The organism is uncultured Nostoc sp. (assembly GCF_937863485.1).
Classification (GTDB): domain Bacteria; phylum Cyanobacteriota; class Cyanobacteriia; order Cyanobacteriales; family Nostocaceae; genus Nostoc.
In genome coordinates, this window is the sequence record NZ_CALMFY010000076.1 from 1 (window position 1) to 47598 (window position 47598).

The window sequence follows — 47598 nt, forward strand, 5'->3', positions numbered from 1 at the left end:
TTGATCTTGTTTTTTCTTAACAAGAACTTCCGAGTTATGAACACGAACTTCCGAGTTATTAGCATGAAATTCCGATTTCTGAGCACGAACTATGTCATAAATATAAATTCGCGTTGGCGTAGCCCGTCATAGACATAGCTTAGTATCTAATGGTACGTCTACGCTTACCCTGAGAACTGGAATATTCTAAACTGGAACTACGTCGTAAGCACTCGATGATGGCACAAATTACATTTAAGGTTGAAGCATTTTGGAATTCAGACGCAGAAGTTTGGGTAACAACTAGTAATGACGTACCTGGATTGGTAACAGAAGCTTCTACGATTGAGGTTCTAAGGCAAAAGCTGCGAGAAATAATTCCAGAACTGATATTCTCAACAAAATTGTTTCTCCTGACTATGTGGGTTTTATCACCTTTGAGTTAACCAGCCATCGACAAGAGTTGATTAAGGTGGCTTCATAGATGGGTGCGTCGTTAATCCTGAGTTAAAAAAGATGCTTTCAGAAGTTGGGTGCTACTTTGAACAGCAAGGCAAAGGAGATCATGAAATTTGGTACAGTCCAATCACAGATCGTCGGTTTGTTATAGACGGAACCATCAAATCACACCATACCGCTAACCGGATTTTGAAACAAGCTGGACTTCCCAAAGCCTTTTAGGGGGGTAAAATTACATATCAATGTATTGGAAATGGAGCTTTAGACTATTAATTGTATTCTTGGGGCTGTGGCTACTCTTGGATCTGGGTTCCCGCCTGGGAGCAGAGATTTTTTGGTTTCAGGAAGTCGGCTATCTCCAAGTATTTCTGCTAAGGGTGGTGACTCGTGGTATTTTGTGGGTAGTGGTGGCTGGGATAACTGCTGCCTATCTACTGCTAAATCTGGCTTTAGCACAACGGCTAAAATATCCCCAGTCTTTGAAGATTGAGGAAGTCAGGCGTAAGGAAGCAGAACTGGGCAGTGGATTAACAAATTTTCTCAGTCCTGATTATCCAAGACGCAACCAAACCCGGACACTTGCGCCACAACCCTTTCAATCATTGAGATTGCGCTGGTTATTACCCCTAGCTCTGGTACTGAGCTTGTTGATCGGGTTGATCCTGGCTCACTATAGTAAAATTGCTCTTTTCTACTGGCATTCTCCAGTTAATAACGCTAGTCTACCCATTCCCGCCCTATTTCGACCAGAGATAATCTGGCAACTCTTGAGGCAAATTGTCTCTCAAGTCTGGTATCTCGGTTTAATTGTGGGAGTAGCGATCGCAATCTTAATTTATCCCCAATTTTTACTCACTGCGATCGCAGTTTTGTTCAGTCCCATTTTTGCCTTCATCCTATTCCAACACTGGTCAAAGGTGCTGCAATATTTCCACCCCACCCTTTTCAACAGCACTGAGCCTTTATTTGGTCGAGATATCAGCTTTTACATATTTTCCTTACCCTTTTGGGAACTGCTAGAACTCTGGCTGATGGGATTATGTTTGTATGGCTTTGTCGCCGTTACTCTCACTTATCTCCTGTCAGGGGACAGTTTGAGTCAGGGAATTTTCCCTGGTTTTTCACCCCAGCAGCAGCGTCATTTATCCGGTATGGGTGGCTTATTAATGCTGGTAGCAGCTCTGAGTTATTGGCAAAGTCGCTATGAACTGGTGTATTCTACGCGTGGAGTCAGTTATGGTGCTAGCTATACGGATGTGACAGCCCAGTTGCCAGCTTACACCGTCTTGTGCTTCCTGGCAGTAGCGATCGCCTTTTACCTACTTTGGCGAACGTTTTTCTGGAAACCTAAATCTCAGTATCGTCCCTTGGTGTTTTACGGGTTAGGGGTTTATCTAGTTCTAGTTGTAGCAGCTGAGGTTGTTCTACCGACTGTGGTGCAATATTTAATTGTCCAACCTAATGAGTTGCAACGAGAGCAACCCTACATTCAGCGGACTATCGCCTTAACTCGCCAAGCATTCGATTTAGAAGCGATCGATGCTAGAACCTTCAACCCGCAAGGAACATTGACTGAAGCTGATATTCAAAAGAATAACTTGACAATTCGCAATATTCGCCTGTGGGATGAGCGACCACTCTTAGAAACCAACCGTCAGTTGCAACAAATTCGACCCTACTATCGGTTCCCCGATGCCGATATTGACCGCTACATTCTCAAAACCGATGTCAGCCAACCATCAGCCTCCCAAAAGCTACCAGAACCAGTTGAACCAGCAGAACGGCAGCAGGTACTGATTGCTGCACGAGAATTAGACTACAGTGCCGTACCACAGGAAGCTCAAACATGGGTTAACCGCCGTTTAATTTATACCCACGGTTTTGGGTTTACTATTAACCCAGTTAATACAGTTGGGTCAGGTGGGCTTCCAGAATATTTTGTCAAAGATATTAGCGGTGATAGTAGCGCCCTCACAACTTCCAATCAAGCTATTCGTGACAGTATTCCCATTGGTCAACCCCGGATTTATTACGGCGAAATTACTAATACTTATGTGATGACAGGCACAAGAGTTAGAGAGCTAGACTACCCTAGTGGTAGTGATAATGTTTACAACTATTACGATGGTCTGGGTGGCGTTGAAATCGGTTCAGCATGGCGACGCTGGCTATTTGCGATGTATTTGAAAGATTGGCAGATGGTGCTGACGCGGGACTTTTTGCCAGATACAAAGGTGCTACTTCGACGAAATGTCAAGCAAAGAATTGAAGCGATCGCCCCCTTTTTGAAATTTGACAGCGACCCCTATTTAGTAGCTGCTACTGCTAATCAAGATTTCCCAAGTAATCCCAGTTATCTTTACTGGATTGTTGATGCCTACACGACGAGCGATCGCTATCCTTACTCAGACACTGGTAACGATGGGATCAATTACATTCGCAATTCTATCAAAGTAGTGATTGATGCTTATCACGGCAGTGTTAAGTTTTACATTGCCGATCCAAGCGATCCGATTATTGCCACTTGGTCAGCGATATTTCCCAAAATGTTCAAACCGCTCAGTACAATGCCAGTCAATCTCCGCAGTCATACCCGGTATCCGGTGGACTTTTTCAAACTTCAATCTGAGCGGTTGATGACCTACCACATGACCGACCCCCAGGTATTTTACAATCGGGAAGACCAGTGGCAAATCCCCAACGAAATCTATGGCAGTGAACCCCGTCCAGTAGAGCCGTACTATTTGATTACTAGTCTACCGAATGTAACCTTTGTTGGCGCAGCCTCTCGTAGAGAAGAATTTATCCTGCTTCTACCCTATACTCCCAAACAACGGACTAATTTAATCGCTTGGTTAGCGGCGCGATCGGATGGCAATAACTACGGTAAGCTGGTGCTATATGTCTTTCCTAAGGAACGCCTGGTTTACGGGCCAGAGCAAATCGAGGCGCGGATTAACCAAGACCCAGTAATTTCCCAGCAAATTTCCCTCTGGAATCGCCAGGGGTCGAGAGCCATTCAAGGCAATCTACTAGTAATTCCCATTGAGCAATCGCTGCTGTATGTCGAGCCAATCTATCTAGAAGCCAGACAGAACAGTCTGCCAACTTTGGTGCGGGTAGTCGTGGCTTACGAAAACCGGATTGTCATGGCAGAAACATTAGAACAAGCATTGCAGGGAATTTTTAAACCAGAAGTTACACCAGCCCCTGCGATTATCCGTCCAGTAGAGGAAGCAGCCCCGTCAGGTCAGTGATCTAAATAATTATTCATTTCACCCAGTTATCGGGTGTAAGACTGTGCCTTGAGATCGCAGTAAGATTATTAAAAATCTATATCATTAAATTTAACCCTCTACCAACTATGACCATTACCCCCACACCAGAATGGGATGAATGGTGGGCAGAAGCTGCCAAAAATAGCCAGTAAAATCCATCAGAGCCATTTGAATTATATTGTCAAGTACCCAGGCAACTGGGCAAAGGATATGGGCGAGAGATCGAGGTGTATCCTCAAGTGTGGCTAGGGATTGCTAACTACGAATACTACGATGATGAACTCAGCCAAGGCTGCGAGTCTGATCACCCCCTACAATTTGCTGTAGGAACAGCTAAAGATGAATATAGAGGGCGAATAGGAGAAGGATACACGCTTATTTCTGGTGGCGGCATTCAACGAAAGATGACTTTATTTAAATTCGCAATCGCAAGTGAATATTAGCATCGTTATGCCTCCTGAGTTGTTGGCAACCTTTTCCCGACAGGAGATCGAGAAATTCCACCGCAACTACGTTTTTTGGCATAAAAGCAAGTTTTGGGATAGTGTGCTTGTTTTAGGATAGACTAACCTGCGATCGCCCTACAGCCCTTTGGGCATCCTACGGCAGGCGATGGCTTTGCCATCGCTTTCGTGTTTAATAAAAGCAAATTTGCTAAGTTCCTATATTGAATTTGGGCAGTCGTTGATTGAATTTGGACAGTCGTTAATTGAATTAGTACAGTCATTAATTATATTAGTAAAATATTTAATAAATTTATTAATAAAGATAATTTTATTTTTAATAAATAAAAAAATATACTGAATAATGCGGGTGTCAATTAACCCTAATTTTATCTATCCTAGTACTGTACAGTCCAGGATATAAGTCAGTTTTTCTCCTGGCGCATTATTAATAACCGGAGAGTAATTTATGTCACGTCCAAAACGCGGGTCTAAAGTACTTGATAAAGCACAGCGTCGGATTGCGGCTTTGAAATCGATCAGTACCACCTTAGACTTAGGTAATGGGGTTAGTATTGACTCCTTTGCAGCCGTCATCAAAACAACCCAAGACAAGTTGGAAGCTTATAACTCAAGCCTCTCCACCGTGGATCTGACTCAGGGAGCTTTAGAACTTGCGGAAAAGTCGCTGATGGAACTAACAGAACATATGTTACTCAGCGTAGCTGCAAAGTATGGCAAGAATAGCGATGAGTACAAAATGGCAGGGGGCGTTCGTCGAAGCGAGCGCAAGCGTCCAGTGCGTCAGCCCAAAAAAGAGGCTGTTGCTTTAGGGAACTCTAGAAAATAAATTATCCAATTTCACGCCCATCAAAACGACTTTCCCTCCCCCTGCTCCCTGCTCTTTGCCAATGGTAAAACTGAACGCAGATTTATAAGCCTGGTTCAGTACATCAGAGTAACACAAAGAACATCACTAACACTCCATTCTGTTTTGCACTTATTTTTTCAGCAAAAATAAAATAGGAGTCCTATAGTTCAACATATGTAATAGACACTAAAAGTTAATGGACATGGTACAAAATAACCAACTAGAGATTCGCCACATTAGTCCTAAAGTAAGACAGTTGATTCAAATGTACGCCGATGTTAATAACTGTACGCAGCCTGAGATGTTGGAGCGCATTGTTTTGGAGTGGAACGCCCAACAAAGTGAGAGCGAACGACCATCAGGAGACGAAGATGAATAGCTTTCTGCTACAATCTTTAGTCCGCTTCTAGCGAGAGGCTTTGATTAATTTGGCTCTCTAGTTCAAGAAAAACTTTCTAGAGATTGGATCTTGTTTGAGGGATTGAATAAAATCCCTCAAAGTCATCATGCTGCCCGTTAAGGTAAACTTAGGAGTACCATTTTGAGCAACGATTCTCACTTCACCGTCTTTGATCTGAATCTTATTCTTAATGCTGTCCCATAGAGTATCGAAGCTCTGATCATCCTTGCAACCATTGGCTTCAAGGAATCTTTGGCGCACTTCTGTTTTTAGTGCTAGTGCTTCCGCTGCTTGAGTCCGCGCCTCAAAGTGCTTAATTACATCTTCGTAAGCACTCTCCCTCAGGGTTTTGTTTTCAGCCTGAACTTGCTCTAACTGAGTTTTTATGGCTTGCAGTTGGGACGCTAAAGCAGTTGATTTATGGTATTCAAGTTTTAAGGCTTGCTTTGCATTGGCTAACAAGGTTTTATAATCTAGCTGATCTTGATCTTGATTTTTTTCAGATTGCATTTTTCTCTCTTGATCAACAGATTTTCGGTGATAAACTCTCGTCAGTTATATAATAAAAACTGTCGAGAGTTTAGTAAATATTTTCTGTGTTATCTGAGTATTAGTTATTTCACCAATAATGGTAATTCAGAGCTAGGATTATCCTTGATACTATTTACACAAAAACTAATGTGGGAACGGATAGCTCGCTCATAAACTCCAGTCTGCTGAGTGCGTACCCCCACAGCTTGATATATTAAGTTAACTTCTGGGAATTCAGACCAATACATCAAAAAAATATCTTTAGCTGGAGTAATAATTTCATAATTATTCTCTTGTCTTTTCTTTCTGAGTTTACAATTATTTAGTTGTAATTTTTCTCGGAATAGTTTTTCAAATTCTGGAATGAAATCTGAAGTAATTTTCATGGTTGATACACGTTAAAACGTGTTAATAATGCAAAGACTATCTGGTGATATTACTAAGTATGACACTTCAGATACCTCTTACAATATAGTGTATCAGTTATCGGGTATTTGAGAAGGGAATTCAGACGCAGGGTAACTCGTTGGCGTAGTCTCTTGTAGAGTTGAGGCTGTGCGATCGCCGCGACCTGTTGATAAGGATTTTATATAGCACAACTCTGCTATTTATTAACCTATAACTTACCAAAAGTTTGGTACAGACCCATTCGCGTAGCGTCTGTCTGCGACACGCTGCGCGAACGTAGAGAAGCGGCTTGCCGTGAGGCATCCCTTGGTATGTTGTCTCAGTGTAGCTAGTTAGCAAAGACACCCTGGATAATTGCACGGCTAAATCATTATTCAGGGTAGAAGCCCTGCGGGGCATTCAGTACCTACAGGCTACAGCCTGCGCCTTCAAGACCCTCTGCAAAGCTGATTAATTCCAAGTACTCTGGATTTTCTAGGAACTTTTTAGCAGCCAGCAATCCAGCAATGCTCCAAGTTTGATAAATTATGGCTTCTTTGCCAATCAAACGACCATTGTGGCCATCGTAGTATTCTGGGAATTTATCCTTAAATAAACGCCTTTTGGCAATGGCGATCGCAGCTTGCAACAATAAGGCATGGATAGGACTACTAGGACGTTGTTGCCAGCGTCCCATAAAACCAAATAGCGAAAAATCCTGTCCCAGTGCGAAATTGGTACGCGCTCCGGTAAAAATTGTGGCGTTGGTTGCTCCTAAAGTAGCGATCGCAATCAGTATGCTGATGAACAAGGCTCCCAATTCGCCCCAAAGAGAGCGCAAATAAAAAGGCGACTTCCTGCCCGAATCCACGTTTCAAATAATAGTAGGTACCACCAACGTCGGGATAGACAGTCGCCAACTCTGCATAGCACAGCGCTCCCACCAGAGATACCACACCACCAATTAGCCAAAAAAGCAGTACAGCAATATCACTACCTGCTTGATTTGCCACTAGAGCCGGGGTTTCAAAAATCCCCGCCCTAATGACAATACCGACAATCAAAGCCACTGCATCCAGTAATGTCAGCGATGGCTTAGGTGCTGCTACTTCAGTTGTTGCTGTCTGCTGAAGCAAACTGTAGTCTTTACGTCTACTCACATTATTAGTGTTGAGTGGGGACTCTCTGCTTTGTTTCATTTTTCTTTTGCACTGTTTTACCTAATATGTCTATGGTTAAAAATAAAAGTGACAATCATCAGTGGTATGTATTCAAACGGTAGGGGGATAAGAAAAAGCCTTAATAATCGCGACCAAGTTGCCACAAAGGCAATTGATATACTTAAAAATAATATGACAGCTAACTACAGAGCAAATTTAAGGACATACTCTTTCCTCGTGACAATATATAGCCCTACTTAATCATTTATGCAGAACACTTAGACAAGTTGGGAATCTGAACCTTAGACGCTTATAAGGTCTGTGGCAACAACAGCTGGCTAAATCGTAAATTTTATACTTAGTAATCTAATTTAACTTTGTTTGATGCGATCGCTTGTAGCTTAAAGTTCAGACAATCAGGCTTATCCAGCAATAAGAATATATTATTTATCCGTATAATTATTAATAAAAATTTTATTTAATACAGTATATTCCTCACTTGAGAACAAGAGTACTAAATTTTTAAACACTAGCGATGTATAAGTAAATTGATTTTGACTTTCAGCTATTTGCCATGAAATTTAATGAAGAGGTGGTTACAATTCACGGTGTACAACTTTGATAACTGTCCACAATAGTGTTGCATGTCTCAAGCTCATGGTAATATTATTTTACTATCAGGAGATATTATTTTATACATCAAGTTACAACCATGCTGAAATAGCTAGTTAGGTGTGCTACCTCCAGAAAACAAAAAATTATTCAATCCACCCAGGAAACCAACAAAAGCGCCAAAACACAAAGCACGGAGCTTTTGAAAATCTGCTTATATAAGGCACTAAATAGCTAACAAACCCCTTTTTTAGGAATCATGATAGCCAGCTAAGAAGGCATAAAAGCCTCTTACAATGGCAAAAAATTAACAAGAATAAATAGAAAAGTTTTGACACAATGTCAATTGTTTTTTGTATATGTAAAAATATCGAAAAACCCAATTCGTCTTGTCAATAAGACATTAATATTGTGTGTTTTACTTAGATATTTATTCTCTTTGTGCTTAGTCACCTATATATAAAAGTCCTATTTGATTAGTGAAAACTTAAGCTACCCTCGACCAAATGAGGCAAACCTTAAATTCAACAAATGATTTAGGACTGCTAGATCAATTCTGATTTAGTAACAACTCGATTATTAACAACGTAAAAGAGTAACAGGAAAAATATGAATATCATTGTTCGTTTATTTGGAGCGATCGCTCTCCAAATATCTGCGTTTACTGCGATGTCTAGTATGGCAATGTCTGATACCAAGCCCCTGCCTGTCTATACCCAGGAGGCTCCTGCTGTTTCTCAACGAAAAACAACGCAGAGGATTTGCTCTTTAGATCCCATTGAGGATTTATTACCTCCACCACAAACCAAAGCTAGTAATTCTTTGCTTTCTTACCTTGCTGAACAAGGTTTTACACAGAATCAAGAGGGTTCCTGGGTCTGTTATGCGAACGATCCTAAAAAAGAAGGGCGTTACTTTACTCTGTTTAAGGTTAAACAAGTTGATGGCAGGCTTATAGCAAGTTCTTTCCTAGATGAGGGCAGTCTGATTCAGGGGCAGGAAAATCGTAGCTTGAACTTCTTTATGATGCTGATTGAGCGTCATATGAATACTACTCAAGAGAACCGTCAAGGTATACGTAGGTATTTAGAAGCCTTCGTTTCCTTAGTAAAGCAAGGGAAGATCAAACCCACACGTCGTGGGTTTCTTTTCGATCAACCAAACCGGGCATTGGTCTTATATCACACACTCTCATCAGGAAATCTCAAAGGTACCGGAATCACGATCAACATTTCTTTACCTAAGAGTTGAACTGGGGAGTGAAATGGGTATAGATGGGGATTCAAACCTTACCCAACTCGGAAAAAATTTTCTCCCAATCTCCAATCCCTAGTTACCAAGGATAAGAACGCTGTTCACAGACTCGATGAGTCTGCGGTATTGCTGCGACCCGTTGAATTTCCGGAGCTATTAATATCGACTTCTCACGGACTGAAAGAGGGACGTGAACAACCAATGAAATTGCTGTCATTTAGTGGAGGTGCATCTTGCCTAAATCAATTGTTCAAAGAATTGCGATGCTGTTCGCAGAGCGTCTCGTAGAGAAGACGCTTCGCTTGGCGACCATCGCATTCTCATCTGTTGCAGTAGTACTCACTACATCTCAGTCTGCTTTTGCACAGCTCAATATTGGACGCTATGGTATCCAACAAGGACTGGAGTCTGAGTATCTCCAGTACCAAATCAATAACCAGAATCTAAGCCAGATGCGAGTTATTCCTGGATGTGATGTGGGATTTGGTCTGACCTGTAATAAAACTGGATCGGTAATCCAACGATTAGTGGAGTTAAACGACGGGACTAGCTATCAAAACCTCCTGATCCGAGCAGCAGGTGGGGAGAAAAACTTTCAGAATTTCGCTAGCTTTTACGGTAACAATCCTAATCTCTCTGCGGTGCCTTACGCCTCATTTTGGAGAAACCAATCCCCCGCAATCATGGATAGCTCTCAATACCTTCTTGGACAACCTGTTGGTCGCAACCCAGTAGAAGGACTCGGACTTGTAACCAAGCAGTTCTACTGGTCACCAGACTCAGGAGTCAATAACTCGGTCAGCCTCCGTAATGGATTAGTAGACTTGAAATTGTCATACGGACGACTGCTGTTTGAAGAGGCCTCAAAAATTTCCAACATTAAGGAGCAGATTCAGTCTTTGGGTCTGTCACCAGAGATGACTAATTTTTATTTAGATAAAATCTCTACAGGCTTGGATGCGTTGAGTTCTGGTGATCAGAACCAACTCCAACAGAGGATTTTTGAAGTACTATCCTTTCCATACTCCGAAGATGGTGGGGAACTCGGACGCCCCAATAACGCGATTCCACAGGAATTGAATCAGCTCTTGGGAGAAGATGTCCCAGGAGATATTTTACTAAGTGACAATCCACTAGCGTTGGAGGGAGAAGCTATGGGACTCGATACTTTCCCTGACGCTATGGGAGATGTTTTGCTACAAGACAGTTCTGATTCCTTTCCACTCTGGCCAATAATCGGAATCGGGGGTCTTGCTTTAATTCTGCTTCTACTACTAAATGGGGATAGTTCTTCAGCTCAAGCATCTGTTTCTTCAGGAAATACACCTACACCTTTGTCTCTAACGAGCAAAGGCGAATGTGATCTGACTCCCAGTGGTAATGGTTCTGATCACACACAGATCATTGAAGTTCCATGTAATGTTACTCCTAAAACCCCTACGGAAGTGAAGAAGGTAGTGGAGCCATCAATGATCAAAGCGCTTGTATTGCTAATTGTTCTACTATGCATAGTCCGTTACAAACACCGCTCTTTAAAAATCCGTAATTCGTAATTATGTTACATAAGGGGATTTAGACCCCACCTCAAACAAAGCTACCTCTACAGGTAGCTTTGTACAGATTTCTCTGAGCGGTTTGACGTCCTTGATAGTATTGTTAACGAGGCTGTTGTGATAAAAGTTGCGCTCGCCTGTTAATTTGCGGCCAATTCACCACATTCCACCAATTAGTCAAATACTCTGCCCGACGGTTGCGATATTTCAGGTAATAAGCGTGCTCCCATAGATCATTACCCATAATCGGATATAAACCGTCTGTAATCGGGTTATCCTGATTTGCTGTGGTCACGATCTGGAGTTGATTTTGAGGATTGCGTACTAGCCAAACCCAACCACTACCAAAGCGAGCGGTACCCGCTGCGTTAAACTGTTTTTTAAAAGCATCAAAACTGCCAAAAGTTTGATTAATTTCTTGAGCGATCGCTCCCGATGGTTGTCCACCACCTTCGGGACTCATAAGTTGCCAAAAAATCGTATGGTTGAGGTGACCACCACCGTTATTACGTACCTTTCTCCGAATATCTTCAGGTACACTGTTCAAATCCAATAGTAAAGCTTCAACACTTCTTTTTTGCAAATCTGGATACTGCTTCAATGCATCATTTAAGTTCTTGACGTAGCTAGCATGGTGCGCGTCATGATGCAATTTCATTGTTTCAGTATCAATAGCTTTTCCTAATGCCCCATAAGCATAAGGCAATGGTGGTAGCTGTGCGGGGAAAGCACTTAGTGCCCTATTAGGATAAGCTACAGAGGAAAATGACCTAGCAACCGTTGGTGTTGGTGTAGAAGATTGTGCCTCAGCTATTAGTACTGGTTCATAAGAAATTACCAGAATTGTCAGCACAATTGTTGTGAAGAAAAAAACTATCGTTTCTCGCCAAAACCTGATCATAAATTGTAGCCTCAAAATCAATATTATTTGGCTTGTAATCTGATCATGTACTGTTGTTTTACAGCCCAATCAAGCCAAATATACATCTTACCTTAGTTGTCAAGTAATTAAAGCGAAAATACTCAAAAGAATAAATTAATCACTGCCAATGCATGGGGTTACTTAACACACTCCAAAAGCCCCATCTTCAGCGAAAAAGCTCTACTAGATGGAAAAAATAATTGCATTCAAAACTTTTGTAATAAATATAACTTATCCAAAAATCCCTTTGGCTAGGCAAGACAAGTCTATTCGGATTTCAAACCCGAAAATAGAACCTAAGCGAAAACCTTGCATATATTCCTCTTTTGATAAAGCAGTTTTTGTCTAGAAATGCTGTTGCTGAAAAAAATTAGAGTGAGTTAATAGCCAAGTGAGATAAGTACTGAAAGGGTCCCAGAGAGCATAGGGTAGGAATAGCCAGGAGGCTTTTTGGGAAATTGGCTTAACCAGAAATACTAATTTCCTGCCATAGTAGGATTACACTTGTAGTCTAGTTCGGGGCTGCGTTAGTGTTCGCGCAGCGTTCCGTAAGAAAACTTACCGTACCCCTATGGGGAAGCAAGCTACGCGTAGCGGACGCACCAGAAGGTATCGCTGCGTCTATCTTTAGGATTTCCAATTAAAAAATATTAGACATCTCCCGAAAAAATGTAGAGACGCTCCGCTTAAGCGTCTCTAAGTGCAATTTCGTTTCTCTACAAACAATTTCGGGTAAATTTTCCATTATTCAGCTTAGTTTTTTAGTTTTAATCTGTCTGTAGATAGCTGCAATGTTGCGGGCATCATCAATGCCACGATGGTGCGTGCCTTTCAATTCTATCCCCAACTCATTGAGAGCTTGTGCCATGCCAAATTTTTTAGACACGCCAAGATATTCGGAAAATTCCTCTTTGATATTTATGTGTTCTGAAATAAAAGGATAAGGGAAATTATGAAACGCGCAATCTTGAATAAATTGCTTTTTGTCGTAATTACCCCAAGAACAAAAAATATGATTGGTAAATGAATAAATCCATTCTTTGAAGCGAGAAATTGCCTCTATAAATTTTGGTGCTTCGTCAACATCTTGCTGCCGAATACTAGTCAATTCGGTGCAAAAACCTGTCAGTTGTGGATGTCTCACGGGTTGAATGAATTGCTGAAACTCGGAATCAATTTCCCACGTTGCTCGATTGAGCATCACCGCACCAATTTCGATGATTTCCATTTCGTGACGAGGAATAGTCCTATTGTCACAGCACGTAGCCTCCAAATCGACTATCAGATAATAGTGGGATCTCTTCGTTTTCATATTAAGTAATAGAGATTGGAAATTAGTATCAATAATTATTTATATGTATTTTTTTAAACCTTAAACAATTAGTATTTGCAACTTTATTGTAGCATCCATACTACAAAATTGCAATGCTTATAGCTTTTTTCATCTATTTGAACCACAACCTCCTGTAGGGACGCACATTTGTGCGCTCCTATTATGCTGAAAAGACAAATTTTATAGTCATTTTTTTTACTTCACTAAACAATAACTTAGGGAAAGGGAATTTAGATTGATGAAAAAGGTTTAACCCAACGGAGTTGAATAGCGATATTAAGAGCGATCGCAGCTATTCCAAACCACAATACACTTTCAAAAGCCAACACCAAAAAAGGCCAAATTGTGCTATGAGAATTCCACCCAAGTTCTATCTGAGTTAATCCCCGCACCAAGCCAAAGGCCAGCACACCACCGGCTTTGAGTTGAGGATTTTGATCTGAGCGGATGATATAGCGGTAGGTGACACCAAATAGGAAACCAGTAAAACTTGCAACTGCACCACTCACCCACAAGTGCCAGTTAAGATCACTTTGCAGACATGCGAGTGTTTGAAAATACTTTGCCAGTACTAAAGTATTCAACAGACTAGCGATTGCAAAAGCGAAACACATAGATAATCCCCCAATTATTCCAGCTTTGAGGGATTCTATGCGTTCTGCCATTAATTGAGGATCTAAAATTGCGTTCACTCTATATAGAAATTAGGGATTGGGTACTTGTACTGAGCATCTCGGCTTCTCTACGTTCGCGCAGCGTGTCGCAGACAGACGCTACGCGTAGCTTGCTTCCCCGTAGGGGTACGCTTGATGGAGCCGTAGCCGTAAAGCCTACGCCATAGCTACGCTTAGGACGCAGCCTCTCCAAGAGATTGAGAAAATTTTTCCCCAGTCTTCAGTATGATAAATGCTAGAGCAGTTTTGTAATTAATTAAATGCTGCTCTCATGTAGGAATTTTGATGATAAACTCGGTTCCCACACCAGGTTGAGAATTCACATCTAATATACCTTCGTGTTTCTCTACAACTATTTCATAGGCGATTGCCAAGCCAAGTCCAGTACCTTTACCAACGGGTTTTGTGGTAAACAACGGTTCAAACAAGCGTTTTTTAAGTCGTTCAGGAATACCAATCCCATTGTCAGCAATCCGAATTACAATCAATTCTTCAAAATCTATTTCTGTTGCAATGTTAATCTCAGGAATTAGATTGCTCATTTTGCCTTGTGTTATAGCTTCATCAACAGCATCAACTGCATTTGCCAGAATGTTCATAAATACTTGATTCATCAGCCCAATATAGCACTTTACCTGTGGTAATACTCCATAATTTTTACTAATTTCAATGCGGGGACGAGCGCCATTAGCCTTGAAGCGGTGTTGCAAAATCATTAGCGTACTATCTAGTCCTTGGTGCAAATCAGCAGATATTTTGGTATCCCTATCTGAGCGACAGAAGTTGCGAAGTAAATTAGAAATGTTCCGAATTCGTTCACTTCCTAGCTGGAGTGAGTTCAATATTTTTGCCATGTCTTCGAGAACGAAGTTTAGATCCAAGTCCTCAATAGCAGTAGTGATTTTGGCTGTTGGGTTTGGATACTCTTGTTCATATAGTAGGAGCAACTCAGTTACTGTTGCAATGTATCCTTGCAAGGGGGAAATATTGCTGGAAATAAAGTTGATGGGGTTGTTAATTTCATGTCCAATACCAGCGATTAATTCTCCAAGTGTTGATAGCTTCTCTTGCTGCACCAACTTAACTTGGGCTTTTTGCAAAGCCTTGGTGCGATCGCTGACTTGTTGTTCCAAAGATTCAGTCAATTGTTTGAGTTGTAAATGCACGCGCACTCTAGAAATGACTTCCTCTTGTGCAAACGGTTTAGGGATATAGTCTACTGCACCAAGGGAAAATCCCTTCGTTTTACTCTCCGTATCCGCTAAGGCAGTGGTGAAAATAATTGGGATATTTTGGGTAACAGGATTGGCTTTAAGGCGACAACAAGTTTCAAATCCGTCAATACCCGGCATTTGTACATCCAGCAAAATTAACTCTGGTTGATTGCGTTCAGCTTGGGCGATCGCACTTTCTCCATCGACTGCAACACGGAAACGAAAACCCTCACTATTGAGCGCTTCACACAGGACAGATAAATTTGTCGGATTATCATCCACAATCAAAATAAATCCGTTATTTTGGGTTTTGTTCATGATGGATTTAAAAGTTAAATTTTACTCAAATTAATTCAGATATTGTTGAATAAAAGTTTCCAAACGTTTTAGTTGGAAATTACTAGCAAGCTGGACGATTTGCTGGGCAAAAATGCTTAACTGCTCATCAGCTATAGAAAGTTGCTGAGTTATTTCTAAAATACTTTGAATATCCCCGTCTTGTACTAGTTCGAGTAACTGTTGTAAAACCTCTTTAGCAGGAGAAATCATCTCATTGGGTTGATCCAAACTACCTGTATAGGTTTTTTTAATTGCGTCTACCTTACCGTCAAAAATCCATTCTAGTTGCAAAAATTGTCGTAGCATTTCTAGAAGTGTTTCCGCTTCTACAGGCTTTGGTAAAAATACATTTGCACCTATATCAATACTCTTGTGCTGGTCGATTGCAAACACACTTGCTGACGAAGCGATGATCGCAATCTCTTTAAATTGCTCAGACTCACGCAAACGATTTATCAACTCAAACCCATCCAATATAGGCATTACTAGGTCAGTGATAATCAAGTCTGGTTTGTGGGCGAGAGCCTGTTCCCATCCTTCCTCGCCCTGACTAGCTTCTACAACAGTAAACCCAACTGGCTCTAGTAAATTTACAATTACTGATCGGTTTTCCCATCTGTCATCCGCAATCAAAATCGTGCGCCTTTGTCCTTGATAACCAATAATGGTTCCCTGCTCAACCACTCTGGAAACCTTTGCCCAGTCTTTAGATTCTGGCAATTTTGCCTCAAACCAAAAAGTGCTACCTTTGCCAAATTCACTTTCCACCTGAATTTGACCACCAATCAACAAAACAATTTTTTGGCTGATTGCTAATCCCAAGCCTGTACCTTCAGATTGTTGTTTTTGATTTCCCACTTGCTCAAAGGGCTGGAAGATTTTCTCGGCTTGTTCAGGGGTTATACCCGTGCCGGTATCTATTATTTGAAAGCGAATTTTGTAGTTAGTCTGTCCATTGGCATTTGATTCTTGGCCAATGACCTGAACTTTGAAGGTGACACTGCCTTGATGAGTAAATTTAATGGCATTACCAAGCAAGTTAATCAGTACTTGCCGCAAGCGTTTTTCATCAGCATGAATGCCCGTTGGCAAATCAGGATCGAGTTCGACGTGAAATGCGATCACCTTTTGTTCTGCCCGGATGCGGCAAATTTCAGTCACGCTATCTATAAAGGCAGGCAAGTAGAAATCAACAGGATGCAATTCTAGTTTGCGGGCTTCTATCTTGGAGAGATCCAGGACATCATTAATTAGAGTTAGTAAATGGGAACCACATTGATAAATAATGCCAACTCCTTTGCGTCCTTTCTCGGTCAAAGATTCTGTGCGTTGGAGGATTTGTGTAAAGCCCAGGATGCCGTTGAGGGGTGTGCGTAGTTCATGACTCATATTGGCAAGAAATTCACTCTTGGCTTGGCTGGAGTTTTGAGCGACTTCTTCTGCAAAGCGTAGTTGTTTCTCGATGCGCTTACGCTCGACAATTTCAGTTGAAAGCACTCGATTGATAGCTTCTAACTGGGCTGGGCTGGGTAGTGTCAGAGCTTGAGGCATGAGAAAAAATAACGCAAATGCCGTATATATTGAAATAATGGCAGTTAAAGCTTTTAAAACACCTGCAATCCAATAGTCTGGATGCCAAAGCGTCCAAATTTCCATCAAGTGTCCAGTACCGCAGACAATGATAAAAGCACCAAATAACAAAAAGACTCCATTGAAAGGAACGTCTTTGCGCTTGGAAATAAAGTAAATCAGTAGGAAGGGAATAGAATAATAGGCAAGAGCGATCGTGGCATCAGAAATAATATGGAGCCAAACTAATCCAGTTTGCCAGAGATAACAATGTCCGTGGGGAATAAAACCGTTAGAATGGAAAGGATAGTTGAAAAATGTCGGCATAATACTAGAGGTTGCTGGATTTGAAATGTAGACCCATAACCCTAGTATTCCCAAACCATCAAGTGGAAAAGCGCGATCGCTACTTTTTTATATTAGTTTTTATTATTACGTAAAGTACTAGGGTATCAAGAAAAGATGGTGTCTGGTTTGCGTAGGCGTAACCCGTCGTAGACATCGCCCGCAAAACTTACAATGTCATTGATAAAAAAATCTCAGCCTGCCCAATCCCTGTATGATAAATATTAGAAACCTTTTGTAATTATTTGAAAACTGGGACTATGGAGATTTTGACACTAGGTTGGGTATCACTATTAGTTGTGTTCACTTGGTCAATTGCAATGGTAGTCTGGGGACGTAACGGACTGTAGAGGCATGGTGGAAAGTCCATTCTTGAGTATTTTGGCTTTATTTGCTGTAGTGCTGCTCGTAGTAGTCACTGGTGGTATTGGTTATTTGACCCTGGCAGATTGGCGCGATCGCCGTCGCCGAGATGAAGAGAAACGCACCAGCCGTAGCGCCACTCCTAAGCGGCGATAATTTTCTCGTGGTTGAAAAATAGTTTTTGTAGGGACACGATAATATCGTGTCCCTACACTGTTTTTTATGGCATTTAAAGGAAATAACGTTACCTTTGCGATCGCTAGGGGAATCATGAGATAGAAGACTTTCAATATTTAAAGTCCTACTGGGAATGGAAAACTCCTCTACTACTCAACCCATAGAACCAAATTCAGAACAGCAAGAATCTCATTCAGATGTGACATTCTCCTTGCGCCAGAATGAGCAACAAAAAGCCTTGTCTGGAGTTATTGCCCGCATTCGCGAGTCTCTAGATATAGACGTGATCTTCAAAATTACAGTCATCGATTCCGCGCTGATTGGAGTGGCGAATTTGTTGCTGAGTCTTTAGCCCCAGGTTGGACACCAGTAAGGGAAATTGTACCTGCAATGTCTACGACAGGCGTAGCTGCCTCAGGTAATTACCTGCAAGAAACCCAAAGCGGAGATTTTGCTAATAGTAAAACTCTTGTTATTAAAGATATTTACAGCAGCGATTATTCTATTCCTTATATTACCCTGATCGAGCTAATGGAGGCTAGGGCATATATGATTGTGCCAATTTTTCAGGGTGAGAAACTTTGGGGATTACTAGCAGCTTATCAAAATATCAAACCCCGCGATTGGCAACAGGATGAGGTAGATTTGCTGATGCAGATTGGTACTCAGTTAGGGGTAGGACTTCAGCAAGCGGAATTACTCGAACAAACTCAACGTCAAAAAGAAGAACTCACCCAGACTCTTAAAGAATTACAGCACACTCAGAGCCAGTTGATTCAAAGTGAAAAAATGGCAGGCTTAGGGCAGTTAGTTGCTGGTGTATCACATGAAATTAACAACCCGATTAGTTTCATTTACGGCAATATCACTTATGTTACTGAACATGCCGAAAATTTATTTAAAATACTGCACCTCTATCAGAAACAGTATCCTAAGGCAACAGGAGAAATTCAAAAGCAAGCAGCAGCACTGGATTTAGATTTCATTAGTGATGACTTGCCCAAAATTCTTACTTCAATGAAGATGGGAGCAGATCGGATTTCTCAATTAGTCTTGTCGTTACGAAGTTTTTCTCGACTTGACGAAACAGGAATGAAGCCCGTTGACCTTCATGAGGGTATCGACAGTACTTTGCTAATTTTACAACATCGACTGCAATCACAGACTAATTCTTTTGCTATTGAGGTAGTTAAGCAATATGGTGAATTGCCCCCATTAGTCTGCTATGCAGCTCAGATAAATCAGGTGTTTATGAATATTCTCAACAATGCGATTGATGCAGTGGAAAACTCAGCAACTAGTGGAAAAATAATTGACAATCCTAAAATTTTGATTCGTACAGAAGTGATAGAAGGGAATACTATTCTTATTTGGATTGCTGACAATGGTTGTGGGATTCCAGAGAATATGCGATCGCGCATTTTTGAACCTTTCTTTACCACCAAACAACCTGGTCAAGGTACTGGTTTGGGGTTATCTATTAGCTACCAAATTATTGTGGAAAAACACGGTGGTAATATCAAGTGTGTTTCTGAACCTGGTAACGGCTCTGAGTTCTATATCCAAATTCCGAACAAACGGTGAGTTAGCTAGAAGAATTCCAAGCCCAACACAGCACTGTCAGACGACGGGAATTTTTTTATATTTCGCTCAAAGATAGAAATACTTATTAGCACTTTTACACCTATGCTACAATCCGCCCCTAGCTTCGAGAACAGCTACTCTGTAGGAAAGCTTACAGAAAAGTGAATACTACTTGTATTGGGCTTTCACTAAAGGTCTGAAAGGTTTGATTTCTATTAATATACATAATTATAGATTTATATAGTGCGTAAGTCATACCTAAGAATGAGGGCAATTCCGCAGAGTCTTTATAAAGTGATACCTGTACATTTATTTAATTTTGTTACGGAAATTACACCATGAGTTCTCAACAAAAATCCAATAGTAAACAAGGGGAGACTGCTGCCAAGAAAGAAAGCACAGCAGCTAAAAAAGCTGATAAAGCTGATAACTTGGATTTAGATTCACTTCTTTCTGCACTAGAAGGAGACTTGACTGCTCTTGATAGCGAAACTGCTATTGGCTTAATCGACGAGTGGTATACTTATTTACACAAAGCTAAAGAGCCAGAAATCAAAGAAATTGCCGATAACCTCAAGCAACTCAAGCAACTAGTGAAAAGTGGTAAGGCCACAGGTCATGAAATTGGTGAAGTGCTAACTGAAATTGGTGAGCAAACAGGTAATGTTACTTCTGATACTGATAAGGAACTAAAAACTCCGTTACAGAAGTTGGGTAAGCAACTTCGCAATACAGGTGTTTCACTAGGTAAGGCGGAAGACCGCGAACAGATTGAACACATAGAAGCAGTAATAGAAACGCTTGAAGGAGACTTGACTAAAATTGGACCGGAGGCGGCGCAAGGTACGGTTGATACATGGTACACCTTATTGCATAAGTCTGAAAACGAGAATCTCCAAGAAGTTGCTAATGGACTTAAAGAACTTAAGCAACTCTTGAAGCGCAAAACTGCTAAAGGTGCTGACTTTGCCGAGGTGCTGACGAAACTGGGCGAACAAACTCAACAAGCTGCAACTGAAGCCGCAAGGGGATTTAAGGGGCCAATTCAAAGATTGGGTAAGCTTTTAAGTAAAGCTGGCAAGTCATTGGATTAATTTTAAAGTCTGTTTGATTACCGATAATAAAAGCACCTCATTTCACTTTGGCTGAGGCTAATGTGGAGTGGGGTGTTTTATATAATCATATCACTACATTTTCGTGTTTTGCAACTGGTTTATCTCAGTTACCAAATTATTTATTAACGAACCACAAAGACACAAAGGAAGAAAAGGCGATGCCTTTGGCGGGCTTTCCTACGGGACGCTACGCCAACGCCTACGCACAATGGAGATTTTGCAGGTGATCGCCTTTTTGAGAGAATTTGGCGCGTGCGATCGCTTTTCAATCTACTTCTTTTAGATTAGTATTGAATATTACTGTAGAGACAATCAACGTGAGCGAATCACAAGCAACTTGGAGTGCTGATGGAAGTCATATTCCTGATATAAATCCTCATACCAAAGCCAAGCATCAAATTCTTGAAACATATCTTGAAAATCTTATTTACACACTTTATGGCAAAGGTAGATATGGAGAAAGAACGTTTACTTATTAGGGCTTTAGAAGTAATAAAAGAGAGTTTTTGGCAAGAAAATAACTTAGATTATCAATATTATTTTGAATTGTATGGACATGGGTTCAGAACAGCAGATTTTTATGAAGAAAACCAACTGCAATTGAAATTTGATATTACCAAAAATAGCGAGGAATTCTGTTTAGAGAAATTGGATGGTCATTTGGGCAATATTATACGTAATAATCAAGACGGAATTATTTTCCATGACCTTTGTCATCAAACTATGGAACGTAACCCAGCTAGTAAAGAGCATTATACAATTTATATAAATATGCTTAGAAATGAAAAAGAAATAGAGATTTTGAGAAAAGGTGAAATAGTAAAAGAGCGTAAAGTTGATTTACGAAAAAGTGATATAATCAAATTAACTAAATATAAACAGCTTTCATTTTTTTAAAATGTTTTTTATCATATCTTAATAAGCAAACTAAGGATGTGAGGATTGTAATACTAATAATAAACTATATAAATAAATGTGTGTGCTATGTCTATTGTTAAAGGCGTTGAAAAAATTGTTAATCCTCTGCAGCAGAGCGCTCTTAACAAAAAAGGGCTATGTGACTATGTGGTTAATGTAGCATCAGGGTGTTTGCATGGATGTACATTCTGTTATGTACCTTCTACGCCTGCAATTAGGACAAAGCAAGCACAATTGCATTCAAAAGGAGTAAGCGATCCTCAAATGGATTGGGGACAGTATTTATTTGTTCGAGAAGAGATACCTGAGCAACTAGAAAAAATCCTTAGTCGTAAAAGGTCTTGGCGTGAAACACCAGCAGGAAAAGGTGTAGTATTAGTCTGTTCTGGTACTGATCCTTATCAAACTAAACAGACTGCAAATGTTACGCGAGGTGTTGTTGAGGCTTTATCGAGATATAAGAAAAAAATCCGGATTCTTACTCGTGGTCTATTATGGGTAAATGATATTGATATTCTTAATCGTACCAATGTGATCGTTGGCATGAGTTTACCATACCTAAATGATGAACTCAGTCGCCAGATTGAACCTCAAGCTCCTCCTCCTTCAGAACGTTATAAAGCAATGCTGGCAGGTCATAAAGCTGGGTGTAGGATGTATGTTGCAGTTGCTCCTACTCCTCCAAATATGACTTTAGATGATTTCAAAAGACATTTAGAAAAAATAATGTCTATCAATCCAGAAGTTATATTTTGGGAGCCTATTAATGCTCGCGGAAGTAATGGAAAACGTATGATAGCGGCAGGCTTGGATTTTACGGATTCCATAAGGCATAAAAAGTCATGGGCGGAATACTTTAAAAGGCAATGGAATGACATTGAAACAGCCGCAAGAGAGGTTGGATGTGAGGATCGGCTTCACATTTGGCCTGATCCTGAACTTAGAGGGCTTGTTGATGATGTCAAGCTGGATTATTGGTTGTATAAGCCAACAGTGGAAAAGTGGGATAGCTTGACATCCTTAAAAAAGTAGAGACGCGAAATTTCACGTCTCTATTTTTTGCGCTGTCTTTGCCTTCGCGGTTCGTTAAAGTTGCTTCACTTCCGAAACCAACTTCGCCACCATATCTTTAGCGCCACCAAAGAGCATCGTAGTTTTATCCTTGTAGAACAACTCATTATCTACACCGGCAAAACCTGTACTCATCCCACGCTTAATCACAATCGTCTGCTTCGCCCGATCTACTTCCAAAATCGGCATACCATAAATCGGGCTATTTGTATCACTTCGCGCCGCCGGATTTACTACATCATTCGCGCCAATTACTAAAGCCACATCCGCTTGCTCAAACTGGGGATTAATATCTTCCATGTCGTATAACTGCGTATAAGGCACATTTGCCTCTGCCAGTAATACATTCATATGCCCCGGCATTCTCCCAGCAACGGGGTGAATGGCATACTTGACATCAACGCCCATCCGTTCTAGCTGATCTGACAATTCCCGGACGCTATGTTGCGCTTGGGCAACTGCCATACCATAACCAGGCACAATTACCACAGAACGGGCATAACCCAACATCATCGCCCCTTCTTCGGGATCGATGCTGCGGACGGTTTGATCGATCGCATCACCACTAGCAGCAGCACCACTAGAAGTAGATCCTGTACCAAAAGCGCTGAACAGCACACTAAATAAGGAGCGGTTCATCGCCTTACACATAATTTCGGTAAGGATTAACCCAGATGCTCCTACCAAAGCCCCAGCGATGATTAACATATTGTTCATCACCACAAATCCAGCTGCCGCCGCTGCCACACCTGACAATGAGTTCAACAGCGAGATTACCACTGGCATATCGCCGCCACCAATCGGGATGACGAACATCACACCCAGCACCAATGAAACGCCAACCACTCCCAAGAATATGGGTAAGCTATCTGGTGTAATGATTAAATAGACACTGCCCACTACATAAGCAGCCAGAAGCAAGAGATTAAATGGTTGCTGGAAAGGAAATGTAATCGGGGAACCGCTGATTAAACCTTGCAATTTGGCAAAGGCTAGAAAACTACCTGTGAAGGTAATACCACCGATTAACACGTCCAAAAGTATGGAAATGTTGACATCTAAGGGTATCGGCTGAGAACTATCTAACAACCGCCAGAATTCGGCAACGGCTACTAAAGCCGAAGCCGCACCGCCCAAGCCGTTGAGTAAACCCACCATTTGGGGCATTTCGGTCATTTGGACTTTGTAGGCAACGATCGCACCAATTCCCGATCCAATCGCCAAGCCCAACAATATCATCTCGTAGTTCAACACATGCTGATCCAGCATTGTTGCTGCGATCGCCAGCAGCATCCCCACAGACGCAACGAGATTACCGTTCCTCGCTGTAGCAGGTGATCCCAGCTTTTTCAAGCCTAGAATGAATAACGATGCAGCGACTAAATATGTCAGCTGAATGCCAGTTGGTAAAAAGTCGCTCACGCCTTAATCTCCTTTTTCTTGAACATTTGCAGCATTCTGTCTGTAACTAGGAAGCCACCTATAACGTTGACAGTTGCCAATACTACAGCAATTAAACCGAGAATCACTGAGACACTTGTTTCTCTAGCACCTGAAGCTACTATTGCCCCAAGTACCGAAATGCCAGAAATCGCGTTTGAGCCTGACATTAAGGGCGTGTGTAGAGTCGGTGGTATTTTGTTGATGACTTCAAAGCCGATAAAAGATGCCAAAACAAATACAAACAAAGCAGCAAGTAATGCCTCTGTCATGAAATCAAAACTCCTTATGGTATATTTGGCTACTAACCTGCTCCAACGCCGCTCAATGCTTGTAGTGCATCCCGCACTCGTTGATTACGAATTTCACCAGCGTGAGTAACGCAAGCTGCATCAACGATGTCGTCGCTAAAGTTTACCTGCAAAGCTTTGTCTTTAATTAGCAGTTGCATCAACGAAGTTACGTTCTTGGCATACAATTGGCTGGCATGAATTGGCATCGATGATGGGAGATTGATCGGGCCGATAATTGTCACACCGTTCCATACAATATCTTTTCCGGGTTCGGTGCAGGCGCAGTTACCACCCTGATCAGCAGCCAAATCCACAATCACTGAACCTGGTTTCATTTGTGCCACCATTTCTTCTGTAACTAGCCGTGGTGCTTGTCTCCCAGGTACTTGAGCGGTGGTAATCACTACATCAGAATTTTTGACGTGTTCGGCGACAACTTCTTGGGTACGTTGTTTGCTAGCCTCAGAGATTTCCTTGGCGTAACCACCTGCGGCGACGGTTTCTTCTTCTAATTTGACTTCAACAAATTTTGCCCCTAAGCTTTGCACTTCTTCTTTAACGGCGGGACGAATATCAAAGGCTTCTACCACTGCTCCCAAACGTCTAGCGGTGGCGATCGCTTGCAATCCAGCTACACCAGCGCCCATAATAAATACTTTGGCTGGAGCGATCGTACCTGCGGCTGTGGTTAACATCGGAAAATATTTCGGTAGTGCCGCTGCGGCAATTAATACTGCCTTATAACCTGCTAATGAAGCTTGCGAGGACAAAGCATCCATACTTTGCGCCCTGGTGGTACGGGGAATCATTTCCATACTCAAGGCTGTGACTTTCCGATTTGCTAGTTGCTGCGCCACAACAGGATTTCCCAAAGGATTGAGGAAACTGACTAATACTGCTCCTTCTTTTAACAAGTCAATTTCTGAGCGTCCATCTTCTCGCTCTTGCGGTGGGCTGACTTTCAGCAGAATATCTGTTTCGCCCCATAATTTGGCAGTATCGCTGATTATTGTGGCTCCTGCTGCTTCATAGTCAGTATCGTTGAAAAAAGCTCGCTCTCCTGCACCTGTTTCCACCCAGACTTCCAAACCTTGTTTTACTAATCGAGTAACGGTGTCAGGAATTAATGCCACACGACGTTCACAAACTTCAATTTCTTTAGCAACTGCTATTCTCATGAAATCTCCTGAAGATAAATACCTAATCTTTGCCAAGTAAGCGATTGTCTAGATGAGGGATATCCCGCACTCTATAGTATTTAGGCAGGAACATCAGCTATGACTTTTACTTGTAGATTGAACCTTGAAACTTTCCTCTCCCACTCTTAGCTGTCCAGGCAAAGCCTGACTTTGCCGCTTGCAGATGTCATATTTTCAGATAGTTGCAAACAGGGTTACGTATTGCACATCCTAGATTGATTCCCAAATTTTGCATCTTTATCTTCAGCTTATTTTCGGGATTGAGAAATTTTGGTATTCCTTTCTTATAGAGTAATATTGACCCAATTTTGAAAGCTTTATAATTTCCAAATCAAATTTTAATGATTACGACTTTGATTCAAACTCATTTTAATCAATTTAGCCCAAGTTAACTGGCGATCGCTAATGGCACGCCTCAATTTTTATCACAAAACTATCAAATTTAGATACACTTATACATATTTGGAAACACAATCCAATCCCAACTGTGTTTCTATTTAGTTTAAAATTTGACCAACCTAGTCATCAAATCAGCACTTTGTAAGGGTAATCAAGTAAATTGTTCAAATGTTAATTTTATAACTAAGTAATTTTTCTGCCACCCAAACCTCAGGGAGGATGGCACTTTTTGTTGTTACTGAACGTCAATTGTCAGGAAGTGAGTAGTAAACTTTAGTAACGAATACTAACACACGGTTATTTAGATAACAGATTTATATTTTGGTAGAGGAAGCCCAATTATGCGACGTTTACTTTCCGCTTTAGCCGTGACTAGCTGTTTAGTGACTGGATTTCCAGCCCTGACTTGGGCGCAAAGTTTACCTGGATTTACGCTCTTTAGCGGCGTCAAAGCCGAAAATCAACTGCCCTTTAGGTTAGATTTTGGTGGACAAGCTAATGGTTGGGATCGATACATATTGAGGATTCCAGCCAAAAGAATGAAATTGGCAGTTGGTCAATTTGCCATTACCTACCCTGATTATTACAAAGGAACTTTTGACCAGAAAGAAATTGAAGTCCGAGTCAAAGGCAAAGCAGTTCCGCTTTCTGAGGTGAAGTGGGACAAAGAAGGTAAGCTGATTAATATTTTTCCCCAAGACCCGGTGCCAGCAGGTAGCGCAGTTGAGGTAGTCTTATCTAACGTGAAAAACCCAGCCTTCGGCGGAGTTTACTATTTTAACTGTCAAGTGCTCTCCCCTGGCGATGTGCCACTACTGCGCTACATGGGAACATGGATTTTAAGCATCAATTAAGCTTGGGAGCGGGGAGTAAGAATTTTAGATTTTAGATTTTGGATTAAAGAATTGAAATTTAATCTAAAAGACCCTCGATAGCGAAGAAGAGAGCGAGTCCAAGAGCGTCTCACTCGCTGTCGTCAATCCAAAATTGAATTGCCTAATCCCCAATTCCCTAATAAAGTGATATAATTAGAGATTGTGAGTTTTTTATAAAAATCACCTAAGAGGAGAACAGTATGAAAAGAACACTGGGCGGTACTAGCCGTAAGAGAAAAAGAACCTCTGGTTTTCGTGCCAGAATGCGGACACCAGATGGCAGAAACGTAATTAGCGCCAGGAGAAGAAAGGGACGTCACCGTCTGAGCGTTTAGGTCATATTCAGCTAAAAAAGCATCTGTGGCTTTGCCCAAAGCAAATCGGCTAAAATCTCGCAAGGATTTTCAGGCAGTTTTCCGGGAAGGAATTCGGCGTCATGGCTCTTATTTAACATTGAGAGCCTTAAAGCCGTTGTGTTTAACAAAACCTTCTTTGGACATTGCCACCCAGACTACACAAGCAACTGACTCAGCACATATTGCCAGCACGCGAATTGGCATTTCCATTAGCACAAAAGTCAGCAAAAGGGCAGTAGTTCGCAACCGAATCAAACGGCAAATTACTACTGCTTTGTACAATTTGCTGCCCAAATTATCACCAGGATGGCGGCTAGTGGTAATTGTCAAACCCACAGCAGCAGAATCTAAGTGCGTAAGCCCACAATTTCTGCAAGAATTAGAGCAGTTGTTGGCACAAGCCGAGGTGTTCGATGGGAATTCGTGAAGATGTTTATTATGAAGGTGGGCCCCATATTGGGGATTTGATTATCAACCTGCTGATTGGGCTAACTGTCGTTGGCATACCATTAACAGTTGGGGCAATTGTCAGGGCATTGTGGCTGCGTTTCCGCATCACCGATCGCCGAATTACCGTGACGGGAGGTTGGCAGGGGCGCGATCGCACTGACATAATTTACTCAGAAATTATCAAAGTCGTCACAATCCCCCGTGGCATTGGCTTATGGGGAGATATGGTGCTAACCCTAAGAAATGGGAGTCGTCTTGAATTGCGTGCAATTCCCAAATTTCGGGAAGTCTATGACTATATCAACGAAAGAATAGCTGCGAAAAATCCCGAATATAGTAGCACTGCCAATAAGTGATGGGATTAGGGGAAGCAGGGGAGACAGTGGGTTGCGCGGGTTCCTTGGGTTGTAGCAACTGCCGGGAAGCAGAAAAAAATGAGAGAGAAGAACCATACACCATGCCCCATGCTCCATGCCCCGTGCCTCATTTAAATGTGCGGCTATCCGTAGTCAAGGATAGTCGCCGATAAATGATCATTTAGATAAATTAGATTTAGTCAGTTTACAGTACCTCAGGTTGAATTCAGAATAATGGATTTTGGTATCGGCTTTCTCTCGAACAACGTGATGCTGCCAATCATAGATTTTTTCTATGGTATTGTGCCTAGCTACGGATTAGCGATCGTTGCTTTGACATTGATAGTCCGCTTCGCGCTCTATCCCCTGAGTGCTGGCTCAATTCGCAACATGCGGAAGATGCGGATTGTACAACCTCTGATGCAGAAGCGGATGGCAGCAATCAAAGAGCGCTATAAGGATGAACCGCAAAAGCAGCAAGAGGAAATGGTCAATGTCCAAAAAGAATTTGGCAACCCCTTGGCAGGCTGTTTTCCATTACTAGTGCAAATGCCGGTCTTATTAGCGCTGTTTGCCACTTTGCGGGGTTCGCCTTTTTCAAGTGCGAACTACAGCGTTAACTTGCAAATATTTCCCGCAGAACAAATCGAACAAATTCAACCACAAGCCTTTGCCACTGCTGCTCAAAATATTTATGTTGCAGATGGGGAACACGTTAAAGTAGCTGCAATCCTTCCCAGTGGTAATAAACTAACGGTGGGAGAACAAACTAAGATCCAATATCAGACTATTCAGGGCAAACCATTTCAGGTACTTTTAGCAGAACACCCAGAAAATAAGCTGATTCCTGATTGGAAAGTCACCAAAGGTGAAGATCGGATAAAAATTGATACCCAGGGCAATGTAGAAGCCTTGCAGCCTGGAGAGGTCACCATTCAAGGAACAATTCCTGGACTAGCAGCAGAAAAAGGCTTTTTATTCATTGATGCTTTAGGCAGGGTTGGTGCAACTGATCCAGATGGCACAATCCACTGGGATATTGTCGGCATGATCGTCTTCTTTGGAATCAGCCTTTATGTTAGCCAAATGCTTTCTGGGCAAAATTCCAGCGGTGGCAATCCGCAGCAGGATACAGTTAACAAAATCACCCCAGTCATCTTTTCTGGGATGTTTTTGTTCTTTCCCCTACCAGCCGGGGTGCTGATGTATATGGTGATTGGTAATATTTTCCAAACTGCACAAACTTATCTTCTTTCCCGCGAACCTCTATCAGAAGAACTGCAAAAAATCGTAGAAACTCAGGAGAAGGAAGCAGCAGTCACCGAACAAAAGGCATTGCCATTTGAACCGAAAAGTTCTAAGAAAAAGGCGACAGGCGGATCATGAGCAACATTCCGATGCAGCGAGGTCAGCAGTGGTTAAAAACCCTGCTGGAACTCACTGGAATACCTGCACAGATTCAGGGTCATTTAGAAACTACCCAATCTCAAGAGGGTGATTCCCCAGAACCAGATAATTACTGGTTGACAATTGATCAAACTAATTTGACGACAGAACAAATCCAGGTATTAATTGGTGCCGATGGTTCTGTACTAGATGCGATTCAGTATCTAGCAAATTCGGTTCTTAACTTAAGCCAACCCCAAGAGGAACAAGCCTCTTACACCATTGAGTTGAATGGCTACCGGGTCAAAAGAGAAGCGGAAATTCGCGCATTAGCAGAAGCAGCAGCCGATGAAGTGCGCTTTTCTGGTAGAGAAGTGGAAATTAAATCCCTTAGTTCTGCTGAAAGGCGTCAAATCCATACCTTCTTGAAGGAATTTGGAGATTTGGAAACCTTCAGTCGCGGTAAAGAGCCGCATCGTCATCTGGTTGTCCGTCCAGCTTCGTTGGAAGAAGTTAGGGGTTAGGAGTTTTGTTCAATTTTGGATTTTAGATTTTAGATTTTTTATTCAATCCAAAATCCAAAATTCAAAATCTAAAATTGGCAGAGTTAAGAGTTAATTGAAAGCTCATAACTATATAATTTCAAAATTTCTCTTGTTCCTAAAAGCTAAAATAAAGATGTAGCATCAGTATAATTGCTGATAATCACCATTAATTTTCGTGAGGATGTCTCACAAATCCTATGGACGCAATTTATATTCCGCAGCTAACTAGAGCATCGGAGCGGACAGAGGAAGTTCAGGTTGAGGAATTTCTGCCTGGTTTGGAAACGTTGACACCAGTTCGTGGTCATGTGCGCGTGCAGCATCATGGCAATTACCTGGAAGTGTCCGGTCAGGCAGAAACAATTATTACTTGTACCTGCAACCGCTGTTTGCAGCAATACAATCGACGTTTAGGGCTTGATACGAAAGAAATCATCTGGTTAGACGAAACCGCAAATCAGCCAAATGACTTGCCCTTAGAGCGGGAAGTGATTATGGAAGATTTGCTGGAAACCCTACCGCCCGATGGTTATTTTTATCCCAACGAATGGCTGTATGAGCAGATGTGCTTGGCAATACCGCAGCGCCAGTTATGCGATCGCAATTGTCCAGGTATTCCTGTAAGTAGTACTGTTGATAGTTCTGATAGTTCTGATAGTTCTGAAACTCCAGTTGATAACCGTTGGGCTTCTCTGGAAGCACTAAAAAAGCAACTTCCAGGGTAGTAATTTGGTAATTCCGTCAAACTTAAGTCTGCGCCTACACGAACTAAGCCTGTCTACACAGGCTTATTGTTTTATATTTTATTAAATACTTATACCAATTCAATTAATGATTGCAACACATCCTTGGGTGAAGACGCGATGAATCGCGTCTCTACAAATGGTCTATTTGTCGCATTCTTTTTTTAAATTGGTATTATATAGCAATCCTATTTGATTTGTGAGAATTGCAACCCGCAGATCCCCGACTTCGTAAAAGTTGTCAGGGATCTTGTTTCTGCGCGTTTGATTCAAGATTGCTATAGCAATACCGTTCAGTTAAGCCCAAAATCCTTGGTAGAGACGCGAAATTTCGCGTCTCTACAAGTCAAAAATAAGTACTAAAAATCCTTAACTGAACCGTATTGATTGCTATAGTACGAGCCAATAGTAATTAAATAGTTTTTAGATTGTTAAAAGGATGCTGACTGAGTTCTGTTGTAGGGAAAGTTTTTCTTAGGGTACATTTTGGTTGGGTTACGACTCATACGCTTATTCTTTCTGTTAACCTGCTATTCAAACTACGATTCTTGATTTCCGGTAATTTGCTGAGGACGGCGTTTTTAGGCAGAGGTTAGGTTGAGTCAGAGCAATAGTTGGTATCGAAATATAACTGAGCGCTTATTGATTGGAGTTTTGGGTCACACAAATGCTGGTAAGAGCAAGAGTTGGAACACACTGTTTGGAAGGACTGTCAAGACCGGCACACCCCAACGTCAATTGCTGTTGTCTGATACAGAGTGGGTGAATGTCTTCCTTGTTAGTGGGTCGCCTGAAGAGCGGGAAACTTATGTCGGCAAGATTATCAACTCCGAAAGTCCACGTATTGTTCTTTGTTCGATGCAGTACAGAAGCAATGTAACACAAACAATTAACTACTTCGCAGAGCGAGAATATCATTTATTTATTCATTGGCTAAATCCAGGCTTTAGTGATGATGCCAAAAGCGAAGATTATCTCAACCTCATTCCACACTTCCACCAACTCGGTTATATCCTAAAAATTAAGGACGGCAAGGCAAATCCTACATCGCGTGTAAATGAAATCCGAGATTTTATACATGGGTGGGCTGGCGTAAGAGGTTTATTGAACGTACCCTAACCAATTTGCCCACTCTAGACTCAAAAAATTTCCTGAACGCAAAACTAGCGATCGCTCACCTTTAAAAAATATCTCACATAGAGCGATCGCACTGGCAACCGCTATAAACTGGTTAGATGTTAGTTTTTTAGTTGTTAGAGGTGATACAAACCTGAACAATGAGAGAAGAACTAATAACCACAGCTAGATATGAACTTCCGTGACGAGTTTAAACTGCTGCTACGCGCCCGCTACCCCTTGATTTATATTCCCACCTATGAAGAAGAGCGGGTAGAAGCAGCTATCCGGGAAGAAGCAACCAACCAGGGTAATCGCCCACTGTATACTTGGGATTTTGTCGATGGCTACCAGGGAAACCCCAATGATGTCGGATTTGGGCGACGTAACCCCCTGCAAGCTTTGGAATTTATCGAAAAATTACCAGCTTCTGCGCCAGCAGTTTTGATTTTACGAGACTATCATCGCTTTTTAGATGATGTAGCGATCGCCCGCAAACTCCGCAATCTGTCCAGACTCCTGAAGTCGCAACCAAAAAATATTGTCCTACTGTCACCGCGCATCGCCATTCCTGACGATTTAACCGAAGTGCTGACAGTCGTCGAGTTTCCCTTACCTGCCGCTCCAGAAATTAAAACTGAGGTGGAACGCTTACTGCAAAGTACTAGGAACTCCCTTTCTGGCAAAGTTCTAGATGACTTGGTGCGCTCTTGTCAAGGACTTTCGATGGAACGGATTCGCCGGGTTTTGGCAAAAGCGATCGCTACCCACGGAGAATTGCAACCAGAAGACGTGGATCTGGTTTTGGAAGAAAAGCGCCAAACTATCCGCCAAACCCAAATCCTGGACTTCTACCCCGCCACTGAGCAAATTTCTGATATTGGCGGACTGGATAACTTGAAAGACTGGCTGATCCGCCGGGGAGGTTCATTTACTGATCGAGCGCGACAGTACGGATTACCGCACCCCCGTGGTTTAATGTTGGTGGGTATTCAGGGAACTGGTAAATCGTTAACGGCAAAAGCGATCGCTCATCACTGGCATTTACCCTTGCTACGTCTGGATGTGGGAAGGTTATTTGGTGGTTTGGTGGGTGAATCAGAATCTCGGACTCGGCAAATGATCCAAGTAGCTGAAGCTTTAGCTCCCTGTATTTTGTGGATTGATGAAATAGATAAAGCCTTTGCTGGACTTGGTAGCAAAGGTGATGCAGGAACAGCCAGCCGTGTGTTTGGGACTTTTATCACCTGGCTAGCCGAAAAAACCTCACCCGTTTTTGTTGTCGCCACCGCCAACGACATCCAAGCTTTACCGCCGGAAATGCTCCGTAAGGGGCGATTTGATGAAATTTTCTTTGTGGGATTGCCCACCCAAGAAGAGAGAAAAGCAATTTATGATGTTCATTTATCCCGATTGCGCCCCCATAACTTAAAAAGTTATGACATCGACAGGCTAGCATACGAAACGCCCGATTTTTCTGGGGCAGAGATTGAGCAAACTTTAATTGAAGCGATGCATATTGGATTTAGCCAAAATCGCGACTTTGCTACTGACGACATTTTAGAAGCAGCCAGTCAGATCATACCCTTGGCGCGAACTGCCGTAGAGCAAATTCAGCAACTCCAAGAATGGGCTGCTGCTGGGAGAGCGCGTTTAGCATCTAAACACAGTCCTTTGAGCGAACGCCTCCGGCGCACTACGTGAACGCATTCAGCAGTAGCTACAATAATGAGTTAGTCAAAAGATCATAGTCAATAGTTAATGATCAATTATTATGGACTATTGATTCTTGTATGGATAGGTTACATTACTTCTCTACTCATAACCCTTGAAAGCCAGTTTAACGCCACTCCCCTCAATGGAGCAAACCTCCTGCCCACAGAGGTGGCTCCTCAACGGGGGAAATACGCACATGGCTGGCTTCCCTTGAACGCCACTTGACTCTTAATAATCAGGGTTTTAACTATGTTGTCTAGCGTAACAAAATTTCTACTTGGGTTTTTCTTAGCGATCGCTGTGCTAGTAGGTGGCGGTGTTGCAATTGCATTATATTTCGTGAATCGCACCGGCATACCCCCTGCCAAACCCGTTTTTTCTAATGATAGCCCCTCGGTAAAAGCCCAAGCTCCAAAAGCAACTGAGCCTGGAGGAGGAAAACCCAGCCTTAAACCTGGAAATCAGGCTCAATCGTCTCCAACCTCAACCTCCACTTCCACAGAATCACCAAAAGCTACCCCATCACCAAAACCATTGCCATCGGGAGCTTACCGAGGGCGTGTTAGTTGGGCTGAAGGCTTGAGTTTGCGATCGCAACCAAATCAAGAAGCTGAAAAGATTGGTGGGGTTGGTTTTAATCAAAAAATTATTGTTTTGTCAGAAAGCGAGGATAAATCCTGGCAAAAAATCCGTTTGGAAGGTAGCGAACAAGAAGGTTGGGTAAAAGCAGGTAATACTGAAAAAGTTGATCAACAATAGCTCAAAAAATCAGAGCAAATAGAATAATCACAACATTTATAACAAACAGGAAAACAAGACTAAAAATGAGATGTGTTTACTCAATAGCTTCATCTGGAACTAATTGAGATTGCTTTCCTAGAAAACAGGAAGTATGTATTAATGTATCAATTGGAAGCTCAATTTGAAAAGTAGTCCCTTGCCCCTTGGCAGAAATACAGTTGAGCCTACCACCATGTGTTTGAACGACAATCTGATAGCTAATTGATAATCCTAATCCAGTTCCTTGTCCAACTGGTTTAGTTGTGAAAAAGGGATCGTAGATTTTATTTTGTACGTCTTCACTAATGCCAGAACCATTGTCGAAAATTTGAATGTTGACCCAACCGACTTGATTAATGGTTGTTCTAATCCGAATTAAAGGTGTAAAACTGGACTTTGATTTTAAGCTACTCAGCTTTTCTTCTAACACATCAAGAGCATTTGCAATGATGTTGAAAAATACTTGGTTTAACTGTCCGGGATAGCAATTTATAAAGGGTAAATTACCATATTCTTTAATTACAATAATTTCTGGGCGATTGTTCGGCGCATAACTAATACGGTTCTGAAGAATGAGCAGTGTCGAATTAAGCCCTTCGTGGATGTCCACAGCTTTCAATTGTGCCTCGTCTAGACGAGAGAAGTTACGCAGGGATTCCACAATATGCTTAATACGTTCTGCTCCGGCTTGCATTGAGTTGAGTAGTTTAGGTAAATCTTCTAGCAAGAATAGTAAATCAATAGACTCTAATTTCGCTTGAACCGCAAGCTCTGGTTGCGGATAATGTTGCTGATAAGTGTTGATTAATTCTAAGAGTTGCCGCAGATAAATTCCCGTATGAAAAAGGTTTCCATAAATGAAGTTAGCAGGATTGTTAATCTCATGAGCAACTCCCGCTACTATTTGTCCCAAAGACGACATTTTTTCTGCTTGAAGAAATTGTAATTGAGCTTTCTGAAGTGCCAACATAGCTATCTCTAATTCTTCAGACCGAGACTCAGCTAAAGCAGCTAGCGCTTCTTGGTTTTGTAAGGCTTGTTTGAGACGTTCTTCGTTTTCTTTAAGATCAGCTGTTTTGACTAGTTGAACACTCAATTGTTCGTTGAAAAAAGATGTGATCAGCGTCCATCCTAGAAGGAGTAATGTGAATAAGCCAATAATCGCAGCCATCCAATAGGTTGCAGCGCTATCAACTGCTGAAAAATCGACCAATTCCACGACTGAAAAATGGGTAGCCATCATCCCTGTGTAGTGCATTGAGGGAATGGCAGCACCCATAATAATTGCACTGCCAATCCTTAAAAAGTTTCCTGTTACTGTACTATTAGCTCTGAGGTTAAACCCCAGCCAGAGAGCAACCAGTGAGATGAGAATGGCGATCGCAATCGAGAGTGCAACCACACTCAAGTCATAGGACATTTTGGCTGGTAAACGAATCGCAGCCATACCGATGTAGTGCATTGCACTAATCCCTGTGCCCATCAGGATGCTACCACTCAACAACCGCAAAATACCAAATTCTGGCTGGCTAACTAAGTACAAGGCTAATCCAGAGGCCAAAATTGCAGGTAGCACCGAAATCAAAACTGTTAACCAGTCATAGTTAATCGGAATCGGCAGACTGAACGCCAGCATAGCAATAAAATGCATTGCCCAAATGCCGATTCCCATAGCGATCGCTCCCCCTAGCAGCCACCGCCACCTTTGCTGCGATTTAGCGTCTGTGATTCTTATAGCTAGATCAAGTGTGGTGTAAGCCGTAAGTATGGCAATGGCAACGGAGAATAAAGTTAAACGAATATCGTAGATACCGTGGAGCATTAGGTTGAATATTATCCGCGATTCAATGGAAGACTAGACCTACTATTTGTCTGCGTTCCTCATGCCCAAAACCCAAATGGGTATAGCAAAAATTTTGTCAGGCAAATAGAAAACAAGCCTCTAAAGCTTTACGTTGCTTATTATTCCCCCTATAGAAACTTGTGTATCAGATCAGCGTGGGGAATTCTTTGTAAAGAATCATACTAAAAAAAATATAATACAGATAAAGTAGTATAATCCTCTGTAGCCATAACTTGAAAAAAGCAAGTGAAAACAGGGGTAGATAGCTATTTAACCAAGCTTGCCTCAGTCTATGAGGCATCCGAAAGCATCAAGGTTGTTCCTACCGTAGCGAATTTTAAATTTTTGAATTGGAAAAATTTATCTAGCGGTGCGGTGATCCGTGTTTTGTCTGTAGCACTGATTATGGGGCTTCCAAGTATAGCTGGGCAAGCTTTAGCACTTCAGAAAATAGGAAGTAATCGGCCTGAAGTTACCAATAGCCAGAGGTGTTTAAAAAAGTTAGGCTACTTTAACGGCCCGGTGACAGGTAAGTTTGCTGCCTTGACTCAGAATGCTGTGATCAAATTCCAGCGAGCCTATAGAATACCTGCTGATGGGGTTGTGGGTACTAATACTCAACAAGCCTTGCAACGAGCATGTCAGAGTAAAACTTCTAGTAGGAATACCAGTGGCACATTGCGCTCGCCAAGTGGTCAATATCCTGTTCTCTCTCAAGGCAAAACTGGGGCAGCCGTGACAAGGTTGCAACAGCGTCTACGACGGTTAGGCTATTTGAATGCTAATCCCAATGGGAATTTTGGCCCAATGACCAGAGATGCTGTAATTAGATTCCAGCGAAATTATCGCATAGCTGCTAACGGGATTGTAAATCGACAAACTTGGAACACACTACTGGGTTACTCTCCGACTCCAGCCAGATCAAGTCTCTCTACTCAACAAGTGAGAGAATTACAAGTGCGTTTGCGGCAGCTAGGTTATTTTAAGACTAATCCCACTGGGAATATTGGCCCAATTACTAGAAAAGCTGTCATTCAATACCAGCGAAATTATCGCCTACCTGTTAATGGCATTGCCAATGCCCAAGTCTTGGAGTCAGTGCGTAGAACCTCCACAGGTGGATATACTACTCAACAACCAGGCAGAAATTATCTGACTGTGGGCGATCAAGGAGAGAATGTCAGATTAGTTCAAGAGCGTTTGTTGCAGCTGGGTTTGTCTAATACCAATCCTGATGGCTTTTTCAACAATTACACCAGAGAATCTGTGATTGCATTCCAGCAATCTTCTCGACTTAATTCTACTGGAAATGTAGATTGGCAAACTTGGCAAGCATTAGGGTTGAATAACTCAACTGTGGGCAATTCTGCTGAGAGTAATGGTTATATATTAGCTGAGACTAATGGCTATGTATTACCTCCTACCAATGACTATCTAGTACCTCAGACTAATGGCTATGCATTACCTCCTACTAATGACTATGCTGTACCTGGGACTAATGGCAACACATTAGTTGCTAGTAATCCTTACAGAGTAATAATACCAATTTCTAGTAATGATACTCTGAGTAAAGTGCAACAATATATACCCGATGCTAGGACGGAGAAATCCCATCTAGGGGATTATGTGAATGCTGGGGCATTTAGCGATCGCGCCCAAGCAGAAACGCTATCAAAAAAGCTCCGCTCCTATGGTCTGGATGCACGGGTAAAATACAATTAAATTGACAAACTCAACTGTGAACCTTCCTGAGTTTTATTAACTTCAATCCTAGCTTGGAAAGCTTCTTTGAGGTGGGGCATATGGGTAACAGTGAGGATACAGGCAAAATCAGAGGCGATCGCATTAATCGCTGCAATCAAGCGATCGCATCCTTCAGCATCCTGTGTACCAAAACCTTCATCCACAATCAACAATTGCAACGCCGCCCCCGCCCGTTGCGCTAATAATTTTGCCAAAGCTAAACGGATGGCAAAGTTAATTCTAAAGGCTTCTCCACCAGAGTAAGTTTCATAAGCTCGCGTTCCTCTAGAATCGGCGATTAAAATATCTAAGGTGTCTATCAGCTTGGCATTTTTCTTTGTTGATTTAGCACTGCGCCCAGCTTTTTGAGTAATAAATTGTACATGAAACTGATTACCACTCAGCCGCGAAAGTAGTTGATTTGTTTCGGCTTCTAGTTGCGGTAACACATTCTCAATCATCAGTGTTTGGATGCCATTTTTACCAAAAGCTTGCGCTAATTCCTGATAAACACGATATTCTTGCTTGCAAGATTGTAGTTGCTGCTGCTGTTGTTCATACTGAATTTGCAGTGTTTCCAGTTGATGCGCCAGCTGTTCTAAACGCCCCAACTTGGCTATTTGCTCATCGAGTTGCCGTCTGCGTATTGCTAGCTGCTGCTCTAGAGCTGGAATTTGGGCGGATGGGTTAGCTGTTGCTTGTAGTTGCTGGATAATGCTTTCGATTTGTCCGCCGAGTTTTTGCCGCTCCGTTACTCTGGCGCTTCTGGATTCCTCTAACTCTTGCAATCTCGTCTGGAGTTGGGGATACTGCTGCTGGGCTGATAGCAGTTGTTGATAGCACAAATGCCAAGGTTGAGCTTGGCGGACAGCCGTACGCAGATTATTGTGCTGATCAGAACTGTAGCCAATTTCGGCAATGTGACGCTCAAGAGCCGCGATTTGTTTAGCACACTCAGAATCAGTCTGATCCTGCTGGATTTTGGCTTGTAATTGAGCAATTTGGGACTGAAGTTCTGGTTTTCGGGCTAATAGTTGCGCTTGTCGCTTAGTAGCATCTTTAATCTGCTGGAGTTTAATTTCTGCCCATCGCCACCGCTCAACTTCGCTCCGCGCGAGGGCGTGGTCTTGTTCATTATAATTAACTTGTTGCAGATATTGGTCTAACTGCCGGAGTTCGGCTTGTTTATCGGGAGCGTAATCACCAGCTTGGAGCGATCGCTCTAAATGCTGTTTTTCGGCAGCAATTTGTTGTAACTGTTGTTGGACATCAGTTGTAGCTTCTAACTGTGCTGCTAACTGTCCCCGTTGTTCGCGTAAACCATCGTAACTAGCCAATTGTTGGGAAATTTCGCGATATTCTTGCCTCAATACCTGAATTTCTCTGTCAGATACAGCCATTTGTTCCCGGACTACCCAAAACTGCCCTTGAGTATCCTCTATCTCAGTCTGGGTTTTTTCCACCACCCGACTCCAGTGATGTTCGTCTAAAGGACGCTCACATAATGGACAAAGTGCTTCAGGATTTTGGAGCATTTGCAATTTTTGCTCTAATTCTCCCAGCAGTTTTTCATAGTCGCGTTGGTGAGCTTGCAGACGTTCGATAAAATGACGCCTTTCTTGCCCTTTTTCTTGGACTCGTTGCAGATAAACCCGCTTTTTCTCCAATTCCTCAATCTGGATTGCCACATCCATCACCGCTTGTTGCAGTTGCGGTTGGCGGCGGTGCTGGCGTTGCAATTGGTTCTCAGTACTTTGGAGTTGTTCGAGTCGCGCTACTAAACCAGCATGAGTGCGGTCGAGTTGGCTTTGTAAAGTTGCTCGTTGTTGTAACAGAGGAGTAACTTGCATTTGCAATTGATCTAGACGAGCAACATGGTGACGAGCTGCGGCTAGTTGTGACAAAGCAGCTTCTACTTCACCTGATTTAGTCAGAGTTTGCTGAATTTCTCGCTCTTGTTGCTGCAAAGCTTCGATTTGGGCTTGGGCTTGTTGCAGTTGCCGTTCGATTTCGTGAATTTGTTTGGTAAGCTGTTGTTGCTTTTGTTGGCGAGTCTGCCCAGCGCGGGTGTATTCTTCAAATTTGGTAGCAAAGGCTTCTTCTTGAGATTGTAGACTTTGATATTGGGCGTATCCAGCTTTAATTTCAGCTTCTTGGTGTGATATTTTTTCTAAATCTGATAGCTGAGAACCAATAGCTGATTGTTCTTGTTGGAGGCGATCGCAGTCTTGGGTAAGATTTTGGTATTGCTGCTTCACAAAGCTGAGTTGTTGTTCCCAATTTTGGCGCTGGTGCTGGACAACTTGCAAACTTTGTAATTGAATATTATCAAAAGCTTGCACCTGTTGCAATTGGTTGAGTTCGGCTTCTAACTCGACTCTTTGGGCTTCGGTTGTCTCGCGTTGTTGCAGCTGAATTTTTATCGACTCCAAAGAACGCTCTAACTCTACTGCCTGTGCTTTGAACTGACGAGAAGATTCTTTTGCCCGTTCTTCCAAATCATCGTACTGATTGAGTTTCAACAACTCCGCTAAAATTTCTTTCCGTTCCGTCGGGCGCTTGAGCATGAATTCATCTGCACGACCTTGACGTAAGTAGGCAGAATTAATAAATGTATCATAATCAAGCTTGATGTGTTCTAAAATCAAATCTTGGGTTGCTCTTACCCCTTTGCCGGTGAGTGAGCGAAACCCAGATGGTATTTCTATTTGAAATTCAAGAACGCTAGTACCTCCCCGAATTCGGGTACGAATCACCCGATATTTTTGCTGGTTACTTTGGAAAGTAAAATCAACCCGAACTTCTTTCGCGCCAGAATAGATGACATCATCTTCAACAGTGGCACGGCTTTCACCCCAAATTGCCCAAGTGATTGCTTCCAAAAGTGAAGATTTACCCGCACCATTGGAACCCGAAATACAAGCCGTATGCAAACCGCGAAAATCTAAAGTTGCATCACGGTAACTAAGAAAGTTTTTGAGGATAAGTTGTACTGGGATCATTCACGATATAGCGCCACATCTACTTTTAATAAATAACAGTACAGATGCACTGTTTGTTAGTTTAGCTATCTAGATATCAGGTTTCTAGTCTTGAAGACATCAATTTTACAAAAATTAACAATAAAATCAACAAATTTTTCTTGTTGCATGAAAAAGTTTTGCTGTCTTTGGAGAAAAATAAAACTTATGTGGAGGTTTGTTGTTATTTCTGCTTGTTATCTGAGAGAAAAACATTTATAGAAGAGTGGCAATACTGCGTAGGTTTTGCCTAAAGAATCACTCTGGTGTAGGTTGGGGAGCCACTCATGTGGGCGGGTTTCCCGACTTGAGTGAAGTGGCGTTTGAGGAACGAAACCCAACAAACCATACAAAATGTTGGTAACGCATTGCCTCAACCCAACATACAATATCAGGCGATGGCGTAGCCCAGAGCAGGCATTGCACTTTTGATCTCAATGTCTGAGCCGTTTCCCCTTCAAAAGGGGGGACTACAGGGGGGTTAAAACGATCTCAAATTCTCACGAATGATTTAGGACTGCTATATAAGCAACAGATACCTCGAAGTCGTGTTGAAGTACTTGAAAGTCGTGTTGAGGTACTCCAAAGTCATGTTGAGGTACTTCAAAGTCATTTTGAGGTACTTCAAAGTCGTTTTGAGGTACTTCAAAGTCGTTTTGAGGTACTTGAAAGTCGTGTTGAAGTACTTGAAAGTCGTTTTGAGGTACTTGAAAGTCGTGTTGAAGTACTTGAAAGTCGTGTTGAAGTACTTGAAAGTCGTGTTGAGGTACTTGAAAATCGTGTTGAGGTACTTGAAAATCGTGTTGAGGTACTTCAAACTTTGTCGCACTGCGATCAAGTACACAGGTGTGATCGCTAACAACGGGCGATTGAGTTCTTCCAGCAGTCCTTGGAAATCAAAAGGGAGATAGGCGATATTCGAGGGGAATCAGACGCGCTGGGTACTTATCGCAATGCCCGTGAACTTTGTCAGGCGATGGGACTCGATACTGAAGTGCAAGATTGCAACAACGCAATTGAGCGTCTTTCTCAATTAAAAACGCCTGTAGTCTCCCGTCGTGGGTTTTGGGTGTGGTTGCGTCGGTTGTGGCGGTGGGTACGTAGTTGGTTTCGGCAGTAAAATAAGGTGTAGGAATAGTGATGAACATAAATTTAAGACAGAAGAATATTTGACACTATGTTACAAAATACCTATCAACTCCCTTTGACATTTGAGCATGAGCCAGATTTATTCGGCTTTAGCTTATTATTGGGAACATAAAGAAGAAATTGATGCTGATATGCAGCAACGTTTTGAGTATGCGGAAAGATTACGTTTAGAAACAGGAGAATTTTCATTAGCAAAAAGACTTCGTGCAGAAGGATTAATTAAATGAGCGTTGCTCTTTATATTGATGAGAATGTGCATTGAGGAATTACAGATGGATTACGAATTCGGGGTGTAAGCAAAAGCAAAAGCTTTGAATCATGGTAAAAATGAAAGCGTCAGCTATACAAATGAGAATGGAGAAACTATTACTTGGTCTTTGCAGCAAGTAGTAGACGTAAATTCAGTTTTGGATGATGACTTTGATTCATCTGAGGATATTGTTGATTTATATACTCGACATTTTCGCAACTATGAGGCTTACCAATCATTTGAGCCATTATCTTAAGAGCAATTTGAAGAAGAGTTATAAAACCATGCGATCGCTCTTGTCGATTCCCATCACTGACCCAAAAGCGATCGCAATTGACCAATGCGGCGGGAAACTGAAAATACGGTGTCTGATGCTAAAGAAAAAACTTGCTCCAAGCCCATAGGCGCAAACTATATCTGGAAAAATCTGCAAGACCGCTCTTATGGGTTCCTATCAATGATAATTTTAAGCATTGGGAACCCTTAAAAATCAAAGTTTATGAACGCAGCCGATGAGAAAATGATTGTTCGCGACTATTTCAATTCCACAGGGTTTGACCGTTGGAGGCGAATCTACGGCGATGGCGAAGTCAACAAAATCCAACTAGACATCCGCAATGGACATCAGCAAACCGTGGATACAGTTCTCGGCTGGCTGAAGGCTGATAACAATTTACCAGAGTTATCAATTTGCGATGCTGGGTGTGGTGTCGGTAGCCTCAGCATCCCCCTAGCAGTAGATGGTGCGAAAGTCTATGCCACCGATATTTCGGAAAAAATGGTGGAAGAAGGCAAGGATAGAGCCAAGCAAACCTTGTCAAATGCTGAAAATCCCACTTTTGCTGTGCAGGATTTGGAATCGTTGAGTGGTAGTTACCATACTGTTATTTGCTTGGATGTTCTTATCCACTACCCCCAAGAAAAAGCCGATGAGATGATTTCTCACCTCTGTTCTTTAGCACAGTCGCGGATAATTCTCAGTTTTGCGCCAAAGACCTGCGCCCTGAGTATACTCAAGAAAATTGGCAGTTTCTTTCCCGGGCCAAGTAAAGCGACTCGTGCATATTTGCATCGTGAGGCTGATGTGGTAAGAATTTTGGAAAGTAATGGCTTTTGTTTGCAACGAAAGGCGATGACGAAGACTCGCTTCTATTTTTCTCGCCTACTTGAAGCTACACGTAAATGAAGTTAAAATCGCAGCAAGATGAATCCTATACCTTTGCTGCGATTTGACAATCTCAAAGTTTAACATTAGTTAGGTATTGCACTTGACATCCAGTTCTGCTTTTTATCTTGGCGACGCCGAATAGCCCGCCCTTAGACATCGCTCTTATTTATGTAATGGCAGAAAAAGTTATACTATATTTTTGATATTTAATGCTTGCGTAAACCTTCGCTTACTACGACTGTGACAGTTGAAGGTACGGAGTGTAGGATAAAAAGTAGGAGAACCGAACCGTAAGCGCCTGGATGGTATCGAGAAAACGCCGAATAACATAGAAGAAGCGCTTACAAAACTATTGTCAGGAGTAGATTGATATACTAGAACCTTTGCGAAAGTCAGGTTAAAATCGCTAGCAAAGTGTAAATCTGAAGTGGAACTATGAAAACTGCTGAAAAATTGGCTGCTGGCTGGCTATTGACACTCGGATTCATGTTTTTAACGCTATCAGCAACAGCGACATTGGAAAAATTTGCTGCACGTGAGGTGTACATACCAGTGCAAGATGGGGATACTTTTACCGCACCAAATGCTACTTATGAAGATAATAATACTGCTGTAGGTGGTCTAATTTTTGGTGTCCCTAGCTTAACATTGGGGGGATGGTTAGCATTGGGATTGTACCGTCAAAGCCGACAGGATAAAAAAGCGCTTAATCAACAAGTTAGCGATCGCTTGCAATATATTTTTTATGAGATGCTACAAGAAAATCATGGACGCGTAACTGTTTTAGGCTTTGCAATGCAGTCACAACTACCCGCAGCCAACGCCAGACAATATTTAGATGAAAAAGCTAAAGAATTCAATGCAAACTTTAAGGTCAACGAAGAAGGGGCTATATCATATCATTTTGATGTCTAATTGATATCTAATGGTTCGTTAAATTCCACACCAACTTACGGCTAGGTCTAATGACGCAGATTTTTTTGAGCATAGCTGCCATTTTAGGCGGTTTGTCAGTTGCTGCTGGTGCCTTTGCTTCCCATGCTTTACGAGAAAAAATTAGTGAGCGATCGCTAGAAATTTTTGAGACTGCCGCTCGTTACCAAATGTATCATGCTTTAGCACTTTTTCTAGTAGCAATACTAATTAGTCGTACTGAGTCTCCTCAACCCACTCTCATCGCCAGTGGATGGCTGTTTATGATTGGCATTGCTATTTTCTCAGGTAGCTTGTACGCCCTTAGTTTAACCGGTATTAAATCTTTAGGAGCGATCGCACCACTAGGCGGCACAGCCTTTCTTGCTGGTTGGGGTGCTTTAGCTTTTGCTGCGTGGACTTTGAAGTTGTAAAAAAGTTATAAATGGGGAGTTAAAAGTTAAGAGCTTTTAACTCTAACTCCATTTATTGGAGGCTCAATTTCCTCCTTTTTACAATTTTATTTAGTCAGAACTGCATCGCCTGATTCATAATTTAACAACACCATAGATACTTTAATGATTGAGTTTATTCTTTGGACATCTTCATCACTATTATAAATAGGAATAAATGAGATGTAAGCAGTTGGACGGAAGCAAAATGCTTCTTCAGTAATATCTTTTGAACTATCTTGACTTTAATATACGCCCAATTAAGCCAAAATATAAAAATGTTTTTTCATCAAACTTCGGAATATTTAATTTATTACAAATTAAATCCATTATTTGTTTTAGCTCAGAGGAAGCCAAAATTTATAAGTAATAATTAATAGACATAATTAGTAAAGAAAATTTATGCTCCCGTTCTCTATTGTAATGATTTCTGTTAACCCAGATATTGGGTAATCAGCAATTTGCTGCTGTAACATTTCTGTTGTGACTTGAGTACATTTAAATTAACCACAAATCTATTTGCTTGGACACCATCAATCTTTTCTTAAATTGTGTTAGCAATATTACGAACCAGTGATGATGGTGAATAAAAGCGGATAAGGCTGTTGCCCAATAATTGTGCTAATAGAAGGTGGAAAATTCATAATGTGCCGTTTACTTGCTTACCTCGGTTCGCCTATTTCTTTAGATCATCTTCTGTATAAACCAGAACACTCGCTGATAGTCCAGAGTTATCAACCCCGCGAAATGACCTCTGGAATAATAAATGCAGATGGCTTTGGTGTGGGTTGGTATGATAGTCAAAAAGATGCTGACCCTTTTGTTTACAAAAATACCCTACCTATTTGGAATGATATCAACCTACCCAGTCTCAGCCGTTATGTTGAATCAAAGTGTGTACTTGCTTATGTCCGCAGTGCTACATCCGAACAAGCCGTAGATTTTGCTAATTGTCAGCCCTTTAACCATCAACAACAGCTATTTATTCACAATGGACGAATCGAAAATTTTCGGAAAACATTACACAGAAAAATCCGCAGCACTTTAACCCAAGATTTTTACGAAAAGATTAATGGCAGTACTGACTCCGAACACATTTTTGCATTGTTACTTTCACAAAGTCAAATTAACAAACATCGACCTCCAGAATATGCTTTACGTAGTACATTATTAACCCTCTTAGAGATGGCAAAGCGCTATCAAGTAGAAGCCTCTCTCAACGTAATCTTTAGTGACGGACATCGCCTGATAGCTTCTCGTGTTAGTACCACTTCACCGCCTCCATCTCTTTACTGGATACGAGATGATCCGACTTTTCCAAAATCTGTAATTATTGCGTCCGAACCTCTATTTATAGGTAATTGGATTGCTTGCCCAGAAAATAGCATCATTAGTGTGGGAGCAGACTGTGAGATCCAAATTGAGCAAATCTAGTGTGAAAGAGACTATTTATCAAGCCTTCGATGAATGTTGCCCAAAAACTTTTGTAATATTCCAGTGTATTTAGATATTTACCTGATTGACTATTACCCTGTGACTTGTGGACAGTATCGTGCATTCATAGAGCGGGAGGCTACCAAAATTATCGCTGGTGGTCACAGGTGGTAATGGTTACAAACAAAGTCAGTCACACAACCACTTTACTGGTGCAACGATGCCTACGGTAGTCACTGACTTGTACTGAGCATCTCGGCTTCTCTACGTTCGCGCAGCGTGTCGCAGACAGATGCTCTTGCTAGCAAGAGCGTCTACAAGAGTTGTGCGGCAAGCTACGCGGTTGGGATAATCACTTAGGTTTTGCAGTCAATTTTTGTTGCAAAAATCATTATTGACTAGAGAAATTATCCTATGTGCTAGTTACCAGGACAGAATCTCAAAAGCGATCGCCCTCTTCAAGTAAGGTGATCGCTTTTTTCATCTCAGCCATCGCTCAATCCCTACTTGCAAAGGGACAAAGTTGGTATTGGCTGCTTCCCGTTGGCAAGCTCGATTCAACGTTTCAGTCTTTGTTGAGAATTTTCTTCAATCACAAATTAGTTTCTGAGGTAGACGCTGCCTAGATTCTCGGCTAATAAAATATTGATTATTGATATTTATTCTTAATAGTTTACAATAATATCTAACGATTTTTAGGAGTATTTTATGTCACTTGATTTGACACCGACAGATAACCTGCCGGATGAAATCGTCTATGTCCTGCTGAATAAGATTAAACACGATGAAGAAGGACAGCGAGATGTTAGCTTTTTTGCTGAGGACTTCGAGGGTAAACAGGTTAATCGAGAAGAATTGCTCGAGTTACTAAATCGTCTTAAGGAGTCTGGATACTTCATTGGTGAGATTGAAAGCAACAAAGCCAATCCAGAATCAGGCTCATCAACCCTTCTGGCGACCTGTAAGAATGCAGAAATAACGACAGACGGTCGAGCAATGTTAAAAGCCATATATTTCAAGCCGGTGTAGCAGCTAAGGAAAGTTATTTGTTGAGGCGAGATCGGGTATAGGGGAGAGTAAGGGAAGATAAGGGAGCAAAATCCTCCTTATCTTCCCGAAGTTCTGATGTCTGCGGCGGGCTGTGACGCTCGTTCGCGCCAGCCGTAGGCAAGACTCACTTTTTGCGTCGCTATCGGTGTCGCCGGAAGCCAGCGCTCAGACTTCTCTCCTCATCCCCCTTATCTTCACCTTCACTCTTGTTATCCAAACCGTATTGATTCCTCACTTCCAGAATTTGAGAGGCGATCGCTCCTTCACGAAATGCGATCGCCCCACAACGGATATATCTTTCTTGTATTGGCTGCCTAACTATAGGACTGATATTTGATTTTTGAAATATACGTAGGGTGCGTTATGCCAAAG

Annotated in this window: 49 protein-coding genes and 4 pseudogenes; 36 read left to right on the forward strand and 17 right to left on the reverse strand. The window is 41.8% G+C overall.

What is annotated here, in order from left to right; genetic code table 11:
• The first annotated feature begins 215 nt into the window (after nt 1-215).
• From Q0541_RS10365 to Q0541_RS10380, 4 genes are all read left to right on the forward strand, one after another.
• Nucleotides 216-425, forward strand: coding sequence for a DUF1902 domain-containing protein (locus tag Q0541_RS10365; protein ID WP_298909183.1), 210 nt, complete (start codon nt 216-218; stop codon nt 423-425).
• Nucleotides 426-495: 70 nt separating this feature from the next.
• Complete coding sequence (locus Q0541_RS10370) at nt 496-660, forward strand: type II toxin-antitoxin system HicA family toxin (RefSeq protein WP_298909186.1); 165 nt, start codon at nt 496-498, stop codon at nt 658-660.
• Nucleotides 661-680: 20 nt separating this feature from the next.
• Nucleotides 681-3695, forward strand: coding sequence for a UPF0182 family protein (locus Q0541_RS10375; protein WP_298909189.1), 3015 nt, complete (start codon nt 681-683; stop codon nt 3693-3695).
• A 248-nt stretch (nt 3696-3943) separates the two neighbouring features.
• Complete coding sequence (locus tag Q0541_RS10380) at nt 3944-4159, forward strand: hypothetical protein (protein WP_298909192.1); 216 nt, start codon at nt 3944-3946, stop codon at nt 4157-4159.
• Nucleotides 4160-4281: 122 nt separating this feature from the next.
• On the opposite strand, the gene Q0541_RS10385 is transcribed toward Q0541_RS10380, so the two are convergent.
• The gene (locus Q0541_RS10385; protein WP_298909195.1) at nt 4282-4443 is read right to left on the reverse strand and encodes a hypothetical protein; all 162 of its coding nucleotides are present in this window, start codon (nt 4441-4443) and stop codon (nt 4282-4284) included.
• A gap of 185 nt (nt 4444-4628) precedes the next feature.
• Between Q0541_RS10385 and Q0541_RS10390 the strand changes: the two genes are divergently transcribed.
• Together Q0541_RS10390 and Q0541_RS10395 are read left to right on the forward strand one after the other, a co-directional pair.
• Nucleotides 4629-5009 carry a hypothetical protein gene (locus tag Q0541_RS10390; protein WP_298909198.1) on the forward strand — a complete coding sequence of 127 codons (381 nt, stop codon included), beginning with the start codon at nt 4629-4631 and terminating at the stop codon, nt 5007-5009.
• A 217-nt stretch (nt 5010-5226) separates the two neighbouring features.
• Nucleotides 5227-5409: a hypothetical protein gene (locus Q0541_RS10395; RefSeq protein WP_298909201.1), complete on the forward strand. Its 183-nt coding sequence runs from the start codon at nt 5227-5229 to the stop codon at nt 5407-5409.
• Nucleotides 5410-5466: 57 nt separating this feature from the next.
• Here the strand turns inward: Q0541_RS10395 and Q0541_RS10400 are convergent, their stop codons facing one another.
• The 4 genes and pseudogenes from Q0541_RS10400 to Q0541_RS10415 all read right to left on the reverse strand — a co-directional run.
• A complete protein-coding gene (locus tag Q0541_RS10400; protein ID WP_298909204.1) occupies nt 5467-5940 on the reverse strand; it encodes a hypothetical protein in 474 nt (157 codons plus the stop codon).
• A 104-nt stretch (nt 5941-6044) separates the two neighbouring features.
• Nucleotides 6045-6347 carry a hypothetical protein gene (locus tag Q0541_RS10405; protein ID WP_298909207.1) on the reverse strand — a complete coding sequence of 101 codons (303 nt, stop codon included), beginning with the start codon at nt 6345-6347 and terminating at the stop codon, nt 6045-6047.
• Nucleotides 6348-6775: 428 nt separating this feature from the next.
• Nucleotides 6776-7000 carry a glycoside hydrolase 100 family protein gene (locus Q0541_RS10410; protein WP_298909386.1) on the reverse strand — a complete coding sequence of 75 codons (225 nt, stop codon included), beginning with the start codon at nt 6998-7000 and terminating at the stop codon, nt 6776-6778.
• Nucleotides 6974-7508, reverse strand: a pseudogene (locus Q0541_RS10415) (amino acid permease); the annotation flags it as partial. The pseudogene Q0541_RS10415 and the gene Q0541_RS10410, both read right to left, overlap by 27 nt.
• Before the next feature lie 1221 nt (nt 7509-8729).
• Between Q0541_RS10415 and Q0541_RS10420 the strand changes: the two are divergent.
• Together Q0541_RS10420 and Q0541_RS10425 are read left to right on the forward strand one after the other, a co-directional pair.
• A complete protein-coding gene (locus Q0541_RS10420) occupies nt 8730-9371 on the forward strand; it encodes a hypothetical protein (RefSeq protein ID WP_298909209.1) in 642 nt (213 codons plus the stop codon).
• A 236-nt stretch (nt 9372-9607) separates the two neighbouring features.
• Entirely contained in the window at nt 9608-10927 is a 1320-nt protein-coding gene (locus tag Q0541_RS10425) for a hypothetical protein (RefSeq protein WP_298909212.1), read from the forward strand.
• A gap of 103 nt (nt 10928-11030) precedes the next feature.
• Here the strand turns inward: Q0541_RS10425 and Q0541_RS10430 are convergent, their stop codons facing one another.
• From Q0541_RS10430 to Q0541_RS10455, 6 genes and pseudogenes are all read right to left on the reverse strand, one after another.
• Nucleotides 11031-11828: a superoxide dismutase gene (locus Q0541_RS10430; RefSeq protein ID WP_298909215.1), complete on the reverse strand. Its 798-nt coding sequence runs from the start codon at nt 11826-11828 to the stop codon at nt 11031-11033.
• 366 nt (nt 11829-12194) lie between these two features.
• Nucleotides 12195-12329 (reverse strand): annotated as a pseudogene (locus tag Q0541_RS10435) (tryptophan-rich sensory protein); the annotation flags it as partial.
• 268 nt (nt 12330-12597) lie between these two features.
• The gene (locus tag Q0541_RS10440) at nt 12598-13161 is read right to left on the reverse strand and encodes a 3'-5' exonuclease (RefSeq protein WP_298909218.1); all 564 of its coding nucleotides are present in this window, start codon (nt 13159-13161) and stop codon (nt 12598-12600) included.
• 251 nt (nt 13162-13412) lie between these two features.
• Nucleotides 13413-13847, reverse strand: a complete 435-nt coding sequence (locus Q0541_RS10445) for a hypothetical protein (RefSeq protein WP_298909389.1) — start codon at nt 13845-13847, stop codon at nt 13413-13415.
• Between the two features lie 278 nt (nt 13848-14125).
• Nucleotides 14126-15388: a response regulator gene (locus Q0541_RS10450; protein ID WP_298909220.1), complete on the reverse strand. Its 1263-nt coding sequence runs from the start codon at nt 15386-15388 to the stop codon at nt 14126-14128.
• Between the two features lie 30 nt (nt 15389-15418).
• Nucleotides 15419-17305: an ATP-binding protein gene (locus Q0541_RS10455; RefSeq protein ID WP_298909223.1), complete on the reverse strand. Its 1887-nt coding sequence runs from the start codon at nt 17303-17305 to the stop codon at nt 15419-15421.
• Between the two features lie 278 nt (nt 17306-17583).
• Here Q0541_RS10455 and petN point away from each other — a divergent pair, with 278 nt between their 5' ends.
• The 7 genes and pseudogenes from petN (at nt 17584) to Q0541_RS10490 (ending at nt 22512) form a co-directional block, all read left to right on the forward strand.
• Complete coding sequence (gene petN, locus Q0541_RS10460; RefSeq protein ID WP_012408302.1) at nt 17584-17673, forward strand: cytochrome b6-f complex subunit PetN; 90 nt, start codon at nt 17584-17586, stop codon at nt 17671-17673.
• A 4-nt stretch (nt 17674-17677) separates the two neighbouring features.
• Nucleotides 17678-17842: a hypothetical protein gene (locus Q0541_RS10465; protein ID WP_298909391.1), complete on the forward strand. Its 165-nt coding sequence runs from the start codon at nt 17678-17680 to the stop codon at nt 17840-17842.
• Nucleotides 17843-18086: 244 nt separating this feature from the next.
• Nucleotides 18087-19447, forward strand: a pseudogene (locus Q0541_RS10470) (ATP-binding protein); the annotation flags it as partial.
• 338 nt (nt 19448-19785) lie between these two features.
• On the forward strand, nt 19786-20541 hold the full coding sequence (locus Q0541_RS10475; protein ID WP_298909287.1) for a hypothetical protein: 756 nt from the start codon (nt 19786-19788) through the stop codon (nt 20539-20541).
• Nucleotides 20542-20807: 266 nt separating this feature from the next.
• The gene (locus Q0541_RS10480; RefSeq protein ID WP_298909289.1) at nt 20808-21041 is read left to right on the forward strand and encodes a hypothetical protein; all 234 of its coding nucleotides are present in this window, start codon (nt 20808-20810) and stop codon (nt 21039-21041) included.
• The gene (locus Q0541_RS10485; RefSeq protein ID WP_298909291.1) at nt 21016-21459 is read left to right on the forward strand and encodes a hypothetical protein; all 444 of its coding nucleotides are present in this window, start codon (nt 21016-21018) and stop codon (nt 21457-21459) included. The genes Q0541_RS10480 and Q0541_RS10485 overlap by 26 nt, the downstream gene beginning before the upstream one ends.
• 87 nt (nt 21460-21546) lie before the next feature.
• On the forward strand, nt 21547-22512 hold the full coding sequence (locus tag Q0541_RS10490; protein ID WP_298909293.1) for a radical SAM protein: 966 nt from the start codon (nt 21547-21549) through the stop codon (nt 22510-22512).
• A gap of 54 nt (nt 22513-22566) precedes the next feature.
• On the opposite strand, the gene Q0541_RS10495 is transcribed toward Q0541_RS10490, so the two are convergent.
• The 3 genes from Q0541_RS10495 to Q0541_RS10505 are packed head-to-tail and all read right to left on the reverse strand — an operon-like array spanning nt 22567 to nt 25462.
• Nucleotides 22567-23973, reverse strand: a complete 1407-nt coding sequence (locus tag Q0541_RS10495) for an NAD(P)(+) transhydrogenase (Re/Si-specific) subunit beta (protein ID WP_298909294.1) — start codon at nt 23971-23973, stop codon at nt 22567-22569.
• Nucleotides 23970-24263 carry an NAD(P) transhydrogenase subunit alpha gene (locus Q0541_RS10500; RefSeq protein ID WP_273766159.1) on the reverse strand — a complete coding sequence of 98 codons (294 nt, stop codon included), beginning with the start codon at nt 24261-24263 and terminating at the stop codon, nt 23970-23972. The genes Q0541_RS10495 and Q0541_RS10500 overlap by 4 nt, the downstream gene beginning before the upstream one ends.
• Before the next feature lie 32 nt (nt 24264-24295).
• Nucleotides 24296-25462 (reverse strand): Re/Si-specific NAD(P)(+) transhydrogenase subunit alpha, encoded by a 1167-nt coding sequence (locus tag Q0541_RS10505; protein ID WP_298909303.1) that lies wholly within the window; start codon nt 25460-25462, stop codon nt 24296-24298.
• 761 nt (nt 25463-26223) lie between these two features.
• Here Q0541_RS10505 and Q0541_RS10510 point away from each other — a divergent pair.
• The 10 genes from Q0541_RS10510 to Q0541_RS10555 all read left to right on the forward strand — a co-directional run bounded on the left by Q0541_RS10510 (nt 26224) and on the right by Q0541_RS10555 (nt 34184).
• Nucleotides 26224-26736 (forward strand): DUF2808 domain-containing protein, encoded by a 513-nt coding sequence (locus Q0541_RS10510; protein ID WP_298909306.1) that lies wholly within the window; start codon nt 26224-26226, stop codon nt 26734-26736.
• A gap of 221 nt (nt 26737-26957) precedes the next feature.
• A complete protein-coding gene (gene rpmH / locus Q0541_RS10515; RefSeq protein ID WP_094327629.1) occupies nt 26958-27092 on the forward strand; it encodes a 50S ribosomal protein L34 in 135 nt (44 codons plus the stop codon).
• A gap of 25 nt (nt 27093-27117) precedes the next feature.
• The gene (gene rnpA, locus Q0541_RS10520) at nt 27118-27540 is read left to right on the forward strand and encodes a ribonuclease P protein component (protein WP_298909313.1); all 423 of its coding nucleotides are present in this window, start codon (nt 27118-27120) and stop codon (nt 27538-27540) included.
• Nucleotides 27527-27919 carry a PH domain-containing protein gene (locus Q0541_RS10525; protein WP_298909316.1) on the forward strand — a complete coding sequence of 131 codons (393 nt, stop codon included), beginning with the start codon at nt 27527-27529 and terminating at the stop codon, nt 27917-27919. Before rnpA ends, Q0541_RS10525 begins: the two co-directional genes overlap by 14 nt.
• Before the next feature lie 234 nt (nt 27920-28153).
• Nucleotides 28154-29305, forward strand: a complete 1152-nt coding sequence (gene yidC, locus Q0541_RS10530) for a membrane protein insertase YidC (protein ID WP_298909319.1) — start codon at nt 28154-28156, stop codon at nt 29303-29305.
• Complete coding sequence (locus Q0541_RS10535) at nt 29302-29829, forward strand: R3H domain-containing nucleic acid-binding protein (protein WP_298909322.1); 528 nt, start codon at nt 29302-29304, stop codon at nt 29827-29829. Before yidC ends, Q0541_RS10535 begins: the two co-directional genes overlap by 4 nt.
• Nucleotides 29830-30047: 218 nt before the next feature.
• Nucleotides 30048-30575, forward strand: a complete 528-nt coding sequence (locus tag Q0541_RS10540; protein WP_298909325.1) for a YceD family protein — start codon at nt 30048-30050, stop codon at nt 30573-30575.
• Between the two features lie 615 nt (nt 30576-31190).
• Nucleotides 31191-31712, forward strand: a complete 522-nt coding sequence (locus Q0541_RS10545; protein WP_298909328.1) for a hypothetical protein — start codon at nt 31191-31193, stop codon at nt 31710-31712.
• 189 nt (nt 31713-31901) lie between these two features.
• Nucleotides 31902-33413, forward strand: coding sequence for an AAA family ATPase (locus Q0541_RS10550; protein ID WP_298909330.1), 1512 nt, complete (start codon nt 31902-31904; stop codon nt 33411-33413).
• A gap of 261 nt (nt 33414-33674) precedes the next feature.
• Complete coding sequence (locus tag Q0541_RS10555) at nt 33675-34184, forward strand: SH3 domain-containing protein (RefSeq protein WP_298909333.1); 510 nt, start codon at nt 33675-33677, stop codon at nt 34182-34184.
• 76 nt (nt 34185-34260) lie between these two features.
• On the opposite strand, the gene Q0541_RS10560 is transcribed toward Q0541_RS10555, so the two are convergent.
• Entirely contained in the window at nt 34261-36027 is a 1767-nt protein-coding gene (locus tag Q0541_RS10560) for an MHYT domain-containing protein (protein WP_298909336.1), read from the reverse strand.
• 267 nt (nt 36028-36294) lie between these two features.
• Here Q0541_RS10560 and Q0541_RS10565 point away from each other — a divergent pair, with 267 nt between their 5' ends.
• Entirely contained in the window at nt 36295-37770 is a 1476-nt protein-coding gene (locus tag Q0541_RS10565) for a peptidoglycan-binding protein (protein ID WP_298909339.1), read from the forward strand.
• Here Q0541_RS10565 and Q0541_RS10570 read toward each other — a convergent pair.
• The gene (locus Q0541_RS10570) at nt 37767-40793 is read right to left on the reverse strand and encodes an SMC family ATPase (protein ID WP_298909342.1); all 3027 of its coding nucleotides are present in this window, start codon (nt 40791-40793) and stop codon (nt 37767-37769) included. The genes Q0541_RS10565 and Q0541_RS10570 overlap by 4 nt on opposite strands.
• A gap of 907 nt (nt 40794-41700) precedes the next feature.
• Between Q0541_RS10570 and Q0541_RS10575 the strand changes: the two genes are divergently transcribed.
• The 3 genes and pseudogenes from Q0541_RS10575 to Q0541_RS10585 form a co-directional block, all read left to right on the forward strand.
• The gene (locus Q0541_RS10575; RefSeq protein WP_298909346.1) at nt 41701-41931 is read left to right on the forward strand and encodes a hypothetical protein; all 231 of its coding nucleotides are present in this window, start codon (nt 41701-41703) and stop codon (nt 41929-41931) included.
• Between the two features lie 97 nt (nt 41932-42028).
• The gene (locus tag Q0541_RS10580) at nt 42029-42187 is read left to right on the forward strand and encodes a hypothetical protein (RefSeq protein WP_298909359.1); all 159 of its coding nucleotides are present in this window, start codon (nt 42029-42031) and stop codon (nt 42185-42187) included.
• 81 nt (nt 42188-42268) lie between these two features.
• Nucleotides 42269-42466 (forward strand): annotated as a pseudogene (locus Q0541_RS10585) (DUF4288 domain-containing protein); the annotation flags it as partial.
• An 18-nt stretch (nt 42467-42484) separates the two neighbouring features.
• Here the strand turns inward: Q0541_RS10585 and Q0541_RS10590 are convergent.
• Nucleotides 42485-42643 carry a hypothetical protein gene (locus Q0541_RS10590; RefSeq protein ID WP_298909362.1) on the reverse strand — a complete coding sequence of 53 codons (159 nt, stop codon included), beginning with the start codon at nt 42641-42643 and terminating at the stop codon, nt 42485-42487.
• Nucleotides 42644-42709: 66 nt separating this feature from the next.
• On the opposite strand from Q0541_RS10590, the gene bchM reads away from it, so the two are divergent.
• The 7 genes from bchM (at nt 42710) to Q0541_RS10625 (ending at nt 47563) form a co-directional block, all read left to right on the forward strand.
• Nucleotides 42710-43396 carry a magnesium protoporphyrin IX methyltransferase gene (gene bchM, locus Q0541_RS10595; protein ID WP_298909365.1) on the forward strand — a complete coding sequence of 229 codons (687 nt, stop codon included), beginning with the start codon at nt 42710-42712 and terminating at the stop codon, nt 43394-43396.
• 417 nt (nt 43397-43813) lie between these two features.
• Entirely contained in the window at nt 43814-44293 is a 480-nt protein-coding gene (locus tag Q0541_RS10600; RefSeq protein ID WP_298909368.1) for a hypothetical protein, read from the forward strand.
• Nucleotides 44294-44343: 50 nt separating this feature from the next.
• Nucleotides 44344-44724, forward strand: a complete 381-nt coding sequence (locus Q0541_RS10605) for a DUF423 domain-containing protein (RefSeq protein WP_298909370.1) — start codon at nt 44344-44346, stop codon at nt 44722-44724.
• Between the two features lie 663 nt (nt 44725-45387).
• Nucleotides 45388-46176: an ergothioneine biosynthesis protein EgtC gene (gene egtC / locus Q0541_RS10610; protein ID WP_298909373.1), complete on the forward strand. Its 789-nt coding sequence runs from the start codon at nt 45388-45390 to the stop codon at nt 46174-46176.
• A 416-nt stretch (nt 46177-46592) separates the two neighbouring features.
• Entirely contained in the window at nt 46593-46802 is a 210-nt protein-coding gene (locus Q0541_RS10615; protein WP_298909375.1) for a hypothetical protein, read from the forward strand.
• Between the two features lie 82 nt (nt 46803-46884).
• The gene (locus tag Q0541_RS10620; protein WP_298909380.1) at nt 46885-47205 is read left to right on the forward strand and encodes a hypothetical protein; all 321 of its coding nucleotides are present in this window, start codon (nt 46885-46887) and stop codon (nt 47203-47205) included.
• Between the two features lie 112 nt (nt 47206-47317).
• On the forward strand, nt 47318-47563 hold the full coding sequence (locus Q0541_RS10625) for a hypothetical protein (protein WP_298909383.1): 246 nt from the start codon (nt 47318-47320) through the stop codon (nt 47561-47563).
• Nucleotides 47564-47598: the final 35 nt, after the last annotated feature.

Coding starts and splice junctions, on each gene's coding strand:
- Q0541_RS10365 (WP_298909183.1), top strand. CDS start 216: ATGATGGCACAAATTACATTTAAGGTTGAAGCATTTTGGAATTCAGAC.
- Q0541_RS10370 (WP_298909186.1), top strand. CDS start 496: ATGCTTTCAGAAGTTGGGTGCTACTTTGAACAGCAAGGCAAAGGAGAT.
- Q0541_RS10375 (WP_298909189.1), top strand. CDS start 681: ATGTATTGGAAATGGAGCTTTAGACTATTAATTGTATTCTTGGGGCTG.
- Q0541_RS10385 (WP_298909195.1), bottom strand. CDS start 4,443: ATGACTGTACTAATTCAATTAACGACTGTCCAAATTCAATCAACGACT.
- Q0541_RS10390 (WP_298909198.1), top strand. CDS start 4,629: ATGTCACGTCCAAAACGCGGGTCTAAAGTACTTGATAAAGCACAGCGT.
- Q0541_RS10395 (WP_298909201.1), top strand. CDS start 5,227: ATGGACATGGTACAAAATAACCAACTAGAGATTCGCCACATTAGTCCT.
- Q0541_RS10400 (WP_298909204.1), bottom strand. CDS start 5,940: ATGCAATCTGAAAAAAATCAAGATCAAGATCAGCTAGATTATAAAACC.
- Q0541_RS10405 (WP_298909207.1), bottom strand. CDS start 6,347: ATGAAAATTACTTCAGATTTCATTCCAGAATTTGAAAAACTATTCCGA.
- Q0541_RS10420 (WP_298909209.1), top strand. CDS start 8,730: ATGAATATCATTGTTCGTTTATTTGGAGCGATCGCTCTCCAAATATCT.
- Q0541_RS10430 (WP_298909215.1), bottom strand. CDS start 11,828: ATGATCAGGTTTTGGCGAGAAACGATAGTTTTTTTCTTCACAACAATT.
- Q0541_RS10440 (WP_298909218.1), bottom strand. CDS start 13,161: ATGAAAACGAAGAGATCCCACTATTATCTGATAGTCGATTTGGAGGCT.
- Q0541_RS10445 (WP_298909389.1), bottom strand. CDS start 13,847: ATGGCAGAACGCATAGAATCCCTCAAAGCTGGAATAATTGGGGGATTA.
- Q0541_RS10450 (WP_298909220.1), bottom strand. CDS start 15,388: ATGAACAAAACCCAAAATAACGGATTTATTTTGATTGTGGATGATAAT.
- Q0541_RS10455 (WP_298909223.1), bottom strand. CDS start 17,305: ATGCCGACATTTTTCAACTATCCTTTCCATTCTAACGGTTTTATTCCC.
- petN (WP_012408302.1), top strand. CDS start 17,584: ATGGAGATTTTGACACTAGGTTGGGTATCACTATTAGTTGTGTTCACT.
- Q0541_RS10465 (WP_298909391.1), top strand. CDS start 17,678: ATGGTGGAAAGTCCATTCTTGAGTATTTTGGCTTTATTTGCTGTAGTG.
- Q0541_RS10475 (WP_298909287.1), top strand. CDS start 19,786: ATGAGTTCTCAACAAAAATCCAATAGTAAACAAGGGGAGACTGCTGCC.
- Q0541_RS10485 (WP_298909291.1), top strand. CDS start 21,016: ATGGAGAAAGAACGTTTACTTATTAGGGCTTTAGAAGTAATAAAAGAG.
- Q0541_RS10490 (WP_298909293.1), top strand. CDS start 21,547: ATGTCTATTGTTAAAGGCGTTGAAAAAATTGTTAATCCTCTGCAGCAG.
- Q0541_RS10500 (WP_273766159.1), bottom strand. CDS start 24,263: ATGACAGAGGCATTACTTGCTGCTTTGTTTGTATTTGTTTTGGCATCT.
- Q0541_RS10505 (WP_298909303.1), bottom strand. CDS start 25,462: ATGAGAATAGCAGTTGCTAAAGAAATTGAAGTTTGTGAACGTCGTGTG.
- Q0541_RS10510 (WP_298909306.1), top strand. CDS start 26,224: ATGCGACGTTTACTTTCCGCTTTAGCCGTGACTAGCTGTTTAGTGACT.
- rpmH (WP_094327629.1), top strand. CDS start 26,958: ATGAAAAGAACACTGGGCGGTACTAGCCGTAAGAGAAAAAGAACCTCT.
- Q0541_RS10525 (WP_298909316.1), top strand. CDS start 27,527: ATGGGAATTCGTGAAGATGTTTATTATGAAGGTGGGCCCCATATTGGG.
- yidC (WP_298909319.1), top strand. CDS start 28,154: ATGGATTTTGGTATCGGCTTTCTCTCGAACAACGTGATGCTGCCAATC.
- Q0541_RS10535 (WP_298909322.1), top strand. CDS start 29,302: ATGAGCAACATTCCGATGCAGCGAGGTCAGCAGTGGTTAAAAACCCTG.
- Q0541_RS10540 (WP_298909325.1), top strand. CDS start 30,048: ATGGACGCAATTTATATTCCGCAGCTAACTAGAGCATCGGAGCGGACA.
- Q0541_RS10550 (WP_298909330.1), top strand. CDS start 31,902: ATGAACTTCCGTGACGAGTTTAAACTGCTGCTACGCGCCCGCTACCCC.
- Q0541_RS10555 (WP_298909333.1), top strand. CDS start 33,675: ATGTTGTCTAGCGTAACAAAATTTCTACTTGGGTTTTTCTTAGCGATC.
- Q0541_RS10560 (WP_298909336.1), bottom strand. CDS start 36,027: ATGCTCCACGGTATCTACGATATTCGTTTAACTTTATTCTCCGTTGCC.
- Q0541_RS10570 (WP_298909342.1), bottom strand. CDS start 40,793: ATGATCCCAGTACAACTTATCCTCAAAAACTTTCTTAGTTACCGTGAT.
- Q0541_RS10580 (WP_298909359.1), top strand. CDS start 42,029: ATGAGCCAGATTTATTCGGCTTTAGCTTATTATTGGGAACATAAAGAA.
- bchM (WP_298909365.1), top strand. CDS start 42,710: ATGAACGCAGCCGATGAGAAAATGATTGTTCGCGACTATTTCAATTCC.
- Q0541_RS10600 (WP_298909368.1), top strand. CDS start 43,814: ATGAAAACTGCTGAAAAATTGGCTGCTGGCTGGCTATTGACACTCGGA.
- Q0541_RS10605 (WP_298909370.1), top strand. CDS start 44,344: ATGACGCAGATTTTTTTGAGCATAGCTGCCATTTTAGGCGGTTTGTCA.
- egtC (WP_298909373.1), top strand. CDS start 45,388: ATGTGCCGTTTACTTGCTTACCTCGGTTCGCCTATTTCTTTAGATCAT.
- Q0541_RS10620 (WP_298909380.1), top strand. CDS start 46,885: ATGTCACTTGATTTGACACCGACAGATAACCTGCCGGATGAAATCGTC.